This is a genomic window from Alcanivorax sp. (assembly GCF_040118815.1).
GTDB lineage: Bacteria > Pseudomonadota > Gammaproteobacteria > Pseudomonadales > Alcanivoracaceae > Alcanivorax.
In genome coordinates this window covers 173,015-230,685 of sequence record NZ_JBEDTC010000001.1, presented here as the reverse complement: position 1 = coordinate 230,685, position 57,671 = coordinate 173,015, and the positions used below count along the sequence as shown (strand labels likewise).

Genomic DNA, 57,671 nt, shown 5'->3' with positions numbered 1-57,671 from the left:
ATCGCCAACGTCATCGATGATATTTCTGATGAGGAAGACTGGGCCAACTTGGGCACTCTTGGCCAGCACCTGAGCAAGCGCAAACCGGATTTTGACACCCGCCTGTTCGGCCACAAGAAACTCAGCGACATGATTCGTGCCTACCCCAAATGGTTTCAGATCCAGAAAGGGCAAGGCAAAAGTATTCAGGTCAAGACACTACGAAAATAGCCCCTGCCTTACACGCACCCCATAAAGCAAAAGGCCGCGCCCAAACAAGGGGCGCGGCCTTTTGCTTAATTCACTATCCCAGTGACCTTAGCGCACTAACCAGAGGCTTAATTGAGGGATATAGGTAATCATCAACAGCGCGATGATCAATATCAGCATGAAGGGAATCGTTGCTGCGAATAGTTCGGTGACTTTCTTCTTGAAGCGGTAACTGGCGATAAACAGGTTCATACCCACCGGCGGGGTGATGTAGCCAATCTGCATGTTCGCCACGAAGATAATGCCCAGATGTACCGGGTCAATCCCATAACGCAACGCTACCGGCAGGATCAGCGGCACCATAATCACCAGCGCGGCAAAGATATCCAGCAGCGCCCCCAGCAACAGCAGCAGGATATTGAGCAGGATCAGGAAGGTAATCTTGCTCTCCACGTGGGTCTGAATCAGCTCAAACAATTTCTCCGGCACACCGGCATACACCAGGTAATCCGAGAAAGCCTGCGCCACCGCCAGAATCAGCAGGATACCGCCCACCATGATCATGGAATCGCGCATGATCGTAGGCAGCTTGCGCAGCGAGATTTCCCGGTACAGGAACACTTCGGCCACCAACACATACAGCGCCGTCACCGCCGCCGCTTCACTGATCACCAGGAAACCGGAGAAGATCCCGCCGAGCACCACCAGGGGCAGCGGCAGCTCCCAGCGCGCTTCCCAGAGCGCATCCACTAACTCACGAAAATCAAACGCCTGCCGAGGCACATCGGTGCCCCGCGTGGCCCACACACAGTAACCATAAAGCAGCACGATCATCAGCAGCGCAGGCAACAAACCAGCCAGATACAGATCGACAATCTCGACCGTGGGCATCTCCAGCTGCTGGGACATTTGCTGGGCAATAATGCCGTAGATCAACAGGGGCACCGACGGCACCAGCAACAACCCCAGGCTACCCGAGGACGTCACCAGACCGAGACTGAATTTTTCTGGATAATTGCCTTTCACCAACGCCGGCAGCAACAGCGCCCCCAGAGCCACAATGGTGACACCGGAGCCACCGGTCAGGGCGGTGAAGAACGCACAGGCAATCAGCGCAACAAAGGCCATGCCACCGGGCATCCAGCCAAACGCGGCCTGGCTAAGGCGCAACATGCGATCGGCGGTTTTCGATTCACTAAGCAAAAACCCGGCGAAGGTAAACAGCGGTAACGCCATCAGCACGACGGAATTACTGAGCTGATACATGTCGATGTGCAAGACCGCCAACTCGATTTCCAGGGTATAGAAACCCAGTGCGGCTGCACCGAGGATAATGGCAAACAGAGGAGCGCCCATCAGCGCCAGCACCACCAGCAGGATAATCGCCGCAATGATCATGGCGTCGGCTCCTGCATCTTCGGCCGCTTGCCAATCAATCCCAAGGCAAACAGCACCACGTAGCGCAGTGCCATGACCGAGAAGCCCACCGGGATAATGGCTTGCAACAACCAGCTCGGTACACTGGCAAATGCCGGCGAAGCGTACTCATATTCTTCGATTACGAAGTGCACGCTATACCAGGCCACCAGCAAACAGATAAAGGCAGTGAACAGATCCACGAAGGTGGTCAGGAAGGGATGGTATTTTTCCGGTAACAGTGACGACGCCACATCAATGCGGATGTGCTCGTCATTACGAGAGGCAATCATCGCCCCCAACAGGCCAATCCACAGCACCGCGTTCTGCAGCAACGGTTCGATCCATACCAGGCTGGTGCCAAAAAAGTTACGCAGCACAATCTGCGCCACCGCCAACAGGATCATAAACAAAAGGACGGCCACGATAAGGCCGTCCTCGATATGATGAAGGGTGCGATGCACCCCGCGTAATAGCGCTGCCATCATTGCCCGTCGCGTTGCTTGGCAAGAATGCCGTTAAGGCGGTCGAGCATGGCCTGGCTGATTTCACCTTCTTCCACCAGTTCTGCAGTAGCGCGCTCGGCGTAGCTGTGCCATTCCTTGCGCTGTTCTTCGGTCGGCTTGATCACCTCCAGGCCTTGTTGCTGAACCGCAGCAAAAGCACTCAAGTTTTCTTCGCGGCTTTTCTCATCCAGAGTGTCAAAAGTAGCTTCAAGGACGCTGCGAACCACTTGCTGATCTTCCGCACTCATACGCTTGAAGTATTTTTCGTGGATACCCAACATGCCAAAGGTATACAGCAGCGGCATATCAGTGAGGTGATTGACCCGGGAATACCACTGCAGAGTGAGGGCTGCCACCGGTGGCGCCGCAAACGCATTCACCGCCCCAGTCTGCAGGGAGGTCAACACAGAACCGATGTTGAGCATAATCGGCGATAGTTCGAACGCCTTGGCCGCCTTAGCAGAGGCTTCATCATTGGCCGGCAACCACAGCTTCTGGTCGCGCAGATCCGAAACACTTTTAACCGGCTGCTCAGACATCACATAGGCAAAACCACCGTCCAGCAAACCAAAGCTGACCCAACCACCCTCTTCCAGGCCCTTCTGGATCTCCGGATCCAGTTCACTGCGTACCGCGTCCACTTCATCGTAGTTATTGAAGGCCAACGGCACGTTAAGAATCTGGCTGTCCTTATAGGCAGAGGCAAAAGCACCGCCCTGGGCTACCAGGCCATGGAGCTGGCCGATGCGGATTTTGCGCTCCACCGCCCGGTCATCACCCATCACCCCACCAGGGTAGATTTTCAGTTTTACCCGGCCCTCGGTTTGCGCCGCAATATCCTTGCCGGCCTTCTTCAGCCCGGTGACGATGGAGGTGCCATCCGGGTACAGGGTAGAAATTTTCAGGGTGGTCGCAGCGGTGGCAACCAGCGGCAACAGCGCGATCAGAACAGTAACAAGGCGCAGCATAAACACTCCTAGAAATAATCATCCGCGTCGGCGAGCAAGGCTTCAGCCTGCTGCTGCGCATAGGTATTTTGCAGGGTCAGGCCGTGGACATCCGGGTCCGCCGCCAGCACCTCATTGAGCAAGCTGTCGTGCAGCTCCCGATCGAACACCAGGCGCGCGTACTCTTCCGCATACAGCACCTGGGCCAGCAGGTTCTTGCCATCGGACAGCAATACCGCCTCTTCAAAATGCGCCTTGGCCTGTTCCGGCTTGCCGCCCAGCGACGCCGGCAAGATGCTGTTCAGCACCCCCAAATACATGTGCGCCTGGCCGTACTGGTAACCTTCATCCAGCGCTACGATGCGCTCCATGATGGCATCCACCCGGCCTAATTCCGCTACCGCATTCCAGTCACTGGTGTTCTGCTGGATATAACCGGCCCAGGCGCTGCCCAGGGAAAACAGCACCGGCACATCGCCTTTACCGGCATCGTCCAGCAGAGATTCAAATTCGGGCACCGACAGGCTGCGTAAATCACAGTAATCCTTGTCGTGGGAACAGGCAGCGCGAAAACCGTATTCCAGCGCCTTGTTGCTGAGTTTGCGGGCCCGCTCCGGATCTTCCACAAACAAGCCAGCGTAGGCGCCGTAGAGGTCTGCACCGCTAGTCAGCAGTGATTCGCTTTCTGGCCAGTTTTCGATCAGACCATCGACCATCAGCAAATAGGTAGGCAGGCCGTCTTCGACCAGCTGCAGGTCATTGTTGTTGAGGACACCATAGGGCAGGTTGTCGTCAACATGGGCCAGAGAGCAGCCTTGCAGGGTAACTACCGCTGCGAGAAAGAGAGAAGGTACCCAGTAAGGTACAGAGCGCCACTGCATAGGTCGCTGGCATCCTTTCATTATTGTGACTTCATCGTTTTGGCTGTCTTTATAGCAGCCCCCCGGGGGTAACTCAAACCGCCCCGCTCTTCTGGCTGCGCCGCAACATGCCGAAAATGCCACCCAGCAAACAACCGCTTACCAACCCGGCCAGATGCGCCGCATTCGCCACCACATCCGATAGCCCTACGAAACAAATCGCCATCCATGCCAGCATGAAGACCACAATCTGCCGGCGCAGAGCGAACCCGGCCCCGGGGTTGAGTCGCCCGAAGATCCACAGGTAGCCCAACAAACCATACACCACGCCGGACAAGCCGCCGAACATTGGGCCGCTGTACAAGAATTGCGCCACATTGGACACCGCGGCCGTCACCAGCGTCACCAGCAGCAGCTGGGCGCTTGATTGATGGCGTTCAATCAAGCGTCCCAAGTCTGACCACCACAATAAATTGAAAATGATATGGAGCAGGGAAAAGTGCAGCAGCATGGGGGTGATCAAGCGCCAGGGCTGGCGAGTCAATCCCTCCAGGGACGCGGGGAACAACAAGGCACGATAGATCCCGTCACCAAGTAGACAAGGGGTCAGGAAGATGGCCACACACAGCACCAACCCAATTCTGGTCACCCAACCCATGCTGGCTAACCAGCCACCAGACAACAATGGCTGCGGCTGGCCGGTCAGGGGCTCCACAGGCTGTTGGCCCTGGCCCCGTTTCAAGTCGGCAATCAGCTCCGCGGTCAGCTGGCGCGCATGAGGGTATTGCTCCGCATCGGGAACCCCCAGCACGAATTGCCCCTCGTCCTCATGACGGTCCACCTGAAAACCATTGCGCTTCAGCGTGCGCTCAATCAGGTCCGCCAGCTCTGCCTGGGGGGTGCGAATCAGTTCCATGCGAGTCTCTCCAAGGCCTTTTTGCGTTTCTGGTCCTTCATGGCCACCAGAGTATCCACCTGCTGCCAGAAGCAGCCCCAATCCCGCTGGCACTGATCCAGCAGGCGGGCAAAGGCCGGCACATAATCGTTATAGTCGCTGACGCCGTTAAGGCGGGCATTATTCAATCGCTCATCAAAAAAGCTGGCATAGGCTTTCAGGGCCGGCTGCGCCTGGCTATCGCGGGCAAAACGGTCACGGGCCTGCTGCAGGATACGGGTTTTCTCCCGCGCCAGCGCGTCTGCATCCTGCTGCGACGCATACAGTGTCTTCAGGGCCGCACGCGTCGCCTGCACAATGGCCATAAAGGCATCCTGCACCTGTTCACGTTGCTGCCAGTAACCCGCCGCTAACGGCTCACCGCTATGAGCGAAGTAATCCACCGCCCCTTCCCGGCCGACCAGGGTCGCCAGGGATTCATTGAAGCGGGTGTCGTCCTTGATATACACCTTGCGATGCACCAGCTCGTGGATCAGCAATTGCGCCAGCGCCGGGCGGGATCGGTCGAGCATCGGCGTGGTCAGCGGGTCGGCAAACCAACCCAGGGTAGAGTAGGCAATGGCGCCACCTACGAAGGTGTCCATCCCGTCTTCAGCCAGGGCCTCCGCCTCGCGGATAGCACGCCCCTTGTCAAAATACCCCCGGTAACTGACGCAGCCAATCATCAGGTAACACCAGGTTTTCGGGGTCAGGGAATAGGCCGGTGCCGCCAACACATTCCACACTACCGCCTCATCGTCCAGGGCCACATACTGGTGATACACATCATCGGCCGGCAACGACAGGGCCTTACCGGCAAAGGTGATCACCTGCTGGCTGAAACGCAGCTTGCCGGCCAATACCGGTGAGGTACTGGCATCCGCCAGCACCGTGCTCACCGGCTCGCGCTTACCCATCAACGACCAGTGGCCTTTCACCGCCTGGCCGTAATACCCCACCTGACACCCTGACAACACACCACACAGCAGCAACAGTACAACGGCGGGTTGTTTAAACAGGGAAAATAACCGCATTCGCTAGCAATCAGGCCCGGGACATGAATTTGCGTTCGGCGGTATTCACCCGCACTTTTTCGCCTTCCACGATATATTCTGGCACCTGCACCACCAGGCCCGTATTCAGGGTGGCCGGCTTGGTGCGGGCCGAGGCGGACGCGGCCTTCATGGCCGGGGTGGTTTCCGTGACTTCCAGTACCACCGACGCCGGCAACTCCAAACCGATGACAGCCTCTTCCACTTTCAAGGCCAGCACCCCTTCCGTCTCTTCCGTGATAAACGCCAGTTCATCACTGATATCTTCCTGCTTGAGCAGGTATTGGGAGAAATCGGCGTTATCCATGAAGATGTAGTCATCACCATCCACATAGGAAAACTGCACCGGGCGGCGCTGCAACTCCACGGTGGCCACATCATCATCGCCCTTGAAGCGCTCTTCAAACTTGGGACCGCCGCCAACCGCACTGGCCTTCACCCGATACAAGGTGGCCGCCCCCCGGGCAGAAGGCGACTGCACCTCAATCTGGCGGATGGCATACAGGGTGCCGTTGGCATCGATAACGTCGGATTTTTTCAGATCACTGGCGCGGGTCATGGGAAGTGGTCCTGGGCAATTGATGCGCCAATGCTACAACAAAGAACCGCTGCAAGCTGCAACGCGGGTTGGGGGCGCTGCCACACGTTGACCACGCTGCCCGCGAAAAATCAGTTGAAAGTTAAAAGTGAAAAGTTGAAAAGGAAAACTGTGGGAGCTTTTCCCGCTTCCCCATCCTAGCTTGTAGCTTACAACTGCTCCTCAACCCGCCCATGCGCCTGCGCACATAGGCCCTTACGATCCATCCCTGCTCCGCTCAACGGCGCACAAAAGTGCAAACGAACACGAATTTCACGGCGCAGCAGCATGGCCCACAGGTGATGATGAAATTCGTCATCCCCCACAAACGCCATGCCCTGATCCGGCGCGCCCTGGCTGTCCAGGTAGCGAATGGCCAAGGGCTGGACTGGCACGCCCGCCAGCAAAGGGGCATCGAACAATTGCGGGAAAAAGCGGCGTAGGCCGGTGCCATCGGTAGTCGTCCCTTCCGGGAATACCAACACCGTGTGCCCCTGCTGCAAACGACCGGCAATTTCCTGAGACTTGCGGACAGACTCACCACTCCCTCGCTTGATGAACAGAGTGCCCATGGCCCGGGCCAGTGTACCGATCAGCGGCCAGTCACCCACCTCCGCCTTGGAGAGAAAGTACAAGTGCCGCTGACTGGCGATCAACGGAATATCCAGCCAAGAAACATGGTTGCTAACCAGGAAAACCGGCGTCTCAACCTTGAGACCGGTGACGGTCAACTCCACGCCAAGAATACGCAGAAAACGCCGGCACCAACGCTGTTTCGCCGCCAGCACCACAGGCCGATACGGAGACCAGAACGCCCCCAGCAAGAACGCCAGCACAAAGCCCCATAACAGATAGAGCACGACGCGGATCACCCGCCCCACTCGACGCAGTTGCGGCCAGAGGCCGCTTTCATTGTAAGAAGCAATATCGACGGAGTCGTTCATCTCACTCACGGTTCAAAGCCCGGGCCGAATCCAAAAAACGCCGTAGGAGCGGCGTTTGAGCCGCGAAGAAGGCCGGCTTGTCGCAAGCAATTCGCGGCTCAAGCGCAGCTCCTACGGGAAAACGATGGTCGTTAAACCGCCTGGGCCGGCTGCATGAAGTGCTGCACATAACGGGCAGGCAAGTCCTCCACGGCCATCAGCACAAAGAAATCCAGGCAGTTAAAATCCGGGTCCCAGCACGGTTCACCGCACACCTGGGCCCCCATGCGCAGGTAGGCCTTGAGCAACGGCGGCATTTTCACACTATCGGCCCGGGCATCCCCTGGCAGCGCCTGTAACCGCAAATGCGGTTGCACGCGATGCCGTTCCTGGCTCAGGTGACGCGCCTGGATACGCTGATTCACCGCTGCCACGTTATAGCCTTCACTCAGAGCAATACTGGCGCAGCCCAGCAGGTAGCGCACATCGTTTTCCAGCATGTACTGCGCCAGCCGCGCCCACAGCACACTGATAACGGCCCCGTTGCGGTGTTCCGGGTGGATACAGGTACGGCCGATTTCCGCAAGCTTGCCATCCAGTCGACCCAGCATGGTCAGATCAAATTCACCGCTGGAATAGAACCCCCCGGTCCGGTGCAATCGGTCACCCGGCAGCACACGGGTGTAGCCCACGATTTCCCCGTTACGGTTATCACGCACCACCAGGTGCAGGCAGTGACGATCAAAGCGGTCCCGGTCGAGCCCGAACGGAGCACTGAAACTGGCGCCGTATTCCTGGGAAAAGATGCGATAGCGCAGGCGCTGGATTTTCAGAATCTCGCGGCGCGAGCGGGTGAAATACGCAGTGAAGCGACCCGGTGCTGGGGCGTCAACTACCCTCTCAGCGGCCATATCACGGGGAAAGCGAAGAATCTCGGCGGTGGCCACGAACGGCTTGGCGAACGCCCCTTTCAATTGCGGGCTTAACGCTTTGATCTTTCCTGCAGCTTGCGCAAGCATAGTGTACTCCACTGGCAGTTTCGGCCAGTGTCGTCAGCCGCCATGGCAAGGCAGTGACATTTGCATGACATTTGCGCGACACACGAAAAATGCGCCTGACGTTAACGAAAGCCCCTTGGAGAGCACCATGGACGCCCCCCGCATCGCCCACAGCGTACCGTTCCCGCTACCCGTCAAAAAAGGCGATACGGTCTACTGGTGCGCCTGCGGCCTCAGCCAGACACAGCCCTATTGCGACGGCAGCCACAAGGGCACCGGCTTGGCTCCGGTGCCCTACACCGCCACGCGGGACAAGATTGTGTTTTTTTGCGGCTGTAAACACAGCAGCAAAGGCATGATCTGCGATGGCAGTCATTCGAAGATAGTGGACAGTAAATAGTCGCCAGCCAAAAAGGTCGCGATTGCGTTGCCATGCCTGCTGAAGCAAAGAGGCCGCAGCCAAGGATTGGGCGCGGCCTCTTTCGTTTAAATCAAGACAGCCGATTTCACTCAGCTGTCAGCGGTCAATTATCCATTGCCTTTACCCCGTGTTGCGCAGGCCTGCCGCAATCCCCGCGATCGTCACCATCAAGGCACTTTCCAGTGTCTCGTCGCCGTCCTGCTGACGTAGCCGCGCCATTAGCTCTGCCTGCAGCAAATGCAACGGATCGGTGTACGGGTCACGCACACGGATGGACCAGCGCATCACCGGATTGTTATCCAGCAGGTCTTCACGGCCGGTAAGCGCCGACAACGCGCTGACCGTGGCGGTGAGCCGCTCACGCAGCACTTCGCCCAGGCGCATCAAGCCTTCATCGTCACCCGCCAGGCGCTCTTCGTACCAAGCCGCCACGCGCAGGTCGGACTTGGCCAGTACCATTTCCAACATATCCACCACGCCCTGGAAAAACGGCCAGTCGCTGGCCATTTCCCGCACCATGGCATTTTGTGCCGTATCGTTCTGGGCGTCTTCCAGTGCCGCACCGGTACCCAGCCAGGCAGGCAGCATCAGGCGAATCTGGGTCCAGGCAAACACCCAGGGAATCGCCCGCAGGGAACTGATGCCCTGATCCGACTTACGGCGGGCCGGGCGACTGCCCAGCGCCAACCGCGACAATTCGGTTTCCGGCGTCACGGTACGCAGGTAACGCACCAGCTCGGGCTCATCGCGCACCACGCCCCGATAGCCAGCCACAGAGGTATCAGTCAACGCCTGCATCTGCTGGCGCCACTCCGGCCGCGCCGCCTGGGGCGGCAACAGGGTGGCTTCCAGTGTGGCCGCCACATACTGCTCCAGGTTGAACACCGCCACTGACGGGCGACCATATTTGAAGCGGATCACCTCGCCCTGTTCCGTCACCCGGATACGCCCGGCCACTGAGCCCGGCGGCTGTGACAACAACGCCATGCGCGTCGGCGAGCCGCCACGGGAAATGGAGCCGCCACGGCCATGGAACAACGTGAGCGGAATACCGTTTTCGGCAAACAATGCCGTGAGCTTTTCCTGGGCGCGATACTGAGCCCAGGCGGCCCCGAGAAAACCGGCATCCTTGGCGGAATCGGAATAACCGATCATGATTTCCTGACCACCCGCTACCCGCTCCCGATAGAACGGCAGCGCCAGCAGCGCCGACATGGTCTGCTCAGCACCATCCAGGTCATCCAGGGTTTCAAACAGCGGCACCACGCGCATGGGTTCACGGACGCCGGCGATTTTCTGCAGCAACATCACCGCCATCACGTCCGACGGCGTGGTCGCCATGGAAATCACATAGGCACCCAGGCCTTCACTGCCCTGCTCGGCGATCACCTCACAGGTCGCCAGCACCTCGGCCACCTCAGGGGTGCACTGTTCGCTATCGCGGAACATGCCATCAATCAGCGGTCGGCGCGCCTGCAGCTCGTCCACCAGAAACGCCTGGCGGGCCGCTTCATCCCAATCGTGGTAACTGCCCAGCTGCAGATAGCGGGTGATCGCATCCAGCACCTCACTGTGGCGGGTGGATTCCTGGCGAATATCCAACCGCAGCAAGGTAATACCGAAGCAATTCAGGCGACGCAGGGTATTCTTCAAATCGCCATCGGCGACATCCCCCAGGCCCACAGCGCGCAACGAACGGTCCAGCAACTGCAGTGGCGCCATCAGCTCTTCGCGGCGCAGGTAGGCGTCCCCCTCCGGCACCGGTAAGCCTTCGACCTGCGCTTCCATTTGGCGGCGGGTCAGGCGCAAGCGGCTGCGCACGTCGCGCAGCAACACCCGGTACGGTTCGTGGGTGGGGCCCGTGGCCGCCAACAGTTCGTCACTGGCGGATTTCATCGACAGATCCGCCAGCAAGTTCTCCACATCGCGCAGGTACAGGTCCGCCGCCATCCAGCGGGCCAGCAGCAACACTTCCCGGGTCACCGGTGCGGTGACATTGGGATTGCCGTCCCGGTCACCGCCCATCCATGAAGCCAGCTTCACCGGCGCCCAGTCCGCAGGGGGCGCAGGCAGGCCCTGCTCGGCCAACTGCGCTTCCAGCCGGCGCAATACATCCGGTACGGCCTGCCACAGGGATTGCTCAATGGTGGCAAAGCCCCACTTGGCTTCATCCACCGGGGTCGGTTTTTCACGACGAATTTCATCGGTGCACCATGCCGCCAGAATCACCCGGCGCAGCCGCTCACGGCGCAGCTCACGCTCGTCATCATTCAGGTCTGAACGGTCTAGCTCACTGAGCAGGTCCGCCATCTGGTCGTATTTGCGAATCAGGGTACGGCGGGTTACCTCGGTGGGGTGCGCCGTCAGCACCAGCTCCACAGACAACTGCTCCAGCGTGCCCGAGACCTGATCTTGCGCAATCTGATTATCGTCCAGGCGCTGCAGCACTTCCTTGAGCCCTTGGTCGGTTCCCGCATCCCCGGGATACCGCTGATGCTGACGGTGCAACCGCTCGCGGTGATGCTGTTCAGCAATATTGCTCAGGTTGAGAAACTGGCTGAACGCACGGGCCACTTCCAACAGGGTCTCGTCGTCCAGGGGGGACAGCAGGTCGCGTAGCGACGCCAGTGACTCGCCCCCCTCGGTACGGGTGGACACCGATGCCTGGCGAATCTTCTCCACCGTCTCGTACATGGCATCGCCCGCCTGCTGACGCAGACATTCGCCCAACAAATCGCCCAATAGCCGGACATCATCACGCAATGGTGCATTTACATTGTGATCCACTGTGCCTCCTTACGGTGCAGGAACATTCGCCGGCGCCTACAATACTCGCTCTTGAGGTCGAAGCCATGACCGACAAACTTATCTCAACGTACAGTTTTAACAAGATTACACTGCCGGGCATCTTTATTCCGCTGCCACGGTGCCGCAACATAGGCCCCCTAACAGGCTGTGAACAAACCCGGGATCGACTCAATGATTAACACCTCAAGCCGTATCACCTCGGATCAGGGTGTGGTGCTGATGCAGTATCTGGCGCGGGCCCTGTTTGCCGGCCTCGCCGTGATGTATTTCCACCACGCGGACCACTTCTTCTTCACCCTGCCCAAGGCGACCCCGTGGCTGCTGTTTTGCGCCTATATCGGCATCCAGCTTCTGTTGCTGATCTGGCGCCCGGTGAATGCCGACGCCTTTGCCTCCGCGCTGGATCTGCTCACGCTGGGCATCGTGCTGCTGCTCGATGCGGGTGATCCGCCCCCCACCATGGCGCTGCTGTTCATCGCCGTGCTCAGCAACGGCCTGCTGCACGGACTCAAACGTTTTCTGATCATGCTCGTCGGGGCGGAAATCGTGCTGGCCTTTGTGCTGCCCATCCGGCTCAGCTATACCAGCGCGTCCTCCGCCTCTGCCAGCCTGTTTCTGGTGGCCGCACTCAGCGCCTGCATGCTCTATTTCGGGTTGATGATCTGGCGCAACCAGCACCTCTCCCGTGCCGCCCTGGAAGCCACCTGGCGGGACCCGGATACCGACTTCATCAGCCGCGAAGCGCTGGTCAGCACAGCCGGTTGGCTGGTGCCCCTGCACGATCGCATTTCCTCGCCGCTGACCCTGGCGCTGGTGCGGCACAACGAACTTCCCTTATTGGCTGACCGGGTGGCCCAGCGTGTCCGTCGCAGTGATGTGGCTGCACGCTACGATGAACAGCACCTGGCTCTGCTGTTGCCTTGCACCGCCACGGCAGCTGCTGAGCAGCTGCTCAATGATCTTCGTGAGCGCCATCCCGGCCTGCGGGCCGCCGTAATGACACTGGCCGATGGCGACGCCGCCCTTGAGCAGGCACTTTCCCACCTGCAGACGTCCATGGCTCGCACCACGGAAGAAGACAACCACTGGCTGGCCCATGCTCCACCAATGAACTGAGCCAGACACGCCGAAAGCCTGATGCTCGAGGCCTGACGCAACGCGCTCACACCGCCTTGTCACCCTTTGCGCTAAACTGGCGTAAACAATGACAAGGCCGCCTTCATGCCCCTTCGTACCGTTTCCGCAGCCCTGTTCGTCTGTCTGCTAACCGCCCCGGGCACGCTCTTGCTCGCCGCCGACGGCCCCAGCCCGCGCATTGTCGGGGGCAATCAAGCTCCCTCTGGCTTCTGGCCGTGGATGACACAACTCGCCATCGACGACCCCAATTTAGACGACGGTTACTTGCTCTGCGGTGCCAGCCAGATCAGCCCGCGCTGGGTGCTCACGGCGCATCACTGCACCCAGTACCAGAACGATGCCCTGGCCACTGCCGACCGTATGTTTGTTTATATCGGCGAAACCGAACGCAAAGGCACCTTCCCCCAGCCGGGGCGCATCGCGGTGGAGGGTATTTACCGCCACCAGAACTACAACAATTTTTCCTTTGCCCACGATCTCGCCCTGTTACGTATTCCTGCCACCAGCAACAACCAATGGCCCAGCCTGGCGGACAACGGCACCTTTGCGGAACTGGAAAGTCGCTCGTTGAACCAACGTGACGAAGCGGTAACCGCCCTGGGCTGGGGCCAGACGGGCAGCGGCAACCTGAGTACACGGCTGCGCGAGGTGCAACTGGATTACATTCCCAGAACGATTTGTAATGATCTATCGACCCTGAGCATCCCCGATTCGACCATCTGCGCGGCGGAGCTCAATCCGGTCAATGACATTAACCAGGACACCTGCTTCGGTGACAGCGGCGGCCCTCTGTTTATCGGCGAAGAGAGCAACCCTTGGCTAATCGGACTCACCAGCTTCGGGGTGGAAAAATGTGCCACCGGCGCTCCCGCCGGCTATACCCATGTCACCGCTGAAATTGCAGAAGTGGAGCGCCTGACCACCCAGGGCAATGCTCCCTTGGTGGACATGAGCCTCGGCGGCGAGGCAACGCGATACTATCAACCCATTAACGGCACCCAAGTCCTCTCGGTCACCCTGCGCAATAACAGTATCGATAACACTGCTACCAACCCGGCCGTAAGCCGCTCACTCAGCGGCAGCCTGACCACCAGCGCCCGCTTTGACTGGAACGGCTGCAGCCCCCTTTCCTCCGCGACCCTCTGTACCGTGGCCAGCAGCTTGGCCGCTGGCGCTTCACGCACAGGTAACGTGGAGGTGACAGACAGCAGCGGCAGCGAGCTGGTGGTCGCTCTCACACTCACCGCCAGCGCAGAGGAAAACGATTACCGCCGCCGCAACAACAGCTCCCGCCGCGAGATCGTGTTTTCCAACAACCCGGACCTGGCCCTGTCCGCCACCCAACAAACCAGCAGCCCCAGCCAGGCCCGGGTGGCCGTAAACCTGAGCAACCGCTCCCCGCTCAACGCCGCCACCGGCACAGACATCCGTTTTTTCCTTCCGACCAACACGCAGCTGCTCAACAGCACCGAACTGGGCTGTCAACAGAGCAACCCCATTGTCTGCCCCATTGGCAACTTGGCGCCTCAGCAAAGCCAAATCTTGGCACTGCAATTCGCCAGCGACACCGGTATCAACCAGGCCTTTACCTTTAACGCCAGCGCCAACCAGAACGATATTGCCGGGGACACGGACGCAGAAGCTGAAATCGCTGTGCAGTACAACGCAACAGTCTCTCCCGTCGCCAACGAGAGCAGCGATGGAGGGAGTGCCTCAATATTGACGACCCTACTTATTTGGATGTTTGGACGATGGCGGCAGATGAATCCACAATAATGCTTTTTGTTATTTTTCTTTCAAGAATCGGACGTGACAGGGTTCGCAATTCCCTTACCCGGAGCCCATTTAAACCACACCTGTAAGACTTGGCTGACAAGCAAAAGCACATTACCCCCTTATACTTCCGGCCCAATTTAAAACACCGAATCCATATATGGGGGAAACATGGTGACCACGCAGTGGCAGCACATGAAACGTGCTGCATTCACGTTTTTATTATTGAGTGCCGCAACGCCCGGCTTTGCCAACCTATCAGCCCAAGGGCCGGAATATCTTGTAAACACCACATCATCTGGTTACGAAGCCACACCCCACATAGCGGTAGACGGCAACAACCAACAACTTATCGTTTGGACGTCAGAGAACCGTTTGTCCTCTGACGGACCAACCATTAAAGGTCAGTTCTACAACCCGTTCGGAGAATCCGTTGGTCCGGAAAAGACCCTGGTAAGCGCAGCCCGAAACATCGCCCGTATCCCAGAACAAAATGACTACCCTCATATTGCTCTCACCATGTGGAACGACGGTACTTTTGCCCTTGCCTGGTCAGAAATCGGCGACCCGATCGGTGACACAGGCAATGACTACAACCTGGTTATCCAGTTCTTCAATGCCGACGGCACGCCAGCGGATGAACCTGCCACCGTTGCAAACACCGACGACAAGGAAGCCCTGCCCGTGCTCGCTCACAATGACGCTGGGCTGGTAATCGCCTGGCAGACTTTCCCCACCACACTGAACAAATCCATTAATGGAAAAGAACTGAAATTCCGGCGCTATAACAAAAGTGGTAACGCCACAAATAGAGCCACCTCCGTCACACCGCCCATGCAGCTCACCAATCTGGGGGCTATTCCTGCCGTTGCCCTGAATACCGATAACACGGTATTCCTGGTCTGGGGCGCAGATATGCAGAGCAAGAAAACAGGAGAAGAAACATCACCACATTTCGCTATCAGAGGCGCCCTTTTCGCCGCAAATGATAACGCCATCGGGGAAACATCTACTCTCTACGACATAACAGACGCGGCAAGCTACCCCAGTGATGTGCATGCGACCACACAAGGCGACAACCATTTCCTCGCCGCCTGGGATAGCGGTGATTACGGAAACCGGGACCCGATGGCACGGTCGGTGTCGCTAACCGGAGAACTGGGCAGTGTATTGGGTCAACAGACCCAGCAAGACAACGCTATCTCGGCTATCGCAAAAGACAACAACGGCAATGCTTTTATCGTCTGGAACCGCCGCTCTTATAGCGATACAACGCTTTACGCTCAACAGCTCACGATCAACGGCCTGATAGGCGAGTCTCAGCAAGTCTCAACCTACACCACGCCCGAAGAGAACCATGTAGCCCTTACCGTAGACAGTAATGACTCGGTTACCGTCTCCTGGGAAAGCTGGATAGAGAATGATGACGACGCGCCGGATATTTATGCTCGCCGTTTTGAGGTCGCTCAAAACAGCAATGCAGCAACCGGCGGAGCAAGCAGTGGAGGAGGAGGCAGTAGCGGAGGCGGTAGCCTGCCCCTTTCTATGCTTGCTGCTCTCGTGGCGCTCGGCAGGTTTCGCAGGAACCACTGGCGAATCTCGGACCGTAGGTCAGATTAGCCTATAAGGCGTAATCCGACATCTAGGCTGCCAGTGAATACCATGACGCATCACACCGCCTGGAACTGCTCCAACGCCGCCAGAACATCCAGTGCATGGCGGCGTTTCGCCGGGTCATGAAGGTCCACCGTCACCATCAGCTCATCCACCTCCACCGAATCCAACAACTGATCAAGCTGCACCTGCATGGATGCCGCCGTGCCCAGCAACTGCAACCCCAGAAAGCCCTTCACCCCGGCTTCCTCTTCCGCGTTCCACAGTCCCGCCATACTTTGCACCGGCGGTTTCATCCACAGCGGCTGCCCCCGGAACAGGGCGAGAATGCGCTGGTAACTGGTCGTGGTGAGATAATGGGCTTCCTCATCAGAATCGGCCGGTACCGCAGGCACCGCCAACATGGCATAGGGCTTGTCCAGCTGGGCCGACGGCTGAAACTGATCCCGGTAGATCCGTAGCGCCTCACGATACAGGCGCGGCGCAAAATGCCCGGCAAAGGCATACGGCAAACCGCGCTGCGCCGCCAGCTGCGCGCTGTATAAACTGGACCCCAACAACCAGATCGGCACATTAGTGCCCGCCCCGGGAATCGCATTCACCGCCTTGGCGGTATCCAGCGGCCCCAGCAAACGCTGCAACTCCGCCACATCATGGGGAAACTGCTCCGCACCCAACCCTTCCCGGCGTAACGCACGGCTGGTCATCGGGTCCGTTCCTGGTGCCCGGCCCAACCCCAAATCAATCCGATCCGGGTACAAAATCTCCAGCGTGCCAAACTGCTCGGCAATCACCAATGGCGGATGGTTCGGCAACATCACCCCGCCAGACCCAATTCTGATCCTGTCTGTAGCCCCGGCAATACGCCCAATCAACACCGAAGTCGCGGCACTACTAATCCCCTGCATATTGTGGTGCTCCGCCAGCCAAAATCGCTGAAAACCCAGCGATTCAGCATGTCGGGCATAGGCCACACTGTTAGCCAGCGTCTGCCCAACGCTGTCGCCTTCGCGAACCGAGGCCAGTTCTAACAATGAAAAGGGTACTTTCGCAAACAAGGTTTATGCTCCCATAACGCCAAGCGTTATGAATGGTGTTCAAATTTGGGATTTAAAGTCAACAGGCAACAGTGAGTGGACCAGACTGGGTTTAGGGCGTGTGGCGAGATAAGTAGGAATTTCATGGGTACAGCGAACACAAGCATGGGTTTCCTGCTCGCTCACCTTACCCGACGCAAGAGATTTTCTAATTCTTGCGTGCCCCGGCTATTCGATGATAGCGACGGTTACTGCACTGTGTGTAAACCCCGTTAAACTGCCGCATGCCCTTCGACAAATTGCCATCCGGTGTCTCGATTACAAGATGGTAATGGTTATCCATTAAACACCAGGCATGGCAGACCCAGTTAAAATCCTCCGAAACCTGTCCTAGCACCGATAGAAAACGCTCTCTATCAACATCATCCTCATAAATCGCCTCCCGACGATCTCCCCCGCAAGGTGACATGATAAAGGGCACCTGAAAACTCAATTCGAATTGGACGTGACATATTCAAACACTACGTCAGCAGCAGTATAAAGTATAGACCTGACCCCCATGGTGCTGAGGTGCTGCGTTCATGGTGTGCGATTATTGTTTATATTTTTCCGGAACTACCTGCGTGAACTCGCCATCAAATCGAACACTATCAAGCGAGCGCTGAATGCGTTTCCTCAAGTCGTGAACAACCGCTTCGTGATCAATATCAACACCATGCATCTTGTGCATATTGCTGATTCGAATGGTGTTACCACAGCCAAAGCTGACAAAATCGTCCTTGAAAAAGCCTGGGCAGGATATTCCGACACTATACTCTTCGGCTCCAGGCCCCTCAGTTCCGAGCTCCTGAGACCATATATATTGATGATTTCTGCTTTGATAGAGGCGGCAGTTCATTTCCTGGACGCGAATCATACTTATGCTGAATTCATCTGGAATCCGGGGATGTTTACCTCCTCTTCCATCAGTGTAGCCTTCCTGCTTTTCTTTTTGTTTCCCAATCGTTCGTTTGATTGCCTTCTCGATATAGGTGTCATAATCACCTGTCTTCAATGCCTCCAACTCCAGAGCACCCTCTGCAACATCATACTCATCTATTGAAAATCGAGACTCATACCCCACATAGCGACCAGCGATGCCTTCCGGGCCGCCATTGAAATAAATATGGCCAAAGGGGGTTGACGACATGAAAAGCCACTCTCCTTCTGGAGCCAATACAGAAAAGGTGTTTGTCCACTTCCCTGCCCTTCGATTTTTTGCTGCTCTGTTCGGATCGGAATTCACCATTGCGTGGTAGCGTTTTTCCGGTGTCGTAGTCTCCCAACGCCCAGAAGCACAACTAACAATAAGGGTAAGCAAACTAAACGCTAAAATTAATTTCCAAACTCTCATGGTGCTACGCCTCCACAATTAACAATACATTGATAACCGGAGTGTGGAGACAATGTATTCGTTTTATTGCTATTTGGATATTTTTCTCCGGTCAATAACAGGGAAGCATTTGGCAGTTTGTACAACCAGGACGGCCCACTCAGTGTATGGTTCGAGAAATTGGCCCCATCGCGCCCATATAGCCAAACGCCCGCATTGTCGCCTAACCCTTCGGCCACATAATCTCCGGCATTTGACGATGAGCCGACATAGCTCAGATTCTTATCCCGAAGCGCTTCAAACATGGTCTGATTCGGCACCGGCGAGCCGTAAGAAACAAATTGGAATGTGGACATCCTGCTTTCTTTGTTCCAAGCTCCCTCATAATCCGCTGCATTCAGTATGTTCAAACCTGACAAGGTCAAAATATTGGCCTGTGAATGGTTGGCAAAGTTTGCATCTTTCCCCAACGCCCCTCGCGCCCCCATAACGTCATACATAAATTCACCCGTTTGCACTGCAGCGCCTGTCATCAGATTTACATCCAGCCCGATCCAGTCCAATCCTTCAGTTAACCGGTAACCTAATTTATCAGCACCGATTTCAAACAGGTCGGATAAGAAGCCGTGGCGAGGATTATAATTCTGAGTTAATACGGTTGTGTTGCCTGATTGCTCAATGGCGTTCACCATCGACTCGGCAGGCGTATTCATCATGCCGTTGGTGGCGTTGTGGAAAGTCGCATTGCCCAGTGTAATGTCAATAAACTCCTTCGTTACCAACAAGCCTTGAAGTGCCTGCTGCCCCTCCGGTGCCAAATCTGCATACCCAGGTAGCTGATCAGCAGCGATATAGAGGTCCGGGTTCGCTAGGACATGAGGATCGTCGGCAGCGCGTAGCTGGCGGGTGCCGCCAGCAATATCACGGGAACCCACCATAACCGGTAACTGCGACAGCAAGCCGCCATTATCGGCGCTATCAAAAGGCAACAGGCCCAACGAATATTTGTCAGCTTCTTTCAATATATCGGCGACCTTATCAGGCACCAAGTCTGTGCTGATACGCTGGGCGTCCTTTTCCAGCCCTGCCGCTGTCAACTGCCAGTTTCGACCCAGATTCTTGTGCTGCTGGACAATCCCCTCACGCCCCTCCTGCGTGAATACCCGATTATCCACCGCCACACTGGCATCCAGTGCACCTGTCTGCTGATTGAGCGTGACGACTTGAGATTCACTGACGTTTCGGTTTAGACCGCTGAAATCACCGTTTTCTTGCTGCTCATCCAGACTCAGTCCACCCACAGTGACATTGCCGCCACCAATCGTGGCCTGAGTCTCACCCTCCATCCGGTGCCCGGTATCCTGAACACTGATCGTCGTCGTGGCCTTACTCACCTGCAATCCACCGCCCTGTTGATCACTCTTGCTATAATCGCGCAGGTTTTTCACTGTGAGCGTCTCGGTACTGAAGTTCAGGTTGCCGTGATCTACCAACGCGAGTTGGCCGGTTTCTGCATCTTCTTCATAGTCGGCATTAGCGATCATGCCGCCAATAAGGGTGGTGTCTCTGGCTGTAATCTGGCTATTTTCGCCATCAGCCACCAAGATAGCGCTTTGCTGGTTCGTGCGAGCCCCTTCGCCGCTACCCTCCCCCATGTTGAAACCTGCGCTTGCGCCTTGAGCAACCCCCTTACTGTCTGTACCTCCGCCAATACCCAGGTTTGCACCAAAGCTGCTGTTTGAGCTGCTATGCGTATCTTGCAGACTTTCAATATGCAGGATGCCGGTGTCGATATTCGCGGTATTCGCGATAACCACGCCCCCTTTGACAGTGAGGCTGTCGCTAGTGCTGTTCAGATGACCCACATTGAGCTGGCTGTTGGCGTACTGGGTCGCCTGGCTTTCTGACTCGGCTTCGTTAAAGCCGGCATTGGCATTCCAGCTACCCGCGCCGCTGGTGCTAACGCTAAAGCCGCCGTTTTTGCTCTCTTGTTCAAAGCGGCTGCTTTGTTCGTTGGTGCCCGCGCCAATAAGGATATCGGCTGCATTCAGGTCCAAAACACCCGCATTAATGTCACTGCCAATGATGCTCGCCTTGTCCGCATTGATGCTCATGGCAGAGGCATTCAGACTGCTGCCTTGCCAGGTTTTTTCTGTTGCCGTGCTAGTGGAGGTGGTTTCGCTGTGCTGGGCACTGCCGCTGACGTAAAAGCCGGTACCCCCCGCTGCCGCTCCGGCGGCGGTGGCCGCCAGAGCTTGAGTCGCTGCCAGTTCCGCCTGGACCAGGTTAGCGGCGGCTGCGGCTACCATGATGCGGTAATCATCCAGTGCGTCTTTAGCCAACTCCCCCCGTTCAACGCGCCTTTCCGCGTCTTTCAGGGCGTCTTTCGCGTCACCAACGGCGTCGCCCGCTTTCTTTAAGCCTTCAATGGCATACGCTGCATCCACGTAGGCATTACGAATACCCACCGACGTTTCGGTGGTTTTTTCCTTCAGCGTTTCCGTGACTGTCTTTTCATCCTGCACCCCGGTAATGCTGACGCTGTCACCCGCCAGGGACAGAACACCGTCTTCCCCTGTTGCGCTGATATCCGCATTGATCAGGCTTAACGCGCTGTCTGCCTCAAGGACGATTTGATTCCCGGAAATACTGCTACCGTTATGCGTTAGCGTATTGGTGACCGTGGCCTGTTCCAGCTCGGTCAACCGAAGCCCGCCCAAGCTGATTTCGTCCTTTTTCAGTGAGGGGTCAATGCGGGAGGCGGTTTCGGTTTCATCTTTTTCAGTGGTTGTGGTTTCGGTGACCGCCGTATCCAACAGGATATTGTCGGCCAGCATCACCACCTTGCCGCTCTCTTCATCGGCTTTCAGGCTGGAGCCCGTCAAGGTCATATCGCTTTGGGCAGACAGCTGAATATTCTCTGCTTGCAGCGCCGAACCAACCTCGCGACGCTCCTGGACTCGGCTTTCCGTACTTTCGGAAAGCTTTATTTCCATGTCTTTAGCCCCCAGTGCCAGGCCCGGCAAATACAAGCCGCCCGCTCCCATGATAACGGAGGAAGCTTTTGCCAATTCCTTGACAGGGCCACGCAAAGAACGGGTTTTTATATCCCAGTTTTCGTTTTCCAGAGCGACGGTGCCGATGTAAAGGTTATCGATACTGCCCCTCTCAATAATGGGGTTACCATTTTCATCTAGCGTCATAGCCCCGCTTTCATCGGTTGCTAGTGCTGCATCACCGATTCGAAGGTCGCCTGTCGCTTCAATCTCGGCTGCACCCAATATGACATCACCCTGGGCATCCAGTGAGATGTCCGCTCCAGAGGAAAGACCGGCTTGCGCCAATGTCTGGGTCATGCTGCCGGTATCACGCGTTTTGATTCTGGCAGCATTTTTTTCCTCAACTTGTGTTCGACGGTATTCGCTATTCACTGCGGACTCAATACGGATACCCTCACCTGCCACGGCTTCAACACCTTGCTCCCCGTGTCCACTAGACGCAAACAAGGCAAGATCACCGGTCTCGGCATTAAGAATAAGGTTACCCAGTGCCGCGAGGTTACTTCCAACAACTCGCTGCGATTCCGCTTCGATTGTTTGCTCTTTGCTACTACCAAAACTCCCTTCATCCTTGCGGTAGCTATAAAGAGAATCACTTTCCAGCGCATAACCTACGGTGATATCGCCCTGTGCCTTCAGCTGGATATCACCTTCGCTATCCAGGTCACTGGCTATGATGGAAAAATCATTTTCTGCCTCCAGCAACATATCCAGGTTGCTATGGAGGTTGCTACCGAGCTGGCGAACCTTGCTTTGGGTTAACTTCACATCCCCCTGATCCATGTGGCTACCTTGGCTAACGGCAACGCTTTCCACGGAAAGGTCTCCACCGGCCACCAGCGTCAGCAACCCGGCATCTACCTTGGCCCCCTGCAAACGGATATCCCCACCGCTGGTTACAGACAGGTTATCCGCCCTCAACTGTGCCTGTTCAGTTAACCGTGTCATCCAGTTAAGGGAATCCCCTACTGCGTCGGCCAAGGTGGCCACCTCAACATTACCGACGGCATCCAACGCCAGAGTTTGGGCCACCAGCTCACCACCAAGGTTTTGAATATCCTGCACACTTTGCAAATTCAGCGTATTACCAGCAACCATCGAGCCTGTGTTAGTGATGCCTCCCTGCTCTGCGACCACCGCTGCGCTGTTTTCCGCAACAATATCGCCATGATTAGTCACGTTATCCCCGCTGATGGCTACATCTTCACCACGCAATTGCGGGCCATCCATGACGGCACTACCCTGGGCCAGATACAGCACCGGCACCAGAACCTGATAGCCCGCCACATCTTGTTCCTCGAGCCAGACCATATCCTGCTGCAGGGCGTTAACCTGACCTGCTGTCAAGGCCACGCCCACGCTCAGTTGTAGAGATTCAGCCGCAGCAAAGGCGTTATCCATTAACCATCTAAATTGTTCTTCGTCACTATTGAAGTCAGGGTCAAGAAACCGGGTACCGGTTGCGGCCAGTACCGCATCACGCACAAGGGTCGTTTCATAATAGCTGTCACCAAGCCTTTGAATGCTCTGGTCCGGCTCCATGCCAAGGCGATTGATCAGATATTCGCTTCCCAGAAAACCATCCAGCGTTGCAAACAGTGGATTGGTTTCAATCAGATAAAGGTGGCCGGGGTCATCATTAAAGATAAAAAGGCCGTGAGCTCCGGGAAGATCAAACCCCAGCGAGAGAGGATCAAACCGAAACAAGGTGTCCGAGCTGTGTTCACCTGTGTCGCCATAAATGGCATCCATGGCAGAGCCAAAGCTGAACGCGGCATTTTCTCTCTCAGCACCGTTACTCACTTTTTCAGCATCAATAGTGAGTTTACCGCCTGCACTCACCAGCGCATTGATTACGGTTTCTGTCAAGATATTCGTATGACTGCTTGCTCCGCCACGGTTACAGCGAACCCGGCTACTGTCACATAAATGCCAGTTCTCCGAGGTCGGAATAGTCGTGTAGGTGTAGTATTTTTTCTTGGTACCTCCTCCCGAGCTTTTCTTCCTAAGCCAGGATTTATCGACACGCGTCACCTCCTTCAAATCCACCGTATACGCTGTATTCTCGAAACGGTTTGCCTTGATAGCTATATCGTTATTCGCCGCAATAATACTGGCGTCATTGAACAGATAATCCCCCATGAGCCAGAGATCGCCGCCAGCCAATAGCTGTGATTGCCGGGGCGAGGAATAAGACTGCACAATCTGTCGTTGATATTTATGACGATAGGTCGTGTTATGGCAGGCACTGCTTCTATTTCTATTAAAGCAGCGACGATCATAGTTCCTGTCATAGCTATAAACAGGATCATCCCAAACGATTTCAGCTTCTGGTTCACTGGCCAGCCTTTGCTCGAACCCTGCTGCCACAATGCGGATTTTTCCTTCACTGACGATTAAGCCGGATTCGTTGTTTACTCGCCGTGCCCAGCTGTCCTTCTCTTCCCAAATAGCATCAAAACTTTCCGAAAGATAACTACCTGCAATATCCAAATCTCCTACAGCATAAATATCCCCGTAGTTATCCAGATCATCCAGATATAACACCATGTCACCGGCGGACAATAATAGGGAGTGCTCTCCATTTATGAACCTTTCGCCGGTAAAGGTCAGACTTCCCAACCCTGCCATGTCGCCATGATTCTCCAAGTCACTTACAGCCAGGCTCATATCACCCGCAGAGCTGAATACACCCTCATTTCGCAACTGGGAGGCATTAACAGATACATCACCATGCACCTGCCAATCAGATTCGGGACCAATCGATACCGTTTCTGCGTTCAAATTAAACGCATCATCAGCCCCTACCTCGCCCTTATGTACATAGTCTTTAGTCGTAAGAGATATCGCCTGGCCTGCCTGCAAGGCACCCGCCTCGTTGTTCAATTCTCTTGCCGTAATCTCCAGATTCGCAACCGCATCAATTTCCCCGCTATTGACAAGGCTGCCAGAGGCGTTGACTTTCACGTCACTCTGGCCCGCCACCTTGCCTGTATTGGTCAAATTCTCAGTTGCGATCTCTGCTACACCCCCAGCCAGAACATCGCCATTATTGGTCACATGTTCTTCCGCTAGGATGGTTACCCGATCTTCACCGGTTACGGAAACATCGCTCTCGATACGGGTCTGGTCAGAAATGATCGTTATTGCATCAGCATTAACATCACCACCTTGAAGATGGATGCCCCCAGCATTCATCGATAAATGCCCTTCAGCGGCGATACTTCCCACTGCGCTCACAGCGCCTAACGATGCAACCTGCATATCTCCTTTAGCACTGGCATCAGCAAAAACCACGTCGCCTTGCGCCGACAACATCATATCCCCATTCTGCGCCGCCACCGGCGCATCCAGCTTCACCCCCACACCCTCTTCATTGGCTATCAACCGAATGCGGTTGGCGTACATGCCGCCCAGTGCACTGGAATCGATGGCAAAGCCGGGCTTGTTGGCACCGGTGGTTTCATTCGAAGTGACTAGGGTGTCGCGCTCTACCTTCTGCTGGCCGGTGACGATATTGAGGGAATCAGCGTGCAGTTCGCCGGCCACTTTGACGGAGCGGGCGATGAGGTCGAAGCGGTCGGTGTTGGAACCGTTCAATCCATTTTCACCAATGCCAATACGGCCACCCTGCACATCAAAACCCTGCAGCTCCCCCCCTTCCATGATGGATTTACCGGTGGTCAGGGTGGCGTGGTTGGTATTGATAAAGCCACAACCGTTACAGCTAATGCCGTTGGGGTTGGCCACTACCACATCGGCGCGGGCGCCACCCACTTCGATATAGCCCCCCAAGTTGGACGGGTTCTGGCCGATCACTTCATTGAGGATCAGGCTGGCGGAGCCATTGCGCAGATTCGGGTTGCCTTCGATGTAGCCACCCAGCTGGGTTTGCGTTACCTGCTGGCTGTTATTGAGCACAACGCCTTTACTGCCTACGTTGAAGTCGTTATAGAAATTCTGAGAAACACCTTTATTGTTCGGGTTCTGGATATTGACCACGGGCACGCCATTGGCGGCCTTATCCATCGTCGGTCGCCCATTGGTGCCATGGGTTGGGGTGATCGGCTGCGCAGCCAGCAGCATCGGCTGCCAAATCAGAAACAACGACAACGTGTACACCAGAGCTTTATTACCCCTCTCCCCAACCCCTCTCTCCTGTCGGGAGGGAGACTTTAATGATGTCTTAGAATTCTGCATAAAGTGAGGCATGGAGTGTGTACTCGCTGTCTGTCAGTTCCGTTGAATGCTGCTCCATGGGCCAGGAAATTTCGGTGGTCAGTTGCACCGAGCGGTAGCCCAACCGCACTCCGGCGGTGGTTGAATCTATGCGTGAAAAACCAAACTCGTTTTGGTTTCCCGGCACCACCCCGGAGTCATACGCGGCAAAGGGGATCACCGAAACAGGCCCGGTGATCGGCGGGTAACCATCGAACTGCACGCTGCCTGCCACGGCGGAATTGCCGTTCAGGGTAATATCCCGGTACCCCCGAACCACTGAACTGGATGCCACCGAGAACCGTTCCGAGGGGAACAATACGTCGTTGGCATACTGTGCATTCAACCGTAATGACAGGGCGCCATATAACGGCTTTATAAAGCGATTGGCTGTAAGATATGTCTGATAGCGAGTGTGCGTTTTCTCTGCAATTGAGACGTCACCCGGAAGGTTCGTTGCCGGCCCCGTGCCCCAGCCTTCTTCCACGGTGACGGTGCCCGCCAGCTGGGTGCGCCCCCAAAGGTGTTTGGCATTGATGCGCCCACCCAGGGCTTTCAGCTGGTAGGAACTCACCCGGATGACCGCATCGTCCAACAGGTTCTCGGTATCGGAGTAGGCGCCTAACAGCGAGAACGACAACCGGGAACGGTTGCTTCGATACAAAGTACGAGTGAGCTCAATACGGGAGGTATCGGTGGCGCCAGTGGTTTCAAAACGCTGGAAGATCCCCTGGATCTCGTTTTCATACTGTTGGCGGTTATAACTCAACGCCAGGTTCCAGTAGCCCAGGCTGATGTCATAACTGAACCCGGCCCCCCAGGCACGATCCGAAAACTCCGTGTCCAGATCGCTGTTAAGGGATAAGGAGATCCTGTCGGTGAGTCCGAAGGGACTGCCCCAATCCAGCCTCGCCTGGGCTGTACCGTGGGTAATATCGCCATAGTGCTCTTCATCCAGCACCAGGGTACCCCGATAACGCCGTGGCCAATCCGCCTGCCCCAGTACCACCGTGCCTCCCTGCTCTTCACCAGGCGCCAGATCCATCTTGGCGTCCAGGTGCGGCAATCGCGCCAGGGTTTCCACCGCGTGCTCCAGATCGCGAAGATTGACCAAATCACCGGGGGACGCCGGCACGGCCCATTCCAGCACACGTACCGGCATGCCCACCGCTTCAAAGGATTCCACCCGGCCGGCGACAACCAGAAACACCAAGGAGCCGGAGGCGATATCCTGTTCGGGAATCAATACGCGGCTAGTGACATAACCTTTGTCGATCAACGCATTGGAAAGCACTGCCTGTAAGGCACGAATGTCTTTCATACCAATGCAAGTTCCCTCTACCGCCTCGGCGGGCCTGCGAAACCAGCGGCCAAAAGGAAGCGGAGCTTCCCCCAGAGTTTTGAGTTGAACCGATTCAATCTCAAAACAGCGGCCGGATGCACCAGAGCCTTCTGGAACAGGCATGCGCAGATCCGGCCCTTCGCCGGGCACCTGCATGTCTTCCAGCTGCTGCTGCTGACGCTGACGCTCCTGCTCTTGCAGGCGGTCGAACATGCGTTGCTGGGAATTCGGGGCAGGAGCGGCCGTTACCGCCCCAACGCCTCCAATACCCACACAGAGACAGGCGGCGATAATGCCGTAACGAAACAACGGTTTTTCCCCCAACATGGCTATCCTTGCCGATTATCATCACACTGCCGCAGCGGGAAGGTTCATTGCCTTCTCGTAGTTGTGTATTGTGCTGCGACAAAAAAACAGCGGCGAGTTTACACTTTCGACGCTCAAAACGGACTTGAGAGACAGCACGGACGTGAACTTCATCACAATGATCCCGGCACAAACTGCCCAACGGTTTTTTCTGACGCTTTTTTTGGCTTTTTTTAGCACGGCAGTACATTCCGACGTACGCAAAGCCATGGCCCCACTGACGGATCCAGCCGCCAATTCTGATCATGCCGTCGACGAGGCACTCAAGGCCAGCAAGGCACTAAAACCGGCAGCACAGCTGGTTGTACAGAATCGCCTGCGCTTGCGACAAGCCGCCCTGATGATGACTAACAACCAGTTTACTCAGGCCCGGGAAATATTGAGCACAATAGAAACCGCCAGCCCCTCCGGTGCGCAGGCAGGCCTGTTAATGGCCGAAAGTTTTCGCTTGGAAAACAATACCAAGCAGGCAAAAAACTGGTTTCTTCGCACGGCCCGGCATTTCCCCTACCGCCCGCAAACCTTGTCTGGATTGATAAGCGCCGCCCGCGACCAGAGAACAACAAACCCAGGCCTTTCCCTTGCCCTTTACAGCGAAGTGGAAACACAAAGCCAATTTGCCCAAGACCAGCTCACCACCCTGATGGCAAGCGGGCACATTGATCCGCTGACCGTTATTTTTCCGTCCGAAATCGATAACGATGTGCGCGAAACGCTATTAAAACACTGCCTGCACCACCCGGACCTTAACCTACTTCACGCCTCTTCCAAGCTGCAAGAAGCCGTGACAACCCTTTTGCAACTGCAGGCACAAAACCGTCGATTAACCGAGCAGCTCAGTGCATTAACCCAAAAACTGGACACCTACCAGACACAACGCAGCCAGATTGAATCCTCCATCACTACCAATAGCAGCCAACGCACCTCTCTAAAGGAACAACTGATTCCCCATGATTTCAGCCCGGCCCAGACACGCATCCGCCAACAGCTCACCCGACTGAATAACCAGCAAACCCGCCTGCAGGCGCAAATCGCTTTTATCGACCAGGCCAGCAAGTCCCTGCCCAGCATTATCGACAAGATCGACCGTCAAAGCCGCCAACTTCACAACACTGCCATGTCTCAACTCAAGGAAAGCCAGGCCGACGTGGAAACCGTTCTGAATAAAAGCTACCAGGCATATCTGAGTGACCTGCGTAACCTGACCGCAGAATCAAAGTTGCAGCGGGCTGAAATACAAATATCCACCTCGCCGTAATGCGCTTGGACACGTGACCATTTCGCCTTCCTTTTCTTTCCCACCTTTGCTTCTATCTCTGCCTGCCTCAGCCCTACCTTTTCCCCTCGCCCTGTGGTTCACTGCCGGCATCACACCCCGGAACACGGTCTGCCATGCCCACACTCAAATGCCCCAGTTGCGAACAGGTCCTGCACCTTAGAGGGAGTAGCTGGCACTGCGACAACGGCCATCAGTTCGACCGCGCCAAGCGTGGTTATACCAACCTGTTGCTGGCACAGCAGCGTCGCTCCCGGTCCCCGGGGGATGACAAGGCCATGGTGCAGGCACGCACCGCCTTTCTTGAGTTAGGGCGTTACCAGCCGTTGGCGGATGCCCTGCTGGCCCATTTGCCAGATGAAGAGCCTGCCTGGCTGGATATCGGGTGCGGTGAAGGCTGGTACAGCGAGCAGTTTGCCCAGCGACTGGGCGGCGTGAATGGCGTGGGCGTGGATATTTCCAAGTTTGCAGTGGATGCCGCCGCCAAGCGCAATAAGCGCATGACCTGGCTGGTGGCCAGCGGCGCACGGCTGCCCTTGTTTGATGGCACCCAACAAACGGTGTTTGTGCTGTTCACCCGCTTGTTCGTGGATGATATCGCCCGGGTGTTGCAGCCCGGCGGTGAACTGATTGTCGTCGGCACGGGGGAAACGCACTTGCTGCCGCTACGCGAAGCCCTGTACGACGATGTGCGCCAGAGCAGCTTTGATGCCGGCAAGTTTCTCGATGAACGCTTTGAGCGGCTGTCCAGCGAGACCCTGCATTGCGAATGGGTGCCGGAATCGGAAGAGGAACTGCGCAACCTGCTGGCCATGACGCCCCATCACTGGCGGGCACGGCCGGATGCCAAGGCCGGCATCGGCGCCTTGGCGGGCAAGCCCATGAACGGGCATTTTGTGATTCAGCGCTGGCGGCGGTTGGGGTAGATTGCGTGTTCGATTAAGCGTGATGTCGGATTACGGCTACGCCTAATTCGACCTACAAAACCCGTGTTCCTGGTAGGTCGAATTAGCCTGAAAGGCGTAATCCGACACCGCACACTCCCATCACTCGGCTCTCTTCCCAAGCACTCGCTCCAGATACCCCAACAAATCATCCGCATTGCTCACCGGCGCCCGGTAAGCTAGGTGCCCATCCGGGCGCATCAGCCAGAGCCTGCCACTGCCGCCAAAGGCATCGGCAAACTCGCCCTCCTGATCACGCCAGATGCGAGTGGTACCTTCACGGGGCACATCCTCATCGGCGGTGGTGCGGGCGGTAATCACCGTCAGGTGCACGCGCTCGCGGTATTCCTGCCCCAGCCGGTCACTCAGGGCGTACATCACCAACCGCTCGCTATGCTCAGGCCGTTCGCTCAGCTGTAAAAGCAGGTGATGAACCGGTTTGCGCAACAGGCCATGCAACTGATGCAGGTGCCCAGTGCGCACGGATTTCAGCGCTACATCCGGCAACCGGTCGCCGGGCAATGGTCCCTGATGCCGCCAGCCCACGTCGGCTTCCGGACCACAGGTCACCAACGGCGAATTGCGATAATGCACATCCAACTGACTGGCCGTGCGCAAAATGCGGCTGGAAATATTGGGGCGGCTACCCGCCAGTTTCAGCAATGAATCGCGGCTACGCCGCAGCAGTGGCAGCTTCACCAATGACGCCCGCGACAGCATGTCCACGCCGTACAGCATTTTCTCTGCCACCGGGCGACGTTCCTGCTCGTAGCTGTCCAGCAGCCCCCCTTGCCCAAACCCTTTGAGGTAGAACGCCAGTTTCCAGCTCAGATTAAATGCATCGGCCAAGCCGGTGTTCATTCCCTGGGCACCTAACGGGCTTTGTACGTGGGCCGCATCGCCGGCCAAAAACACCCGGTTGCGCCGAAAATGCTGTGCTAACCGGCGCTGCACGGAAAATTGGCTGAGCCACTGGGGCTCGCCCAGCGCCGGCGCCTCACCGAGAATGGAGGTTAACCGCTCGACAAAGGGCGCGAGGCTTAATGGTGCTTCGGGGGGCTCACTGCGGGCCATGATCAGCCGCCAGCCCTGCGGCAGGGGCAAGGCCAGCAGCAGGCCTTCTTCCTGCAGGAAACCATGGGAGTGATCATCGCGCCAGGGCGCGTCCCAAGGCACATCCGCCAGCAAAAAATGTTCGCTGTGATCCACTCCTTTGAAGCCGATGCCAAGCTGCTCACGCACAGTGGAGCCCACCCCATCGGCCCCCACCAGCAACTCGGCACTCAATGTCTGCACCTCCGCTCCCTGACGGATACGTGCCTGCACGCCGCTACCGTCCTGGCGGAAATCCAGCAGTTCGGCACTGCGAATCAATTCGCCGCCCAGCATTCGGTAACGGTCGATCAGCACCGCCTCCACCTCGGATTGCGGGCAACTGAGCACCCATGGGTACGGCGCTTTCAGGGTGGTGAGATCCAGCTCGAAAAGGAAGCCTTTGTCGCCATAGACCGACACGGCCTTGAGCCGTCGCGATGCCTTGCGGATCGGTGCCAGCACGTCCAGCGCATCGAAAATTTCCAGCGAGCGGGCATGCAGGCCCAGTGCCCGCGAATACGGCGACGGCGCCTCCAGACGATCGATAATGCAACAATTGATGCCGTGACGGCGCAACCCGATACCCAGTGCCAGCCCGGTGGGGCCCGCACCAACAATCAGCACCTGCGGTGTGAGGTTCTCGGTAATGGCGATGGTACACTCTCCTTATGGCACCCTTCTGGTACCGCTGCCTGGCGCAATGGCCATGGGGTCGTCCGGTTTGTCTGACGCACGCCGCTGTATCTCTGGCCTGCAACGGTCGCGCCAACACGTGAACGCTTACCCGAGCTCATCATGGCACATTCCACGGCGCCCTCCATGGCGCCTGCATCGCGTAAAATTATCCACGTGGATTGCGACTGCTTTTACGCCGCCGTGGAAATGCGTGACGATCCCAGCCTGCGCGGCCGCCCGGTGGCAGTGGGCGGCGACCCGCACCGGCGCGGCGTTATTGCTACCTGTAATTACCCGGCCCGGCAATTTGGCGTGCATTCGGCCATGGCATCCTCCCAGGCCCTGCGACGCTGCCCGGAACTGGTTATTGTGCCTCCGAACTTTGACAAATACCGCAAAGTCTCGACCCAGATCCATGAGATTTTTCGTCGTTATACAAGTCTGATCGAACCTCTGTCACTGGACGAGGCCTTCCTGGACGTAAGCGCCAGCGATCAATTCGATAATAGCGCCACCCGGATTGCCCAGGCATTACGCCAGGATGTTCGCAGGGAAGTGGGCATTACCGTCTCCGCCGGCGTCGCCCCCAACAAATTCCTGGCCAAGGTGGCCAGTGACTGGCGCAAACCCGACGGGCTTTTCGTGATTCCCCCGGCCCAGGTCGAGGACTTTGTGGCGGCCCTGCCAGTGAAAAAAATTTCCGGGGTGGGCCGGGTCACCGGTGAGCGCATGGCCGGCCTGAACCTGAAAACCTGCGGCGACCTGCAACAGTTGAGCCGGCTGGAGCTTGGCCAGCATTTCGGCAGTTTTGGCGAGCGGCTTTATCACCTGTGTCGCGGTGAAGACAGCCGCCCGATCCAGACCGGCCGGCGGCGCAAATCGGTATCGGTGGAACGCACCTACGACAAGGACCAACCCACCCTGACGGACTGGCTCAGGGAGTTGGATGGCTTAATCGAAAAATTGAAGGAGCGGTTTGCCAAGCTGGATCAGCACTACCTGATCAGCGGGCTGACCGCCAAGGTGAAGTATCAGGATTTTGTCAGCATGAGCTGCGACAAGGCGGGCAACGACCTGGATGCCGCCCATTTCGAGGCCCTGTTTCGCCAGCTCTGGGAGCGGCGCGAAGGCCCTGCCCGCCTGCTGGGCATCGGCGCCCGATTACGCGACCTGAAAGCCCCCCAGCAACCAGACTTATTCCCGGAGGAACGGGACAAGGCACTGCATAGCCAGCGAAACAGGATGTGACAAGAGGCGCAGCACGCTACACGCCTCAAGCAACAACACGTGGAAAGACCGGAGGTAAGTTGGCGTACCCTCACCCCGCGCCGAACCTCTATAGGCGGGTCGACACGTAGGTTGAATAGCCTGAAAGGCGCAATCCAACATTTACCTCAATCCGCAGCGCCCTACGTTTGAAATGCTGGCAACACATCATTCGCGTTGGCGCCTGTGGCGTGCAGCGTCTCGCGCCCCTAGTGCAGCCGCGAACAAACCCGGTTATGCAGATGCGCCGGGATCAGCCCATCCATCAATTCCCGGCCGCGGCGCTGCACCGGCTCCATTTGCGCATCCAAATAGGCATCCAGCGTGGCCACACAATCAGCGCAACGAGTCACTGTGACCGAATCCGGGTGCTCGGACGCCGCCTTAACGGCTTGTTCCAGTTGGTTCAAATATTTGAGCAACATGGTTTGCTCCTGAGTCTCACTCTCTGCTGAGGCCTGTTCAGCGGCCCCGAAACTGATCAAGTCTGGCCAATAATAACGACAACCTCATGACAATGCGTTGCCCCATATCAACAAAACAGGCAACCAAGCCTATACCGGAAAGGCCATCCTTGATGTTAAATCGGACGCACGGGCCGGCCTGTCGTTCCCAGGCGAAATGTAAAAATGCCGGCCCGCCGACGGGTGGACGGCCAGTGGCACCATGCTTGAAAGCGGCTCCCTCACCCCCCAACACTCCTTTCTCACCCGGACTACGGTACTCTCCCAGAAAGAGAACACTGAACTAGAACGCAATACTGGCATTCAACAACTCTGACGATTTGCGACGGACCGACCTTATGACCGAAACGGTATCGACCATTGTGGCGCCGGAAGGCAGCCTTGAAGTACTTAGCCAACATGAAGTGGAGCGCCTGCGCGACACTTCCGGCAGCGGGTTGCATGACCTGCTGCGCCGCTGCGCACTGGCGGTACTGAACTGCGGCACCCCCACCGATGACAGCCGCGAGGTGCTGGAGACTTACCACGACTTCGACATCGAGGTGATTCAGGAAGACCGGGGGCTGCGCCTCAAGCTGGACAACGCCCCCGCCGGCGCCTTTGTTGACGGACGCATGATTCGCGGTATCCGCGAGCACTTGTCCGCCGTATTGCGCGATATCGTCTACGTGGCCAACGAGATTCAGAACAACGACCGTTTCGACCTGAACAACAGCGAAGGCATTACCAATGCTGTGTTCCATATTCTGCGCAACGCCGGGGTGCTGAAAGCCGGGGCATCACCGAACTTGGTGGTCTGCTGGGGCGGACACAGCATCTCCCGCCATGAATACGATTACAGCAAAAGCGTGGGCTACCAGCTGGGCCTGCGGCACAAGGATATCTGCACCGGGTGCGGCCCCGGCGCCATGAAAGGCCCGATGAAAGGCGCCCATGTGGCCCACGCCAAACAACGGGAAAAAGAAGGCCGCTATCTGGGCATTTCTGAGCCCGGCATTATTGCCGCCGAAGCGCCCAACCCCATTGTTAACGAACTGGTGATCATGCCGGATATCGAAAAGCGGCTGGAAGCGTTTCTGCGCCTGGGCCACGGCATCATCGTGTTTCCCGGCGGGGTCGGCACCACCGAAGAAATTCTCTATTTGCTCGGCGTCCTGTTGCACCCGGACAATGCGGACATTCCATTGCCCATGGTACTCACTGGCCCGGCCAGCAGTGCCGACTACTTCCGCCAGGTGGATGCCTTTATTCGTTATACCCTGGGTGACAAGGCGGCAGAGCGCTACCAGATCATCATCGACGACCCGGAAGCCGTCGCCCTGGCCATGTGCCACGGCATCGACCGTCTGACCCTGTTCCGCCGGGATAACGACGATGCGTTCTATTTTAACTGGCGCCTTAACGTACCACTGGCATTCCAGCACCCGTTCCTGCCCACCCACGAGGCCATGGCCGCACTGAACCTGGACACGGATCAACCGGTGCACGAACTGGCGGCCAACCTGCGCCGCGCCTTTTCCGGCATCGTCGCCGGGAACGTAAAGGAATATGGTATCCACGCCATCGAACAACACGGTCCCTACAAACTGCACGCCCCCAACGCGCTGATGACGCATCTGGATGAACTGCTCAAAGCGTTTGTAGAACAACAGCGCATGAAACTGCCGGGCAGCCACTACCAGCCGTGTTATGAGTTGGTGGGGTAAAAAACAACATCGAGCGACCAGTCACTCTCTGCGAGGGAGAGCAAAGCCTGTCTTGTACTCGGTGAACTTTCTGCTCTCTGGGGTGGAACATTTTGATCTTGGTTTTTATCGCCCCGCCCGCGACGCTCTTCCTACAGCGACTTCGTAGACAGCAAAAAGCCCCGGAAATCCGGGGCTTTTTCTTTTCACTCATCGCTCGCAGCTAGTCGAGCGCAGCTGCCTTAGCGAGGCTGCATACGGATACCACCATCGATACGGATGGTTTCACCGTTGAGGAATGTGTTCTCGATCATGTGGCACACCAGCTGCCCGTATTCCTGCGGGTGGCCCAGGCGTTTCGGGAACTGGGTCATTTCGATCAGCGGCTGCTTCACCTTGTCCGGAGCTGCATTCATCAGCGGGGTGTTAAAAATCCCCGGGGCGATGGTGTTGCAACGAATACCCAGCGGCGCCAGATCACGGGCGATGGGCAGTGTCATGCCGACCACGCCGCCTTTAGTCGCCGCATAGGCTACCTGACCCACCTGGCCATCAAAAGCCGCTACCGAGGCGGTATTCACAATCAGGCCACGCTCGTTGTCTTCACCCGGCTCGTTCTCGGCCATGGCCGCCGCCGCCAGGCGCGCCACATTGAAGGTACCGATCAGGTTGATCTGCACCACCATGTTAAACACACCCAAATCGTGGGGCTTGTTCTCACGGCCCACGGTCTTCATGGCAGACCCCACACCGGCACAGTTCACGCACACGTGGATAGCACCAAACTTGGCTACGGTGGCATCCACCGCCGCTTTCACAGACGCTTCGTCGGTCACATCGGTTTGAGTGAATGCCGCATTGTCACCCAGTTGGGCCGCCACTTCCGGGCCGCGTTTATCGTCACGATCAAAAATCATGACCTTGCCGCCCTTGGCAACAATCGCTTCTGCAGTCGCTTGCCCCAGGCCTGAGGCACCGCCCGTAATCACGGCCACTTTATCGGTAATATTCATATGCTCTCCTTCTTGTGAAAGGTAGAAAGGTAACGAGGGCCCATAAAAGGTTACCCGGAGTATACCCAGCCCGGCCAAGCGTCTCATTGTTGCTTTCGCTCAAACCGGGACTGCTTTAAGGTGAGATTGCGTCATTGCAGTCATCAGGATTGCACGTTGCCCATGGCATGGGAGGGAAAGCCTTGCCCGACACCGTCAGACAGGACGATACCACCTGGCTCGCCGATCAGTACCGGCAGACCCGGCAATTCAGCGAGCAGCTATGCGAGCCCCTGCTCGCCGAAGACATGAGCCTGCAAGCTTGCCCGGACGCCAGCCCGCCCCGCTGGCACCTGGCGCACACCACCTGGTTCTTCGAAACGTTTCTGCTCAAGCCCCACCTGCCGGATTATCGCCCCGCCAATCCCGCGTTCGAATACCTGTTCAACAGCTACTACAACGGCATCGGTGAACAATACCCGCGCCCCCAGCGCCATCTACTCTCGCGCCCCACCAACGAAGACGTGATGGACTGGCGCCATCAGGTGGATGCGGCCATGGCCGATTTGCTGACGCGCACCGATAGCTTAAATTCGCTGGTACAGCTGGGTATCAACCACGAACAGCAACACCAGGAACTGCTGCTCACCGACCTGAAATACAGCCTGTCCTTTAACCCGCTGTCTCCAGCCATCACTCGGCCCGTGCAAATATCAGGGGACACGCCGCCCCTGACGTTTCAGGGTTTCGAGGGCGGACTGGTTGAGATTGGCGCTCGGGGTGGCTTTGCGTTCGATAATGAAACGCCCCGCCACAAGGCGTGGCTGGAACCGTTCCAGCTGGCCAACCGCCCCGTTACTCAGGGAGAGTTTCGCGCTTTTATTCTGGATGGCGGCTACCGCACACCGGAACTGTGGCTTTCCGACGGTTGGAGCTGGGTCCAACAGGAACAGATCGAACGCCCGCTGTACTGGAACCCGGGCCTGACTCACCACTTCACTCTGGCCGGCCAGCAACCGCTCCACGACAACCAGATCCTGGCCCATGTGAATTACTACGAAGCCGACGCCTATGCCCGCTGGGCGGGCAAGCGCCTGCCCACGGAGCAGGAGTGGGAACACGCCGCCCACAACCAGGCGATCACCGGCACCTTTGCCGACTTCCAGCCCAATAATAGCCAGTTCCAACCCGGCGGCGCCCACGGCACGGCCCTGGCTCATCTATTCGGCGATGTCTGGGAATGGACCGCCAGCGCCTACCTGCCCTACCCGGGTTTTCAAACCGCCAGCGGTGCCGTGGGCGAGTACAACGGCAAATTCATGTGCAATCAAATGGTGCTACGCGGTGGCTCCTGTGCCAGCAGCGCCAACCACCTGCGCGCCAGTTACCGCAACTTTTTTTACCCTCATCATCGCTGGCAGTTCAGCGGCATTCGGCTCGCCTGCGACAAGTGGGCCAATGATGGCTGACAGGCACACCCCCTCCGACTTCTTGCAGAGGCTAAGATGAAGCATCAACACATCCCGTTGAACCACCAGCAGCTTTGCCCAAACCTGACGTTTTACGACCTGTACCCGCCGGCGACCGATATGCTGGCCGAAGTCAGCCAGTCTCTTTGTGCGCCCAATCCGTCCCTGCACCCCAAATATTTTTACGATGAAGCGGGGTCTACCCTGTTTGACCGCATCACCCGCACCCCGGAGTACTACCCCACCCGTACTGAAACCTCGCTGCTCACCGACTACGCTGAAGAGATTCGGGCACGGCTCAATCAACCACAAACCATTGCCGAGCCCGGTGCCGGAAGCTGTGAAAAAGTCCGACTACTGTTGGATGCCTGGCAGCCTCGCCACTACATGCCACTGGAAATTTCCCGCGAGTGCTTGCTCGGTGCCTCTCACCAACTGGCTCATGACTTTCCCGACGTGCACATCAGTGCGGTGTGCGCCGATTACTGCCAGGCCATGGCCATGCCCCAAGCCCTTGCAGAACCGGGCCGGGTGGTGTTTTTTCCCGGCTCCACCATTGGTAATTTTGAACCCGCCGCCCGCGCCGATTTTCTCAAGGGCCTGCGCACGCTGGCCGGCCCCGGTGGCGCCCTGCTGATCGGCGCCGACTTACAAAAACCCGATGCACGACTGAACGCGGCCTATAACGATGCGGAGGGACTTACCGCAGCCTTTAACCTGAACGCACTGCACCACCTGAATCGGGAACTGGGCTGCCAGTTTGATACCAACAACGTGCAGCATGTGGCGTTCTACAATGCCGCCCGACAGCGTATCGAAATGCATTTGGAATGCCTTGGCGATCAACACATCCAGCTCGGTGAACGCACCCTAACCCTGAAAAGCGGCACCCGCATTCACACGGAAAATTCCTATAAATTTACCGTGGAAGGCTTCAGTGCCGAACTGGTCGCCGCCGGGCTCACCCCACTAAGCTGCTGGACCGACCCACAAAACCTGTTCAGCCTGCACTTGGCCCAGGTGTAGCGGGAACGTAAAAGCTGTAACGCCTTCCCCCGCAAATAGTGTGAACCGGTTCCAGTCCCGCTATACTGAACGGCGTTTTTCTGTGCACACTTACCAACGATAATAAATGGGGCTGCGGTAATCGCCGTGGCATAGGGAGATCGGATGCTTGAACTGATCAGCGCAGCGCGCCGCCGCAAACGGCCGCCAACGCACCAGCTGCTTGATGTGGTCACCATGGAATTCCGGGTAGGCCTGCTGGATATCGACCTCAACATGCATCTGAACAACGCCAAATACCTGAAGTTCATGGACCGTAGCCGGCTGGAACACGCCGTGGTCACCGGCCTGCTCAACCGCATGCTCGAAGCCCGCTGCAACGGCGTGGTCGCCAATACCGAAATCGCCTATATCCGCGAACTGCGCCCCTATCAACAATTCCAGGTACACACCCGGATCCTCGGCTGGGACGACAAATACGTGTACTACGACCAGCGCTTCGAATCCCAGCGCAAACTGCACACCCATGCCCTGCTGCGTGTGGCCAACGTCTACGGCGGCAAATCCGTCAGCCCCCAGACCGTGCAGGAAATGACCGGCATGAACCTGACCTCCCCCCCCTTGCCCGAATATGTGGAGCAGTGGAAACAGTTGCTGCAGACCAAGCGGCGGTTGACTGAGGGAGACTAGCCAAGAAGCTGCAAGCTGCAAGCTGCAAGCTGCAAAAATGAAAATGGGGAACCCGAAAGGGTTCCCCATTTTTTTGATTCATCAGCAGGTACGAAACGCGGCCAAAACGACCATTCGTTTGGCACCCGATCCGCCCGTGTTGCAGCTTGTAGCTTGCCGCTTGTAGCTAGCTCTTATTCCGTCGAATAAGTATAAAACGGCGCCCAACGCTTCTCTTTCACGTCATCGCCACCGTAATACACCCCCGGCTCGTCCAGCCGCAGATCCGCAATTTCCCGCAACGCCAGAGCACGAGGCACCCGCTGCAACGGACCGGCCTGCTGATAGTCTTGCGGGTTAGCGACCAGCTCTTCCATGTCCAACGGACGGGTTTCCGAATAACGGAAGAAGTATTCCTCACCGCCATCCACCTTCAGCGGCATTTCAAACACCATCTTCAGGTACAGCACGCTGAGCGGTCGGCGGGCATAGAAATCATGAGTGCCAGCGGGCAGTTCCAGCCACTCATAGGCACCGGCCTTCAGGCCGAACAGTTGAGAGGAGTCCAAGAAAAATACCGGCGCCTGAACTTCTTCGTAGCCCCAGCGGGTAATCGGACGGTAGATGTAGACCATGGCATTACGCGGATCCAGCGTATCCATAGGCGCAAAAGTTTTGCCCTTTGGTGCATCCAGAAAGGCCCCCGGCGTGGAAGGAATCCCCATCCCCACTCCGGAACAACCCGAAAGAGCCCAAAGACAAGCGCCCAGCAGCACAGCCAATCGCATTATTATTCTCCAGCGTTGCCGTATCCAGTTCGTCCAGATCGGCCCTGTTTATTATTGCGTGCAACATAAAGCAATTTTGAACGCCCAACTATGGCCGATTTGCCCGCATTGCTCAAGCTACAGGCGCTCGGCCCACAGGCCATGGCGCCCGGTGCCTGCGGCGTGTCAGACAGCCGCTCAAATTACCGGCAACCGACCGACGAGGCTCTCCCCGCCACGGGCTTTTCTGTTAGGCTTTCACCCATGGCAGTAAATCGAATCCACACCCCTTGTATTGGCGTCTGTTCCACCGTATTCGGTGACACAGTCTGCCGTGGCTGTAGCCGTTTTAGTCACGAGGTAGTGCACTGGAATGGCTACACCAACAAAGAGAAAAGCATTGTCTGGCGACGCCTGAACCTGTTGCTGTGTCAGGTGGTGGACAACTATTTTGTGGTAGCCGACGCCGACCGCTTGGCCACCGAGCTGGACTTCCAGAATCTGCGTTACCAAACCCAGCTCGCCCCCCAAGGCTGGATACCAGAGCTGCTCAAGGCCGCTGGCTCCAAGATGATCCCCTACGAGCATTTCGGCCTGCGCGCCCTGCCCCCCACAGAGGCAATGACCCCGCGCCAGCTGTACGACCAGATTAGCGCCGAATGTCACGCCCTGTCCCAGGCCCACTACGACCGCTCCTACGCCCGCCCGGTTACCCTGGTAGCCGAACTCACCGAGCACGCCGCCCGGGAGAAGGGGCTGATTTAGCTTCTCGCTTCTAGCACATGATCGCCAAGGCATTCATTGGATCAACAACGAAGCGCTAGAAGCTCGCCGCTTGCGCCTGTCATTTGTCCTCATTTGACCGAAACACCCCTTCACCAATACATCATGTAATGGCACATTAACGGAATGATCATTCATTCACTGTCTGTGCGAGTTCAATAATGGCTAATGTTTCCTCCGCCAGCGCCCTTGGCAAAGAGCCCCGTAAACGGGAGCAAATTGTCCGGGCGGCACTGAGCGTATTTGCTGAACACGGGCTCCACGGCACTCCTGTTCCGCCGATTGCGACCGAAGCAGGCGTTGGCGTGGGCACCCTGTATCGATACTTTGATAGCAAGCAAGCGCTGATCAATGCGGTGTTCCAGGACACCAAGCAGCACCTTCAGGAAAGGCTGCTGTCGGACTTGGACCTGATGCACCCGTCCCGCGCCTTGTTCGATACCCTCTGGGCACGGCTCACCGCGTTTGCGCGGGAGGAACCCGACGCCTTCCAGTTTCTGGAAATGCAGGACCACCATAGCTACCTCACCGACGAAAGCCGGCGCCAGGAACAAGCCCTGCTGATTCCCCTGGGCATGATGGTGATCATCGGCCAACGCACCCGGCTGCTCGGCGATCACATGAAACCGGACCTGGCCATCGCCCTGTTCTGGGGCGCCTTTGTGGGCGTGTTCAAAGCGGAACGGCTGGGCTACCTGACACTCAGCGACGACGACCTGAAACGAGCAAGGGATGCCTGCTGGCTCGCCATTGCCAATCACAACCATCAGGGGCAACAACCATGAACCCGACTCACATTCTGATTACCGGCGGTGCCGGTGCCATCGGCGGCCAGCTCGCCGGCCAGTTTCGTCAGCATCATCCCAAGGCCCGCATCACCCTCGTGGACCTAAATGCCGAAGCGCTGGCTGTGGTCGCCGAGAAACACGACGCGCATCCAGAAACCTGCGACCTGACCGATATCGAGGCCCTGCCACGCTGGTGGCAATCGCTGGAGGACCGCTGCGGGGCCGTGGACGTGCTGGTCAACTGCGCTGGCATCATGGACATCATCAGCATTACCGGCACCGGCTGGGAGAAAGGCAAGCGTCTACTGGATATCAATTTCACCGCGCCCATGCGACTAATGGACCTGGCCCTGCCCGCCATGGTGGACGCTCGCCACGGCTGCGTCATCAATGTGGCCAGCATGGCCGGCCGGGTACCGATTCGCGGCTGCAGCTATTACGGCGGCGCCAAGGCAGGTATCGGCCTGGCATCGGAAATTGCCCGACTGGACTTGAAAAAGCAGGGCGTCAACGTGATCACCGTCTACCCCGGCCCAATCTATTCCGGCCTGGAAAATCACGCCCGCAGCCAGGTCAAAAAAGGGCCAGCGTCTCGCTTTATCCCCACGGGCAAACCGGAGGTGCTGGCTGAACGGATTTACAACACCTTCCGCAAGGGCGGCGCCCGAGTGATTTACCCGGATATCTACAGCCTGGCCAAACAGGTGGCCAACCTGAATCTGACCAACCGGGCGATGGATTTCTTCAGCCCGCAACCGAACCAGTAACGGAACTCGCCATGACACAGCAAGCCAACACCCCCGTTTATGACGTCCTGATCGTAGGCGCTGGCATCAGCGGCATCGGCCTGGGAATTCGCCTCAAGGAAGCTGGGTTCGATAATTTTGTGCTCCTGGAAAAAGCCGCTGACCTGGGCGGCACCTGGCGTGACAACACCTACCCCGGCTGTGCCTGCGATGTGCCATCGGCGCTGTATTCCTACTCCTTCGCCCAGAAACCAGACTGGACCCGAGCCTTTGCCGGCCAGGCAGAAATTCTCGATTACGTTCGCGACACCGCCACTCGCTACGACCTCCCTGCCGCCATTCGTTTCAACCAGGCCGTGGAACGAGCGCAATGGCGCGAAAGCCGCCAGCTGTGGGAAGTACAAACGGCTGATCAGTTCTATCTGGCCCGCACCGTGGTGGCCTGTTCCGGTTATCTACACGAGCCAATTATTCCGGCGATTCCCGGGCTGAAAGAGTTCGACGGCAAGCTGTTTCATTCCTCACGCTGGGACCACGACCACGACCTGACTGACGAACGCGTGGCCGTGGTCGGCACCGGCGCCTCAGCCATTCAATTCGTGCCGGAGATCCAACCGAAAACCCGTCATCTGAGTTTGTTCCAGCGCACCCCGCAATGGGTGCTGCCGAAACCGGATCACAGCATTCCCAAAATCGAGGAAAACTTCTTCCGCCTGCCGTTCACCCTGAGCGCTTGGCGCAAGATGCTCTACGGTGGCTTTGAAACCTTCGGTATCGGCTTCCGGCGCCCGGCCCTCCTGCGGCAAATCCAGAAGCTCGGGCTCGCGCACCTGAAAGTGGCCATCAAGGACCCGGCTCTGCGCGCCAAGCTCACCCCGGATTACACCCTCGGCTGTAAACGCGTGCTGATGAGCAACAACTACTACCCGACCCTGAACCAGCCCAACGTGGATGTCTTTCACACCGGCCTGAAAGAGGTTCGCGGCAACACGCTGATTGGCCAGGATGGTAGCGAATGCGAAGTGGACACGGTGATTCTCGGCACCGGTTTTTTTGTCACTGAACCGCCCATTGCCAACCATATCTTCAATGATGCCGGCGAGTCACTCAGCCAGATGTGGGAAGACGGCATGCAGGCCTACCGGGGCACCAGCATCAATGGCCTGCCCAATGCCTTCATGGTGCTCGGCCCCAATCTGGGCATCGGCCATAACTCCGCCTTTATCGTCATCGAAGCGCAGATCAACTACATCGTCAGCACCCTGACAACCATGCGCGAACAACAACTCAGCCGCATTGAAGTGAAAGCCGACGTGCAGCAACAATACAACCGCAAGGTTCAGAAAGACTTGCAGGGTACCGTCTGGAACACCGGCGGTTGCTCCAGTTACTACCTGGACAAGAACGGCGTGAACAGCGTCGGTTTTCCCTGGAGTACACTGGAAATGCAGCGCCTGCTAAAAACCTTCGACGCTGACAATTACACCCTGACTTCTGCCACCCAAAAGGTATTTTGATCATGGCCAAAACGGCTTCCTCATCCTCCCCTCGCCGGGCCCTGGTCATCGGCTGCGGCGGTGTCGCCGGCGGCGCCTGGTCCATTGCTGCCCTGCACCAGCTGGAACAGCAACTGAACTGGGACGCCCGCGATGCGGACATTCTGGTAGGCACCTCCGCCGGTGCCGTGCTTGCCACACTGCTGGGTAGCGGCGTGTCCGTGGAGCAATTACGCGACTGCCAGCAAGGCACCAGCGATCAGTGCCAGTGGGATCACGACACCGATACCGGCGGTGCGCTACCGCCCTTGCCCGGCGCCCGGTTTACCGGCGCCAAACTGGCATTGAAAGGATTGCGCGGCGAGATTTCGCCACTGACCGCCATCTGCGGGCTGCTGCCACGGGGACAGTTCGACATGGCCCCCTTCCGTCAGCTGGTAAATAGCGCCACCGCCGGCAAGGACTGGGTCAGCCACCCGGCCACCTGGATCATGGCGGTGGACACAAACAGCGGCAAACGGATCCCGTTTGGTAAGGGCGGTGCACCCAAAGCCACCATTACCGACGCGGTGTGCGCATCCTATGGCGTGCCGTTCTGGTGCCCGCCTGTCACCGTGGCCAACCGCACCTACATTGATGGCGGCGTAGCGTCACCCACTTCCGCCGACCTGCTGGCCGACAGCGCGGTGGACGAAGTGATCGTGCTGGCCCCCATGGCCTCAAGCCAGCCGGACAAGCCCCGCTCCCCCTTGATGAAAATAGAACGGCAGGTGCGCCGCTACATGACCGCAATCGTGGATCGGGAAGTGGCCTTACTGGAAAAAAGCGGCAAAACCGTCATCCGCATCGAACCCAATGCGGACGACCTGACTGCGTTTGGTTACAACATGATGGACCCGAAACGCCGTCGGCAGGTCTACGATACGGCACAAATCACCACTACAGAAACGGTGCGCATGGCCATCGGCGACTAACAATCCAAACCTGAAAAACCTTGGCCCCTATGCTCTCTTGGTAAAACGTATTACCCGGTTCGCTGAAGATCCCTCAAATGATGTACCGCAATAGTGACAGCCATTCAGGTTACATGGTTTTGCGTCAGGCATCCGGCATCGAGCGTTCGGCAACGTGCAGGGTATTCGGGGTAATCCAATCTAAAAGGAACTGGTCGGGAAACATCCCGGCCTTGCTGCCCGGAACGAGCGAAAACGCGCTACGCTGCACAGCTGGGATGGGGGGGGTAACGGCAGCGACACTGTCACTACAGGGAATTTGCCGCCTGGGTCAGGGTTAACTGGATATCTTTCAAGGCCGTGCGCGCCTCGATCCCTTCCGAGTGAGCAAAGAAGCCCAGCATCAACGCGCCCGCGACCAGAGCCACCAACGCCAACAGCATGAGCTTTTCCTTTTCCAGCACACGCTGTATTGGCGAGCGAGACGCCTCTTCGCGATGGTTGTCGCTGTTATTGTCATCATGGCTGTCTTGCGTGGTATCTCGCACCGTGCCTCCCATCTGGACTTTCTATGGTTGTACCCACCCAACAGGGCAAGCACAAGGCAAGGACTGACCGCTGGTCTGACAAGCGCCAAGCGCTGCCGGCTACGGGGTGATACGGCGCACCCGAATAACCAGCTCCCGGCCGATAACCTCATAGCCGTGGGCCTGTGCAATTTGTTCTTGTCGTGCCTCAATCACCGCGTCCCGAAATTCAATCACCCTCTCTGTTTCCACACACACCATATGATCGTGGCGCTCACCGAATGACAGCTCGTACACACACCGGCTCACCGCACCCTGAGAAAACTGGTGACGGGTTACCAGCCCAACTTGCTCCAGATTCAGCAAAACCCGATAAATGGTTGAAATACCGATTCTTTCTCCCGCCTGATATAACCGAGCATAGATTTCTTCCGCACCCAGATGGCGCTGCTCATCGTGGGCGGCCTTCAGGTGTTGCAGAATACGCACCCGCGCCAACGTGGCTTTCAACCCCGCCCCGGTCAACCATTGCTCATCGCTCTTGGCGGCCGGGGCTTGCTCCATGCCTTTACCTTCCATCCTCAGCTCCTTCTGCATCGCGCATTTTTCCTTGTCTCTATAGAAGACGAATAACGCTCATCGATGGTGACTTTTTTCTCAAAGAAAAACGAAGACTGGGGCAAGCGTCACAATATGCGTTTCATTCTCATTATTGTAATGATATCCATTCTCAAATAGTATTCGGCATTCATTCTTTACAGAACAACGCTGGGGGGCGGGATCATGTCCGGGGTGGCGCAGGAATCCCTGTCTGTAGAAACGCTGTATACCGACTATCACAGCTGGCTGCATAGCCTGTTGCAGCGGCGGCTCGGCAGTCGCGATGATGCCGCCGACCTGGCCCACGACGCCTTTATTCGCCTGCTCACCAAACCCCGCCACTTGAATCATCACACCGCCCGCGCCTACCTGAGCCGCATGGCCCGCGGCCTATGCGTTGACCTGTGGCGCCGCCGGGAAATCGAACAGGCTTGGTTGGACACCCTGCTCCACCTTCCCGAGCCACAAAGCCCCTCCGCCGAACAACAGACCGCCGCCATGGAGGCCCTGGTGGAAGTCGATACCATGCTGCGCCGCTTACCCGACGCGGTGGCCCATGCCTTTATCCAGTCCATGGTGCATGGCCTCAGCGGCAAGGAAATCGCCACACAGCTAGGTGTATCCGAGCGTACCGTGCGCAACTATCTCGCCAAGGGCATGCTGGCCTGCCTGCGCCTGCAGGCCCGGTTGGAAGGTACCGATATGGCCGCCCAACCATGAGCAGTGCGACGCACATCGATCAGCAGATTCTCAGTGACGCCGCCGACTGGTTTGCCCTGATGCGCTCCGGGCAGGCCGGCGACAGCGACACACTGCGTTGGCAGCAATGGCTCCGGCAGCACCCGGACCACCTGCGCGGCTGGCAGATGGTGGAGCGCATTGAGCAACAGTTCAGCACCGCCAGCGCCGCCACCCACCCGGCACACGCCGAAGCCACGTTGAAACAGGCACGCCACAACCGCATTCAGCGCCGCAGTGTCATTACCGGCCTGGCGCTGGCCATGGGCACCGGCGGCCTGGGCTGGGTGAGTTGGCGACAGACACCGCTACCTCACCTGGTAACAAGCTGGAACGCGCAGTACCGCACCGGCACAGGCGAAATCCGCGCCCTGGAACTGGCCGACGGCAGCCGCCTGTGGCTGAACACCAACAGCGCCATCGATACCCTTCTGAGCGGCCCGCAACGGCAAATCCACGTAATACAGGGCGAAGTACTGATTGAAACCGGCAAGGCGGACCCGCGGCCACTAGTGGTGTTTACACCGCAAGGTCAGCTCCAGCCACTGGGCACCCGCTTCACCGTGCGCCGGGAAACAGACACGACGTTCCTGGCGGTTTACGACGGCGCGGTAGAGATCACCAACCAGGCCCAGCAGAAAAGCGTGCTGCACCCGCAGCAGCAAACCCGTTTTTCAGCCGACGCACTGCAACCGGCTCTCCCTGCTGACCCCGCACGGGAAGCCTGGCACAAAGGGATTCTGGTAGCCGACGATATCCGCCTGGACGCACTGGTCGATGAACTGAGTCGCTACCAGCATGGTTACATCAATATTTCACCCGCAGTGGCCGACCTACGTGTGTTCGGGGGCTTCCCGCTGACCGACCCACAACAGGCCCTGGATATGCTGGCATCCGCACTGCCCATCCGAGTCACCCGGCCCCTGCCCGGCTGGACCAATATCGATCCCTCCAGCCCCTGATAAAAAAACTAACCCGAAAAACGAAAAAACTTTTCCGCTTTCCCGCCCGCTGTTCGATATGTCAGTAAGCCCCGACAAAAAAGGGGCACCACCATCCTGACAACACTGGAGTGACCGTGAGCCGTTACCAACCTGCCCGCCCCGCATTGCGAGCAATGACACTGCGCCTTGCCATGGGCCTGACCTTCCCTCTCGCCCTGACCCTGCCCCTTTCTGCTCAGGCAGAAACCGGCCAGCAGCAATACAACATCGCGGCCGGGCCGCTCAATACCGTCCTGACTCGTTTTGCCACTGCCTCCGGCACCCTGATTGCCGGCGACCTGCAGCTTGCGGCGGGCAAACAGAGCCAGGGCCTGCAAGGCAGCTACACTTCGGCACAGGGCCTGAGCCAGATCCTTGCCGGCACCGGCCTGGTGGCAAACGCACAAGCGGATGGATCGTTTTCACTGGCCAAGGCCAACACCAGCGTGTCCACCCTGGAACCAGTGAAAGTCAGCGCCACCGGCGGCGACAACCTGCAAAACATCGTTAGCTATGACCACAGCGATATCGCCCGCGTACAGCCCCAGGACACCAAAGACCTATTCAAAAACGAAGCCTCCGTCTCTGTCGGCGGCTCCATACCGGTCAACGAAAAGGTCTATGTGCGCGGCGTGGAAGAAACCGCCATGCTGGTCACCGTGGATGGCGCCCGCCAGAACAACAAGGTTTTCCACCACAACGCCACCAACCTGATTGACCCCGCTTTGCTGAAATCCGCCAGTGCCGCCGCCGGTGTGGCCTCGGCCGATGACGGCCCCGGTGCTCTGGGCGGTGCCCTGAAATACGAAACCGTGGACGTGGCCGACATGCTCGCCCCGGGCGACAACCTGGGCGGCTTTCTAAACGGCCGCTACGCCTCCAATGGCGATGCTGTCACTACAGCAGGCTCCCTGTTCGGCCGCAGTAATGGTTTCGAAGCCTTAGGCTACGTAAAGCAGGTAGAGGGTAATCACTACGAAGATGCCAATGGCGACAACGTGCCCTACACCGAACCGGGGCTACTCAGTGGTCTGGCCAAACTGGCCTACGAAAATGCCGACGTCGGGCGAATCGAACTGAGCCACGAAGTGGTTAACGATGATTCCGAGCGCCCTTACCGGGCCAATTTTTCCGGGCTCACTGTCGGCCGGCCGGTGCCGGCGTCCCGTAACTATGACCTGACCCGCCAGAACACCGTGCTCGGTTATAGTCGTTTGACAGGCAGCGGGCTGTGGAACCCGGAAGTGACCCTCGCCAATAACGAGACCGAGCTGGTGACCAGCGAAAATCCGCTAGCCGCCCCCAACACCACGGTGGAATACACCGGCATCACCGAGAGCGTATCGGCCACCGCCAAAAACACCTTCCATACCGGCTTCGTGGATATCACTGCCGGCATGGACTACTACGATGACAGCGCCGTCTTCCAGTTCGCGGGAGACCCGGACCTGGAAGAGCAAGCCGAAAATACCGGTGCCTTCTTACAGTTCCGCCACACTTTATTTCAGCGCCTGGATCTGTCCTACGGCCTGCGTCATGACCAGCAAGATTTCACCGGCACCGATGATTCCAGCCACGAAGACGAAGGCACCAGCAGTAACGTCTTCGCCGAATTTCATTTCAACAAACACTTTGCCATCAATGCCGGTTACGCCGATGTCTGGGGTGGCACGGCGCTGGCCGAGAACTTTATTCTCAACGGCGCCTGGGTCTACAACGACATGAAGCCGGTGCAATCCCACAACCACACCGTGGGGTTCAAGGCCAACTGGAACGGCTTCTTCGTCGAAGCGAATCAATTCGAAACCGGCCTGCGCGATGCACGCGTTCCCACCTATGGTGGCGGCCCGGACCTGTTCTCCGACTTTGATATCAACGGCTTTGACACCACCGTTGGCTACCGCGCCGATCTGGGCCGACTGGCGGTGACCTATGCCGACATCGAATCGAAAATGGATGACGAATTCGCCACCTCATACGACGGCAACTATTTCACCGTGCCTTTGGGTGAACAAGTGGCTATCAGCGGCGAACTCTACTGGCCGAACACGCAGTGGGCCCTTGGTCTAACCACGGAAATCGCCCTGGAAAATGATGATCTGGAGTCCAATGGCCTTGGGGAAAAGCAGGATAGCTACACCGTGGTCGACGTGTACGTGAACTACACTCCGATCGACGCCCTGTCCCTGCGCCTGTCCGTGGACAACCTGAACAACGAGGAATACACCGAGCGTGCCAGCTATGGCCAGGAATTCGCCACCGTGGAACCCCTGCTGGAACCGGGCCGCTCCATCAACATGGATGTTCGCTACAACTTCTGATTATTGAGAACCGGAAGCCAGCGGCTCTCCCATCCCGATGGCGGAGCCGCTGGCAGCGTTACCGCAAGTGATCGCATTTTTTGCAGGGGCAAAAACGCAAAAGGCCGCAACAGGAAACTGTTGCGGCCTTTCTTTGTGATGGTGCGCCAGGAAGGACTTGAACCTTCACACCTCTCGGCACCAGAACCTAAATCTGGCGTGTCTACCAATTCCACCACTGGCGCAGTGGGCGGCTATTCTAGCAGGCTATCGAGTAATTACCAGCCCCCGAGCCCACCGGTTAACCTCCCTGCAGGATGCGGTAAAGCGCCTGCAGATCGTTGTCGATTTTGCTGACCCGGTTTTGCAGCGTACTCAACCGGGAATCATTCTGCTGTGACACTGGCTGCGCCACCGGTTGCGCCGGTGACCGGCTCGACAGGGTGGCCACGCGTGATGACAGCGCCTTAACGCTGGTACCCAACCCGTCGAGACGTTTGCCCAGCGCCACGGTGGCATCGCTGTTATCAGCGCTGTTCAATTTGGCCACCGCCACGGTGAGCCCACGGACTTTAGCGCTTAGCTGACGCAGGTCATCGCGCACGGAAGCCGCCACATTGGCGGACGCCCCGGCAGAGGCCTGCGGAGTCGCTGAGGCACTGGATTTTTGTTCTGCCAGCTCGGCGGCAAGCTGATAGTACTGTTGCCGTATTTCGCTGAGTTCCCGGTTAGCGGAACGCTGTCCCAGCCACAATGCCACCACCAGTAAGGCGGCAACCGAGGCCAGCCCCAGGGACAACCACAGCAGCCCGGAACGCCCTCCTTCCGACATGGCCACCGGCCCCTGCCGGGGCGGAGAAATAAACGGGGTGGAATCCGTATCGGGCAATGGCGCCGGCGGCGCCACCGCCAGCACGTCCTGGTTCAGGCCCTGCAACCGATTTGCTTTACTTTCCGATAGCGGACTATGCGGCATCTTGGCCATGGCAAAACGCTCTTTTTGATTATTGTTGGTTGGATATCAATCAGACACCAGGCCCGCCCCTCCCCCCGGAGAACACAGGCCCTTGTCGGTTACGCGATCAACGCCCTTCCAGTGAATCCAGGCGGCTATTGACCTGCAGACGATAGGCATCAAACGCCGCCACGGCGGCTTCAACATCGTCCACCCGACCATCCAGCGTCGAGATTTTCCCCTGGGCTTTTTCCACCTTATCCAGCCCGCTTTTCAGGCTGGTTTGCTGGCGCTCCAGTTGCTTGATGCTATCGACCAGTACTTCCACCCGGGTCTGCATTTGCCCGATCTGGCTCTGCCACTGGTCACTGCTTTTGTTCACCGCTGCCACCGCACTTTCCACCTGCTTTTTCAGCGCAGCGGCATCGGTGCTGATGCTTTTTAATTTCCCGTCCACACCCGCCTGACCTTTTTTAACCTCGTTCACCGAGGCAGACAGCGCGTTCAGGGCTTTTTTCTGTTCAGCAATGGCGGCTTTGTTACGCTTGTTGCTCAAGTCCCACAATTTGCGGATTTCACCCTGATTAGCTTCCAGTTTCTTGCCGTGGGACTGAACCGTATCCAGCAGTTTTCCGGAGGACTGGTTAAGGCTTTCATCGGTCGCCGACAGACGAGATTGAAGGTTGCCCATTTTTTCACTGGATTCGGTGAGCCGATTATCCAGCTGAGCCTGCAAACCAGCCACTTGCTTACTGAACCAGACGCCCAGAACCGCAATCAGCACCACCAACACCAGGCAAGCCATCATCCAGCCGCCATTGCCACCACTGGAAGACGCAGGCTTCTGCGGTTTCGGCTTGCCGCCGCCGGGGGGTGTTTTTTTGCCATTTCCACCCGACGCCGCACGGGGCGTGTTCGCTCGGGGTTCATCGACAGCAACCTCATTCAGGTCACCAAGATTGACTTCACGATCTCGCGTCATTCCAAAATCCTAATCAGAGCCTCGGCCAATTTTGCCAAGGTTCACACCAAAATACTGTTTACGGTATCGACTTTTGCAACCCATGCCCGTCATCAAACACCGCTCTATTTCTCTACGCTCTTATCGAATAGCGGCTGCTCCGTGGCAAAATAAATCATTTCGCCCAACTCGTGTTTGCCTTCCTCATTTTTCACCAAGGGTAAAAAAATCACCCACGGACGAACGATACGGTGATCCACTTCAGCCCATACACCAACGATTTTTTCTCCGTCATCATTGGTGATTTCATGGAGCCGAAAAAGTGCCATCAGATCCACATCAGGCTGCTCATTACTAATAGCCCGCAACTTACCAAACAATGCCCGTGCCCATTCATCGGCCGGTGGCGCATCCTCTTTTTCGCCAGAATAGCCCACCGCTTGTACCGTTTCACCGGACCGGATCAAGCCAAACGGGTACATGCCCCCGGAACGTTGAATCGCCTGCAAGGCCTGGCGAATCCCCGCTTCGGCCAAGGCATCCATGGCCTGCTGCTCCGGGCTTTTTGCTTCATCAGCAGCGCCCTTGGTTTGCGCTGCTTTTGTGTCACTTGCCTGCTCGGCGGCCATGGCCGGGTTCACCCACAGCCCGGCAAGCAACATCACTAATCCAATAAAACGCATACAACACCTTATTATTGTCATCACTATCGCGGGGTTCGACCGTCATCAGCCCAACAAGATCCCGAGCCTGTCGGACGCTACCAAACTTACTCTTTTACCGCCATAAAGACACAAAAAAGGCCGCAAAAGCGGCCTTTTTCATTGCCTGAACGGTATCTGCGAAGAAACCGTCAGGCTTTTACCCAGCCGGGTTTATGCAGCAAAGTTGCTGGCTGCAAAGTCCCAGTTGATCAGGTTCCAGATGGATTCCAGATACTTGGGACGGGCATTGCGGTAGTCCACGTAGTAGGCGTGTTCCCACACGTCTACAGTGAACAGCGGAGCCTGACCCTTGCCGTGGGCAATCGGGGTGTCGGCATCGTCAGTGTTAACGATTTCCAGGCTGCCATCGCTGTTCTTCACCAGCCAGGTCCAGCCGGAGCCGAAGTTACCGGTTGCTTTGGCGTTGAACTGGTTCTTGAACTCGTCGAAAGAACCGAAGGCCTTGTCGATGGCTGCGCCCAGATCACCACTGGGAGCGCCGCCGCCATTAGGGCTCAGGCTGTTCCAGTAGAAGGTGTGGTTCCATACCTGGGCTGCCTGGTTGAACAGACCGCCGTCGGCGCTCTTGATGATTTCTTCCAGGGATTTGCCTTCGTTGTCGGTGCCGGCAACCATGTCGTTCAGCTTGGTCACGTAGGCGTTATGGTGCTTGCCGTGGTGATATTCCAGCGTCTCGGCAGAAATATGCGGTTCCAGTGCATTTTTCTCGAACGGAAGCGGCGGTAATTCAAAAGCCATAGTCATTTCCCCTGACATCATGTTGTCCCATTGCTCACAGCAACGGGCCTAAATTCCCCGCAGGCAACCTGCCGGTGGCCTGCGGCCAAACGATAATAACAAGCTACCGGTCGTGATCTCTACTGCGGGCACTGGCTGGCAAGGCATTGCCTTTCACAATCATAGACAAAACCTATCAAATACCAGCGGCCCGTGACCGGCAGGTCCCTGTCAAATGGGGCGCAATGCCCTTGTTTCAAGTACAATGCGCCCCAATTTTTACGTTCCGTGGCGTTTCTTTTTCGTTTTTGCGTTTCAAGAGCGCCTTCAACTGTTTGGCAGGAGAAAAGCATGTCTGATGATGCAGTCGTCATTGTAAACGGTGCCCGCACCGCCATGGGCGGTTTCCAGGGTTCCCTGTCCGCGGTCAGCGCCCCGGAACTGGGTGCCGCGTCCATTCGTGAAGCCGTCGCTCGCGCCGGCCTGAAAGCCGAAGACGTGCAGGAAGTCATCATGGGCTGTGTACTGCCCGCCGGCCTGAAACAAGGCCCGGCCCGTCAGGCCATGCGTCTGGCCGGCCTGCCAGACAGCACCGGCGCCACCACCATCAACAAGCTGTGTGGCTCCGGCATGAAGGCCACCATGTTTGCCTACGATTCCATCAAGGCTGGCACCAACGATATCGTTGTGTCTGGCGGTATGGAATCCATGACCAACGCCCCGTACATACTGGAAAAAGCCCGTGCCGGCATGCGCATGGGGCATGGTCAGGTCATGGATCACATGTTCCTGGATGGCTTGGAAGATGCGGAAACCGGCCGCCTGATGGGCTCTTTCGCTCAGGAAATAGCCGATAAGCGCAGCATCAGCCGCGAAGACATGGATAACTACGCCATCGAATCCCTGAACCGTGCCAATGCCGCCGTTGAAAACGGCTGGTTCAAGGACGAAATCGTGCCGGTGACCGTGAAGACCCGTAAAGGCGAAACCGTGGTCGATACCGACGAGCAACCTGGCAACGCCAAGATCGACAAGATCCCCACCCTACGCCCGGCGTTTGCCAAAGACGGCACCGTAACTGCCGCCAATGCCAGCTCCATCTCCGATGGCGGCTCTGCACTGGTACTGGCCCGCGAATCCGTGGCCACCGAGCGCGGCCTGAAGCCGCTGGCACGCATCCTTGCCCACGCTACCAACAGCAAACACCCCAGCGAGTTCACCATTGCCCCCATCGGTGCCACCGAAGCGGTAATGAAGAAAGCGGGCTGGAGCGTGGACGACGTGGATCTGTTCGAGATCAACGAAGCGTTCGCCATGGTGGCGATGATGCCGATGCTTGATCTGGGCATTCCCCACGAAAAAGTGAACATCCACGGCGGCGCCTGTGCCCTGGGCCACCCGGTGGGCTCCACCGGCTCACGCATCATCCTGACCCTGATCCACGCGCTCAAGCGCACCGGCGGCAAACGCGGTGTGGCCAGCCTGTGTATCGGCGGCGGTGAAGCCACCGCAGTGGCCATTGAGCTGGTGTAAAACGCCAGACGCTGGACCTTGATGCCAGACAAAAACGGGGCCTTCGGGCCCCGTTTTTTGTTGGCGCCGCCCTCTGTATTCCACCTCTATCCCCCCTCCGTAGGAGCGGCGCTTGAGCCGCGAACCGCGCTTGCGCGGAAATCGCCCGTAGGGCGATCAGGTATTCCAGCGTCTAGCAGATCTTTCTAAATGATCACGCTTCTCTGCCTTGCTTCCGCTCGGTTCGCGGCTCGAGCGCCGCTCCTACAGCGGCGTCGTAGAATGGCAAAGCCACACCTCAAACAATCCACCCCGAAACATCCGCTTTCACTCTCAAACTCTGTTGCAATTTCCTGACCGGATTCGCCCTGTGTCGTATACGCAAAACCGGATTTCACCTGTACCCTGACCGGCTAGTCACCGTTTTGGGTTGGGCATAAGCCCGGGAGCACCATGTCAGCATTACCCGTTATTACCGCCATTGGCGGCATCAATGCGGCCGGCCGCAGTGCCCAGCATTTTGCATTTCAACGCCTGATTTTCGATGCCCTGGATAGCTCGCAGCAACGCGACACACTGAACGCCCTGTCTCGCCTTACCGGCAATGACAGTGACGGCGTCCTTGACCACACCCTAATCCGCGCCCTCCCCGACAGCCACCAACTCCACGGTGCCCTTGCCGGTACCAGCGATGCCCCCATTACGCTGGAAATGCGCAATATGGACCTGCCCGACAGCCTGCCACCGGGCTGGCGGGTCACCGCCGTGGACAAGCGTCGCAGCCGCGTCACCCTGCCCCCAGGCTTGGGCCTGCGCGTACCCCACGACACCCCGCGCCGAGTCAGCGCCGCCGGCCAGTTGCCAGACGGCTTCAACCCCGGCGCCCTGTACGCCTCCCGTAGCCACCCCCGCGCCCTGCAAATGGCCATCTTCGGGATCAGCGACGCGTTAGGCGACCTGGGCATGGACTGGGCGCAGGTGGCCGACCGGGTGCGACCGGATCAGGTCGCCGTATACGCCAGCAACCTCATGTCACAGATGGATGACAACGGCCTGGGCGGAGTCATGCGCTATCCACTCAACGGCCAGAGAATCACTTCCAAACAGGTCCCCCTGGGCCTGGGGGAAATGACCGCCGACTTTCTTAATGCCTACGTGCTGCACTCCGTGGGCACCACCGGTGGCATGCTGGGCGCCTGCGCCACCTTCCTTTACAACCTGGAAAAAGGCGTCCACGCCATTCGCAGTGGCCGGGTGCGGGTCGCTATTGTAGGCACCAGCGAAGCCCCGCTGGTGCCAGAAATCATGGAAGGGTATCGGGCCATGGGCGCCCTGGCGGAAGACCAGGCACTGGCCGCGCTGGACGGTGCAGCCCATGCCAACCTGCAACGGGCCTGCCGCCCGTTCTCCGACAACTGCGGCTTCACCATGGCGGAATCTGCCCAGTTCACGGTGTTGATGGATGATGCGCTGGCGCTGGAGCTGGGCGCCGACATTCTCGGCGCCGTGCCGGATGTGTTCATCCATGCCGATGGCGGTAAAAAATCCATCTCGGCTCCCGGCGTGGGTAACTACCTGACCATGGGCAAGGCCGCCGCCCTGACCCGCCAATTGATCGGCGAGAAAGGGCTCCGCCAGCACAGCTTTGTGCACGCCCACGGCACCGGCACCCCACAGAATCGCATTACGGAATCAGTCATCCTCGATCGCACCGCCAAGGCCTTCGGGATCGACCACTGGCCAGTGGTCGCCATCAAGGCTTACCTGGGGCACTCCCTGGGCAGCGCCGGCGGCGACCAGCTCTCTGCGGCGCTGGGCAGCTTTGCCCATGGCTGGTTACCGGGCATCCGCACCGTGGACCACATTGCCGACGACGTGCACCGCGATCACCTGGATTTCTGCCTGGAGCATCAACCCCACGATGACCTGCAGGCAACGCTACTCAACGCCAAGGGCTTTGGCGGCAATAACGCCACCGCCGTGGCGCTATCCCACACGGTCACCGAAACCATGCTGAAGCAGCGCCACGGCCAACAGGCGTTCGCCGGCTGGCAGCAGCGTCGCGAAGGGGTACGTGAAGCCAAAGCAGGTTTCCGCGAGCACTGCCTGACGCAAGCGCCAGCACCGATCTATCGCTTCAATGAAGGGGTTATGGCGGATGAGCACGTTAGCCTCAGCCATGAAGCCGTGCATCTGCAAGGAAGAGACGCCATCCCCTTTGATGATGATACGGGGCTGAAAGATTACCAACTTAAGCGGTAGTTGCGCCCAATGCCCTCTCCTGCTTGCGGGAGAGAGCTGGGGAGAGCGCGTTTATTGGATACCCACGCCAAAGGCCGGTGATGCCCACCCTTGGCGGGATGACGCAGCCTCACCCGGCAATGCCTCACCACCATAAATAACGTTCTGGGCATCCCCGTACTGCAACCAGGTTTCGGTGGGAGCTACCCCCACACCCGGCTTGCTGTAATCACATACCCCCTGCGGAAAAATCTCAGCGACCTGAGCAGCAAAGCCTTCCGGGTCCAGGGCGGTGGGGTAATCCGCCGGATCCACGGGTTTCAGCTGGCACTTGTTGGTGAGGGTTTCGATGCTATCGCCGGCCACCGTGCGCGGGGTGCCAAAGCGCGTCTGCACCACGGTCTGTTGCAGGCCCACCAGCGGGTCGGTAATGGGCGATAACAAATCCGCCACGGTGCCTAATAGATCCCCCAGAACGGGGATATCGGACACCACCGGTAGCTCACTCAGGTCCAGCCCGCACACTTGCCCCGTCAGAGCATCCACCACTACCCCCGCCTCTGGCGGAGCCGTGGGCAACAACGACAGGTCCAGCCCCGGCAGAATCGGCGTCGGGTATAGCAGGTTTCCACTGAGCGGCACGATGGCACCTTCCGGGCCCACCAACGAGGACACCGACAGGCAGCGGTCACGGGCGTAGACAGGTTTGTGTTCACGCACCTTGTCGCCAAGGCTCAACGCCGACTCATCCGTTTCAATCTCTGACAGCCACAAGTCCATCACCAGCAAC

Annotated in this window: 48 protein-coding genes and 1 tRNA gene (2 of these 49 running past the window's edge); 22 read left to right on the top strand and 27 right to left on the bottom strand. The window is 57.7% G+C overall.

The annotated features are described in order from the left end of the window. A protein-coding gene (locus tag ABNH18_RS01065) for an NYN domain-containing protein (RefSeq protein WP_349381034.1) crosses the window boundary here: on the top strand, positions 1-210 show its final stretch. 546 nt of this gene lie to the left of the window's left edge; 210 of the gene's 756 nt are visible here — the last part of the coding sequence; its start codon lies beyond the left edge, outside the window; the stop codon is at positions 208-210. Positions 211-297: 87 nt separating this feature from the next. Here ABNH18_RS01065 and ABNH18_RS01060 read toward each other — a convergent pair whose 3' ends face one another. The 9 genes from ABNH18_RS01060 to ABNH18_RS01020 form a co-directional block, all read right to left on the bottom strand. After that, positions 298-1,587, bottom strand: coding sequence for a TRAP transporter large permease (locus ABNH18_RS01060; protein WP_349381033.1), 1,290 nt, complete (start codon positions 1,585-1,587; stop codon positions 298-300). After that, positions 1,584-2,093, bottom strand: coding sequence for a TRAP transporter small permease (locus tag ABNH18_RS01055; protein ID WP_007149913.1), 510 nt, complete (start codon positions 2,091-2,093; stop codon positions 1,584-1,586). The genes ABNH18_RS01060 and ABNH18_RS01055 overlap by 4 nt, the downstream gene beginning before the upstream one ends. Further along, positions 2,090-3,079, bottom strand: coding sequence for a TRAP transporter substrate-binding protein (locus ABNH18_RS01050; RefSeq protein ID WP_349381032.1), 990 nt, complete (start codon positions 3,077-3,079; stop codon positions 2,090-2,092). The genes ABNH18_RS01055 and ABNH18_RS01050 overlap by 4 nt, the downstream gene beginning before the upstream one ends. Positions 3,080-3,087: 8 nt before the next feature. Then, positions 3,088-3,939: a TRAP transporter TatT component family protein gene (locus ABNH18_RS01045; protein WP_349381031.1), complete on the bottom strand. Its 852-nt coding sequence runs from the start codon at positions 3,937-3,939 to the stop codon at positions 3,088-3,090. A gap of 73 nt (positions 3,940-4,012) precedes the next feature. Continuing rightward, positions 4,013-4,834 (bottom strand): rhomboid family intramembrane serine protease, encoded by an 822-nt coding sequence (locus tag ABNH18_RS01040; RefSeq protein WP_349381030.1) that lies wholly within the window; start codon positions 4,832-4,834, stop codon positions 4,013-4,015. Continuing rightward, positions 4,825-5,886: an aminopeptidase gene (locus tag ABNH18_RS01035; protein ID WP_349381029.1), complete on the bottom strand. Its 1,062-nt coding sequence runs from the start codon at positions 5,884-5,886 to the stop codon at positions 4,825-4,827. The genes ABNH18_RS01040 and ABNH18_RS01035 overlap by 10 nt, the downstream gene beginning before the upstream one ends. 10 nt (positions 5,887-5,896) lie before the next feature. After that, positions 5,897-6,463, bottom strand: coding sequence for an elongation factor P-like protein EfpL (efpL, locus tag ABNH18_RS01030; RefSeq protein WP_349381028.1), 567 nt, complete (start codon positions 6,461-6,463; stop codon positions 5,897-5,899). 188 nt (positions 6,464-6,651) lie between these two features. Next, the gene (locus ABNH18_RS01025; protein ID WP_349381027.1) at positions 6,652-7,425 is read right to left on the bottom strand and encodes a lysophospholipid acyltransferase family protein; all 774 of its coding nucleotides are present in this window, start codon (positions 7,423-7,425) and stop codon (positions 6,652-6,654) included. Between the two features lie 131 nt (positions 7,426-7,556). Beyond that, positions 7,557-8,423 (bottom strand): GNAT family N-acetyltransferase, encoded by an 867-nt coding sequence (locus ABNH18_RS01020; protein ID WP_349381026.1) that lies wholly within the window; start codon positions 8,421-8,423, stop codon positions 7,557-7,559. Between the two features lie 127 nt (positions 8,424-8,550). On the opposite strand from ABNH18_RS01020, the gene ABNH18_RS01015 reads away from it, so the two are divergent. Then, on the top strand, positions 8,551-8,802 hold the full coding sequence (locus ABNH18_RS01015; RefSeq protein ID WP_349381025.1) for a CDGSH iron-sulfur domain-containing protein: 252 nt from the start codon (positions 8,551-8,553) through the stop codon (positions 8,800-8,802). 141 nt (positions 8,803-8,943) lie between these two features. On the opposite strand, the gene ppc is transcribed toward ABNH18_RS01015, so the two are convergent. Further along, positions 8,944-11,610: a phosphoenolpyruvate carboxylase gene (gene ppc, locus ABNH18_RS01010; protein ID WP_349381024.1), complete on the bottom strand. Its 2,667-nt coding sequence runs from the start codon at positions 11,608-11,610 to the stop codon at positions 8,944-8,946. Between the two features lie 192 nt (positions 11,611-11,802). On the opposite strand from ppc, the gene ABNH18_RS01005 reads away from it, so the two are divergent. The 3 genes from ABNH18_RS01005 (at position 11,803) to ABNH18_RS00995 (ending at position 16,161) form a co-directional block, all read left to right on the top strand. Further along, positions 11,803-12,747, top strand: coding sequence for a GGDEF domain-containing protein (locus ABNH18_RS01005; protein ID WP_349381023.1), 945 nt, complete (start codon positions 11,803-11,805; stop codon positions 12,745-12,747). A 105-nt stretch (positions 12,748-12,852) separates the two neighbouring features. After that, positions 12,853-14,544: a S1 family peptidase gene (locus tag ABNH18_RS01000; RefSeq protein WP_349381022.1), complete on the top strand. Its 1,692-nt coding sequence runs from the start codon at positions 12,853-12,855 to the stop codon at positions 14,542-14,544. A 168-nt stretch (positions 14,545-14,712) separates the two neighbouring features. Next, positions 14,713-16,161 carry a hypothetical protein gene (locus ABNH18_RS00995; protein WP_349381021.1) on the top strand — a complete coding sequence of 483 codons (1,449 nt, stop codon included), beginning with the start codon at positions 14,713-14,715 and terminating at the stop codon, positions 16,159-16,161. A gap of 50 nt (positions 16,162-16,211) precedes the next feature. On the opposite strand, the gene ABNH18_RS00990 is transcribed toward ABNH18_RS00995, so the two are convergent. The 5 genes from ABNH18_RS00990 to ABNH18_RS00970 form a co-directional block, all read right to left on the bottom strand. Next, positions 16,212-17,213, bottom strand: coding sequence for an LLM class flavin-dependent oxidoreductase (locus ABNH18_RS00990; RefSeq protein WP_349381020.1), 1,002 nt, complete (start codon positions 17,211-17,213; stop codon positions 16,212-16,214). Positions 17,214-17,400: 187 nt separating this feature from the next. Beyond that, positions 17,401-17,661, bottom strand: coding sequence for a transposase (locus ABNH18_RS00985; protein ID WP_349381338.1), 261 nt, complete (start codon positions 17,659-17,661; stop codon positions 17,401-17,403). Between the two features lie 123 nt (positions 17,662-17,784). Then, a complete protein-coding gene (locus ABNH18_RS00980; protein ID WP_349381019.1) occupies positions 17,785-18,585 on the bottom strand; it encodes a hypothetical protein in 801 nt (266 codons plus the stop codon). Next, positions 18,582-25,823, bottom strand: coding sequence for a two-partner secretion domain-containing protein (locus ABNH18_RS00975; protein WP_349381018.1), 7,242 nt, complete (start codon positions 25,821-25,823; stop codon positions 18,582-18,584). Before ABNH18_RS00975 ends, ABNH18_RS00980 begins: the two co-directional genes overlap by 4 nt. Beyond that, entirely contained in the window at positions 25,810-27,510 is a 1,701-nt protein-coding gene (locus ABNH18_RS00970) for a ShlB/FhaC/HecB family hemolysin secretion/activation protein (protein ID WP_349381017.1), read from the bottom strand. Before ABNH18_RS00970 ends, ABNH18_RS00975 begins: the two co-directional genes overlap by 14 nt. A gap of 247 nt (positions 27,511-27,757) precedes the next feature. Between ABNH18_RS00970 and ABNH18_RS00965 the strand changes: the two genes are divergently transcribed. Then, positions 27,758-28,807: a hypothetical protein gene (locus ABNH18_RS00965; RefSeq protein ID WP_349381016.1), complete on the top strand. Its 1,050-nt coding sequence runs from the start codon at positions 27,758-27,760 to the stop codon at positions 28,805-28,807. 134 nt (positions 28,808-28,941) lie between these two features. Continuing rightward, complete coding sequence (locus ABNH18_RS00960) at positions 28,942-29,751, top strand: putative RNA methyltransferase (protein ID WP_349381015.1); 810 nt, start codon at positions 28,942-28,944, stop codon at positions 29,749-29,751. A gap of 120 nt (positions 29,752-29,871) precedes the next feature. On the opposite strand, the gene ABNH18_RS00955 is transcribed toward ABNH18_RS00960, so the two are convergent. After that, entirely contained in the window at positions 29,872-31,488 is a 1,617-nt protein-coding gene (locus tag ABNH18_RS00955; protein WP_349381014.1) for an FAD-dependent monooxygenase, read from the bottom strand. A gap of 171 nt (positions 31,489-31,659) precedes the next feature. Between ABNH18_RS00955 and dinB the strand changes: the two genes are divergently transcribed. Continuing rightward, positions 31,660-32,787 (top strand): DNA polymerase IV, encoded by a 1,128-nt coding sequence (gene dinB, locus ABNH18_RS00950; RefSeq protein WP_349381013.1) that lies wholly within the window; start codon positions 31,660-31,662, stop codon positions 32,785-32,787. A 227-nt stretch (positions 32,788-33,014) separates the two neighbouring features. Here dinB and ABNH18_RS00945 read toward each other — a convergent pair whose 3' ends face one another. Further along, entirely contained in the window at positions 33,015-33,230 is a 216-nt protein-coding gene (locus ABNH18_RS00945; RefSeq protein ID WP_349381012.1) for a hypothetical protein, read from the bottom strand. Between the two features lie 377 nt (positions 33,231-33,607). Between ABNH18_RS00945 and ppnN the strand changes: the two genes are divergently transcribed. After that, the gene (gene ppnN / locus ABNH18_RS00940; protein ID WP_349381011.1) at positions 33,608-34,975 is read left to right on the top strand and encodes a nucleotide 5'-monophosphate nucleosidase PpnN; all 1,368 of its coding nucleotides are present in this window, start codon (positions 33,608-33,610) and stop codon (positions 34,973-34,975) included. A gap of 221 nt (positions 34,976-35,196) precedes the next feature. On the opposite strand, the gene ABNH18_RS00935 is transcribed toward ppnN, so the two are convergent. Beyond that, positions 35,197-35,967, bottom strand: a complete 771-nt coding sequence (locus ABNH18_RS00935; RefSeq protein ID WP_349381010.1) for a 3-hydroxyacyl-CoA dehydrogenase — start codon at positions 35,965-35,967, stop codon at positions 35,197-35,199. Between the two features lie 167 nt (positions 35,968-36,134). Here ABNH18_RS00935 and egtB point away from each other — a divergent pair, with 167 nt between their 5' ends. The 3 genes from egtB to ABNH18_RS00920 all read left to right on the top strand — a co-directional run bounded on the left by egtB (position 36,135) and on the right by ABNH18_RS00920 (position 39,110). Then, positions 36,135-37,415 (top strand): ergothioneine biosynthesis protein EgtB, encoded by a 1,281-nt coding sequence (egtB, locus tag ABNH18_RS00930; protein ID WP_349381337.1) that lies wholly within the window; start codon positions 36,135-36,137, stop codon positions 37,413-37,415. A 36-nt stretch (positions 37,416-37,451) separates the two neighbouring features. After that, positions 37,452-38,441, top strand: a complete 990-nt coding sequence (egtD, locus tag ABNH18_RS00925) for an L-histidine N(alpha)-methyltransferase (protein ID WP_349381009.1) — start codon at positions 37,452-37,454, stop codon at positions 38,439-38,441. Between the two features lie 144 nt (positions 38,442-38,585). Continuing rightward, positions 38,586-39,110: an acyl-CoA thioesterase gene (locus ABNH18_RS00920; protein WP_349381008.1), complete on the top strand. Its 525-nt coding sequence runs from the start codon at positions 38,586-38,588 to the stop codon at positions 39,108-39,110. A 173-nt stretch (positions 39,111-39,283) separates the two neighbouring features. Here the strand turns inward: ABNH18_RS00920 and ABNH18_RS00915 are convergent, their stop codons facing one another. Further along, positions 39,284-39,814, bottom strand: a complete 531-nt coding sequence (locus ABNH18_RS00915) for a DUF2846 domain-containing protein (RefSeq protein ID WP_349381007.1) — start codon at positions 39,812-39,814, stop codon at positions 39,284-39,286. A gap of 306 nt (positions 39,815-40,120) precedes the next feature. On the opposite strand from ABNH18_RS00915, the gene ABNH18_RS00910 reads away from it, so the two are divergent. The 5 genes from ABNH18_RS00910 (at position 40,121) to ABNH18_RS00890 (ending at position 44,643) form a co-directional block, all read left to right on the top strand. Then, entirely contained in the window at positions 40,121-40,621 is a 501-nt protein-coding gene (locus ABNH18_RS00910; RefSeq protein ID WP_349381006.1) for a DUF1289 domain-containing protein, read from the top strand. Positions 40,622-40,800: 179 nt separating this feature from the next. After that, positions 40,801-41,424: a TetR/AcrR family transcriptional regulator gene (locus tag ABNH18_RS00905; RefSeq protein ID WP_349381005.1), complete on the top strand. Its 624-nt coding sequence runs from the start codon at positions 40,801-40,803 to the stop codon at positions 41,422-41,424. Beyond that, entirely contained in the window at positions 41,421-42,194 is a 774-nt protein-coding gene (locus ABNH18_RS00900; protein WP_349381004.1) for an SDR family NAD(P)-dependent oxidoreductase, read from the top strand. The genes ABNH18_RS00905 and ABNH18_RS00900 overlap by 4 nt, the downstream gene beginning before the upstream one ends. A gap of 11 nt (positions 42,195-42,205) precedes the next feature. Next, positions 42,206-43,690 carry a flavin-containing monooxygenase gene (locus tag ABNH18_RS00895; protein ID WP_349381003.1) on the top strand — a complete coding sequence of 495 codons (1,485 nt, stop codon included), beginning with the start codon at positions 42,206-42,208 and terminating at the stop codon, positions 43,688-43,690. A gap of 2 nt (positions 43,691-43,692) precedes the next feature. Next, positions 43,693-44,643, top strand: coding sequence for a patatin-like phospholipase family protein (locus ABNH18_RS00890; protein WP_349381002.1), 951 nt, complete (start codon positions 43,693-43,695; stop codon positions 44,641-44,643). A 287-nt stretch (positions 44,644-44,930) separates the two neighbouring features. Here the strand turns inward: ABNH18_RS00890 and ABNH18_RS00885 are convergent, their stop codons facing one another. Next, positions 44,931-45,170 carry a hypothetical protein gene (locus ABNH18_RS00885; RefSeq protein WP_349381001.1) on the bottom strand — a complete coding sequence of 80 codons (240 nt, stop codon included), beginning with the start codon at positions 45,168-45,170 and terminating at the stop codon, positions 44,931-44,933. Positions 45,171-45,269: 99 nt separating this feature from the next. Beyond that, on the bottom strand, positions 45,270-45,746 hold the full coding sequence (locus tag ABNH18_RS00880) for a transcriptional repressor (protein WP_349381000.1): 477 nt from the start codon (positions 45,744-45,746) through the stop codon (positions 45,270-45,272). 186 nt (positions 45,747-45,932) lie between these two features. Between ABNH18_RS00880 and ABNH18_RS00875 the strand changes: the two genes are divergently transcribed. The 3 genes from ABNH18_RS00875 (at position 45,933) to ABNH18_RS00865 (ending at position 49,791) form a co-directional block, all read left to right on the top strand. After that, positions 45,933-46,469: a sigma-70 family RNA polymerase sigma factor gene (locus tag ABNH18_RS00875; RefSeq protein WP_349380999.1), complete on the top strand. Its 537-nt coding sequence runs from the start codon at positions 45,933-45,935 to the stop codon at positions 46,467-46,469. Further along, on the top strand, positions 46,466-47,449 hold the full coding sequence (locus ABNH18_RS00870; RefSeq protein ID WP_349380998.1) for a FecR domain-containing protein: 984 nt from the start codon (positions 46,466-46,468) through the stop codon (positions 47,447-47,449). Before ABNH18_RS00875 ends, ABNH18_RS00870 begins: the two co-directional genes overlap by 4 nt. A 116-nt stretch (positions 47,450-47,565) precedes the next feature. Then, complete coding sequence (locus tag ABNH18_RS00865; protein ID WP_349380997.1) at positions 47,566-49,791, top strand: TonB-dependent receptor; 2,226 nt, start codon at positions 47,566-47,568, stop codon at positions 49,789-49,791. A 139-nt stretch (positions 49,792-49,930) separates the two neighbouring features. Here ABNH18_RS00865 and ABNH18_RS00860 read toward each other — a convergent pair. The 5 genes from ABNH18_RS00860 to ABNH18_RS00840 form a co-directional block, all read right to left on the bottom strand. Then, a tRNA-Leu gene (locus ABNH18_RS00860) sits at positions 49,931-50,015 on the bottom strand. A gap of 56 nt (positions 50,016-50,071) precedes the next feature. Beyond that, positions 50,072-50,755 (bottom strand): hypothetical protein, encoded by a 684-nt coding sequence (locus ABNH18_RS00855; RefSeq protein WP_349380996.1) that lies wholly within the window; start codon positions 50,753-50,755, stop codon positions 50,072-50,074. A 97-nt stretch (positions 50,756-50,852) separates the two neighbouring features. Then, on the bottom strand, positions 50,853-51,707 hold the full coding sequence (locus ABNH18_RS00850) for a hypothetical protein (protein ID WP_349380995.1): 855 nt from the start codon (positions 51,705-51,707) through the stop codon (positions 50,853-50,855). Between the two features lie 104 nt (positions 51,708-51,811). Further along, complete coding sequence (locus ABNH18_RS00845) at positions 51,812-52,369, bottom strand: hypothetical protein (RefSeq protein WP_349380994.1); 558 nt, start codon at positions 52,367-52,369, stop codon at positions 51,812-51,814. 192 nt (positions 52,370-52,561) lie between these two features. Then, the gene (locus ABNH18_RS00840) at positions 52,562-53,149 is read right to left on the bottom strand and encodes a superoxide dismutase (RefSeq protein ID WP_349380993.1); all 588 of its coding nucleotides are present in this window, start codon (positions 53,147-53,149) and stop codon (positions 52,562-52,564) included. A 330-nt stretch (positions 53,150-53,479) separates the two neighbouring features. Here ABNH18_RS00840 and ABNH18_RS00835 point away from each other — a divergent pair, with 330 nt between their 5' ends. Then, positions 53,480-54,661: an acetyl-CoA C-acyltransferase gene (locus tag ABNH18_RS00835; protein WP_349380992.1), complete on the top strand. Its 1,182-nt coding sequence runs from the start codon at positions 53,480-53,482 to the stop codon at positions 54,659-54,661. A 432-nt stretch (positions 54,662-55,093) separates the two neighbouring features. Next, entirely contained in the window at positions 55,094-56,902 is a 1,809-nt protein-coding gene (locus ABNH18_RS00830; protein WP_349380991.1) for a beta-ketoacyl synthase, read from the top strand. A 51-nt stretch (positions 56,903-56,953) separates the two neighbouring features. On the opposite strand, the gene ABNH18_RS00825 is transcribed toward ABNH18_RS00830, so the two are convergent. Further along, positions 56,954-57,671 carry the final stretch of a DUF6351 family protein gene (locus ABNH18_RS00825; RefSeq protein ID WP_349380990.1) on the bottom strand. It continues 1,904 nt past the right edge of the window, so the window shows 718 of its 2,622 coding nt (coding positions 1,905-2,622); the start codon falls outside the window, past its right edge; it ends in the stop codon at positions 56,954-56,956.

Excerpts from the sequence above, each read along its gene's own strand:
- ABNH18_RS01060 (WP_349381033.1), bottom strand. The coding sequence starts at position 1,587 with ATGATCATTGCGGCGATTATCCTGCTGGTGGTGCTGGCGCTGATGGGC.
- ABNH18_RS01055 (WP_007149913.1), bottom strand. The coding sequence starts at position 2,093 with ATGATGGCAGCGCTATTACGCGGGGTGCATCGCACCCTTCATCATATC.
- ABNH18_RS01050 (WP_349381032.1), bottom strand. The coding sequence starts at position 3,079 with ATGCTGCGCCTTGTTACTGTTCTGATCGCGCTGTTGCCGCTGGTTGCC.
- ABNH18_RS01045 (WP_349381031.1), bottom strand. The coding sequence starts at position 3,939 with ATGCAGTGGCGCTCTGTACCTTACTGGGTACCTTCTCTCTTTCTCGCA.
- ABNH18_RS01040 (WP_349381030.1), bottom strand. The coding sequence starts at position 4,834 with ATGGAACTGATTCGCACCCCCCAGGCAGAGCTGGCGGACCTGATTGAG.
- ABNH18_RS01035 (WP_349381029.1), bottom strand. The coding sequence starts at position 5,886 with ATGCGGTTATTTTCCCTGTTTAAACAACCCGCCGTTGTACTGTTGCTG.
- efpL (WP_349381028.1), bottom strand. The coding sequence starts at position 6,463 with ATGACCCGCGCCAGTGATCTGAAAAAATCCGACGTTATCGATGCCAAC.
- ABNH18_RS01025 (WP_349381027.1), bottom strand. The coding sequence starts at position 7,425 with ATGAACGACTCCGTCGATATTGCTTCTTACAATGAAAGCGGCCTCTGG.
- ABNH18_RS01020 (WP_349381026.1), bottom strand. The coding sequence starts at position 8,423 with ATGCTTGCGCAAGCTGCAGGAAAGATCAAAGCGTTAAGCCCGCAATTG.
- ABNH18_RS01015 (WP_349381025.1), top strand. The coding sequence starts at position 8,551 with ATGGACGCCCCCCGCATCGCCCACAGCGTACCGTTCCCGCTACCCGTC.
- ABNH18_RS01005 (WP_349381023.1), top strand. The coding sequence starts at position 11,803 with ATGATTAACACCTCAAGCCGTATCACCTCGGATCAGGGTGTGGTGCTG.
- ABNH18_RS01000 (WP_349381022.1), top strand. The coding sequence starts at position 12,853 with ATGCCCCTTCGTACCGTTTCCGCAGCCCTGTTCGTCTGTCTGCTAACC.
- ABNH18_RS00995 (WP_349381021.1), top strand. The coding sequence starts at position 14,713 with ATGGTGACCACGCAGTGGCAGCACATGAAACGTGCTGCATTCACGTTT.
- ABNH18_RS00985 (WP_349381338.1), bottom strand. The coding sequence starts at position 17,661 with ATGTCACCTTGCGGGGGAGATCGTCGGGAGGCGATTTATGAGGATGAT.
- ABNH18_RS00980 (WP_349381019.1), bottom strand. The coding sequence starts at position 18,585 with ATGAGAGTTTGGAAATTAATTTTAGCGTTTAGTTTGCTTACCCTTATT.
- ABNH18_RS00975 (WP_349381018.1), bottom strand. The coding sequence starts at position 25,823 with ATGCAGAATTCTAAGACATCATTAAAGTCTCCCTCCCGACAGGAGAGA.
- ABNH18_RS00970 (WP_349381017.1), bottom strand. The coding sequence starts at position 27,510 with ATGTTGGGGGAAAAACCGTTGTTTCGTTACGGCATTATCGCCGCCTGT.
- ABNH18_RS00965 (WP_349381016.1), top strand. The coding sequence starts at position 27,758 with ATGGCCCCACTGACGGATCCAGCCGCCAATTCTGATCATGCCGTCGAC.
- ABNH18_RS00960 (WP_349381015.1), top strand. The coding sequence starts at position 28,942 with ATGCCCACACTCAAATGCCCCAGTTGCGAACAGGTCCTGCACCTTAGA.
- dinB (WP_349381013.1), top strand. The coding sequence starts at position 31,660 with ATGGCACATTCCACGGCGCCCTCCATGGCGCCTGCATCGCGTAAAATT.
- ABNH18_RS00945 (WP_349381012.1), bottom strand. The coding sequence starts at position 33,230 with ATGTTGCTCAAATATTTGAACCAACTGGAACAAGCCGTTAAGGCGGCG.
- ppnN (WP_349381011.1), top strand. The coding sequence starts at position 33,608 with ATGACCGAAACGGTATCGACCATTGTGGCGCCGGAAGGCAGCCTTGAA.
- ABNH18_RS00935 (WP_349381010.1), bottom strand. The coding sequence starts at position 35,967 with ATGAATATTACCGATAAAGTGGCCGTGATTACGGGCGGTGCCTCAGGC.
- egtB (WP_349381337.1), top strand. The coding sequence starts at position 36,135 with ATGGGAGGGAAAGCCTTGCCCGACACCGTCAGACAGGACGATACCACC.
- egtD (WP_349381009.1), top strand. The coding sequence starts at position 37,452 with ATGAAGCATCAACACATCCCGTTGAACCACCAGCAGCTTTGCCCAAAC.
- ABNH18_RS00920 (WP_349381008.1), top strand. The coding sequence starts at position 38,586 with ATGCTTGAACTGATCAGCGCAGCGCGCCGCCGCAAACGGCCGCCAACG.
- ABNH18_RS00915 (WP_349381007.1), bottom strand. The coding sequence starts at position 39,814 with ATGGGGATTCCTTCCACGCCGGGGGCCTTTCTGGATGCACCAAAGGGC.
- ABNH18_RS00910 (WP_349381006.1), top strand. The coding sequence starts at position 40,121 with ATGGCAGTAAATCGAATCCACACCCCTTGTATTGGCGTCTGTTCCACC.
- ABNH18_RS00905 (WP_349381005.1), top strand. The coding sequence starts at position 40,801 with ATGGCTAATGTTTCCTCCGCCAGCGCCCTTGGCAAAGAGCCCCGTAAA.
- ABNH18_RS00900 (WP_349381004.1), top strand. The coding sequence starts at position 41,421 with ATGAACCCGACTCACATTCTGATTACCGGCGGTGCCGGTGCCATCGGC.
- ABNH18_RS00895 (WP_349381003.1), top strand. The coding sequence starts at position 42,206 with ATGACACAGCAAGCCAACACCCCCGTTTATGACGTCCTGATCGTAGGC.
- ABNH18_RS00890 (WP_349381002.1), top strand. The coding sequence starts at position 43,693 with ATGGCCAAAACGGCTTCCTCATCCTCCCCTCGCCGGGCCCTGGTCATC.
- ABNH18_RS00880 (WP_349381000.1), bottom strand. The coding sequence starts at position 45,746 with ATGCAGAAGGAGCTGAGGATGGAAGGTAAAGGCATGGAGCAAGCCCCG.
- ABNH18_RS00875 (WP_349380999.1), top strand. The coding sequence starts at position 45,933 with ATGTCCGGGGTGGCGCAGGAATCCCTGTCTGTAGAAACGCTGTATACC.
- ABNH18_RS00870 (WP_349380998.1), top strand. The coding sequence starts at position 46,466 with ATGAGCAGTGCGACGCACATCGATCAGCAGATTCTCAGTGACGCCGCC.
- ABNH18_RS00855 (WP_349380996.1), bottom strand. The coding sequence starts at position 50,755 with ATGGCCAAGATGCCGCATAGTCCGCTATCGGAAAGTAAAGCAAATCGG.
- ABNH18_RS00850 (WP_349380995.1), bottom strand. The coding sequence starts at position 51,707 with ATGACGCGAGATCGTGAAGTCAATCTTGGTGACCTGAATGAGGTTGCT.
- ABNH18_RS00845 (WP_349380994.1), bottom strand. The coding sequence starts at position 52,369 with ATGCGTTTTATTGGATTAGTGATGTTGCTTGCCGGGCTGTGGGTGAAC.
- ABNH18_RS00840 (WP_349380993.1), bottom strand. The coding sequence starts at position 53,149 with ATGGCTTTTGAATTACCGCCGCTTCCGTTCGAGAAAAATGCACTGGAA.
- ABNH18_RS00835 (WP_349380992.1), top strand. The coding sequence starts at position 53,480 with ATGTCTGATGATGCAGTCGTCATTGTAAACGGTGCCCGCACCGCCATG.
- ABNH18_RS00830 (WP_349380991.1), top strand. The coding sequence starts at position 55,094 with ATGTCAGCATTACCCGTTATTACCGCCATTGGCGGCATCAATGCGGCC.